The organism is Paenibacillus violae (assembly GCF_032461945.1).
GTDB lineage: Bacteria > Bacillota > Bacilli > Paenibacillales > NBRC-103111 > Paenibacillus_E > Paenibacillus_E violae.
This window is the reverse complement of sequence record NZ_JAWCUD010000011.1, coordinates 115,343-173,013: the sequence shown is the minus strand read 5'-3', so window position 1 is coordinate 173,013 and position 57,671 is coordinate 115,343. Positions and strand designations below refer to the sequence as shown.

Below are 57,671 nucleotides of genomic sequence, written 5' to 3'. Positions count from 1 at the left end.
TTTCGAGGGGGTTATTATTCTGGAAACGAAATTGAATTGATAAAATTGAATAATTATAAATGAATAAGTTTTTCCCACCAAAGGGGGCAGATTGTTGAAAAAGAGTAGATTAACTTTTTTTACACTTACAATTTTGCTACTAATTATCGGATTCTCGGCTTATTATATTAACGATAATAAGCATGTGTATGGAAATGATAAAGATTCCATAGAAAAAGTAATTAAATCTATTAAAGGGTATGAAAATAAATCAATTGAAATTCTGGAGGTAAAGGATTTCAATGATCGAAGGGTTGTAGGATTTTTATCTAACAATAGTCCTGGCTATATTCAATTTAGAAAAAATGAAGATGGCAATTTTTTGTGGAGTTATATACAAGTGAGTGAGGATGAAAAATTTAGCTCATTCATTCCTGAGCATCTTAGTATGTTTATGATTGTTGCCAATAATGAAAATGAAATTGCTAAAATGCAAGTAAGTATAAATGGACAGAAATTGGAGCAAAGGTTTATTCCTTATAAGGCGACTGTTGCTTGGGTCAATTTTCCCGATACCGATAGTAGCCAATATGAATTTCGAAATTATAAGTATTATGATAAAGACGGAAATCTAATAAAAGAGATCAATTAGTTCGTTGAACTAACGAAGAAACTTTAGTTCAATGTCTATAAAGTTGGACCATCCAATCATTGCGTGTTCGAAGCTACCGATTAGGTAGCTTTGTTTATTTTTTTTGGATATGATGTTTGTATACATCGAAAAGGAGCAAAGGCATATGAAGAGTAACAAACCAGTAAAGATAGATGATTTAATCAGTGAAATTGAACTTCAAATTGATGATGCTTTTACTTTTATAAACACTATAACAGGTGAGGTTATTACATTAATGAGAGAAGAAATTGGAGCTGCTGAAGATGAAGAGCCTCTTGAAAAATTTCCTGTATGGCAAAGGGAGAATATTGAAAAAGCCATTAACATAATTGAGGATGAAGTCGGGGTTTACGTTGACTTCACATTAAGAAATGAACTCAATGAATATGAAATCATTGAGGAGTTTATTCTGAGTATTAAGGATCAGAGGATTCGAGAAGAACTGTATGATGCAATTCAAGGAAGAGGAGCGTTTCGGAGATTTAAAGATGGATTAATTGAACATGGTGTTGATAAACATTGGTATATGTATAGAGAAAATAAGATTAAAGAATTAGTAATTGACTGGTGTAAAGAGCACAACATTGAGATCCAAAATTAATATTGGTTATTAGCCCTTCACAATATTTGATTACCCGTTTCCAAAGAACTCAAAAACAAGACTACCAATGTAACGATGGGAACCTTATTAAGAAACTTATTAAGCTACGGGCAGTTTAGCTTGGCGGCCAACCAACTAAGTGGTTGCTTATTCTCAATTGTTGGAAGGAAAGTTCTATTCTTTCGCGAATTCATTAGACATGCCGAAGTAACGAATTTCGCAAAAAAATCGCGGTAGAGCATTGGAAAGAGCATTTTAGTTTTCTATATCTTCATAGAAAGGTGATTACGCATGAACCAAAGACCGTCAGAAGAAGAATACGCCGGGGACGCCGGCGAGTATATCCGGTTGGTGCCGGAAGGCAACATCATCGACATTCTGCTCGCCCAGGAAAAGCAAATGGCCGAGCTGTTGGCATCGTTGACCGAAAGTCAGAGCGCCCATCGGTATGCGGAAGGAAAATGGACGCTAAAAGAAGTCGTGGGCCACATCGCAGACAGTGAACGCGTCATGACCTACCGCCTGCTCCGATTTGCAAGAGGGGATCAGACGCCTCTGCCCGGTTTCGACCAGGAATTGTTCATTCCTCCTTTCGGAAGCTGGACAACCGCGCAATTGGCCGAAGACTACCGGGCCGTACGGCAATCGACGATCACACTGCTGCGCGGGTTACCGACGGAGGCGTGGTCCCGCAAGGGCACAGCCAACAACGTAAGCATTACGGCGCGCGCCCTCGCTTACGGCATCGCAGGACACGAGCTTCATCACATGGGGGTCATCCGAAATCGTTACTTGAGATAACCCTTCCCATCCCGTGCATAGACTGAAATGAAGAGAGGACAAACGGGTGTTGAAAAAAACAGCAGCGATTGGTTGCTGACTGGACACACACACACACGTTTTGTCTAAAAATGAATAGCAAACAATAATCTCAAACAAGAAAAAGTCATTCAGCTAACGGGACACGTTACTTGAATAAACTACAAAATGAGGCTGCCACCGTGAAAACGAGTGGCAGCCTCATTAAGCTATCGGGCAGTTTAGTTTAATGACAAGGGAATAGTGATATAGAACCAGATTTACTAATCAACTGTAAAAAGGGACGAAGTGTATTGATTTTGATATGGGAGAAAATGAATGATTGAATATCGCGGAATTGAAATTTTGTTTAAAAATGGATACATTCTGACAAATGGACTGTATAACGGGTACAGCCGAGATACGTGTAAAAATAGATCATAGTCTGGATAACGTTTCTATATTTATAGCAGGACCTCAAATAGCCCAGAAACTACTTTTTAATGTTCTGGTCTATTTCCATTTTAACCTGCCGGGATTGTATCTACAATATGCGGGACTGGCTACCTGTATTTCCGGGTACCTGAGTATTTACTAAGTAAGTGTTATGGTAAAATAAAGAAAATTTTTAGGTGGGTGTATTATGGATAGAACTACACTTTCGTACCACACCATTGTCCTTTCCGGCCTCCATCGGTCTGCGAACGTCCCTCCGATAAACGAAAATACGAAGATCGGCGATGACGTGGAGGCATAAAGCATGTCAAATTTAGCTGAGCTCGAGAATGTCCATGCAGATATTGAATCCGTTCATGAGGTCGTCCAATGTTTAAAAGCAAGAATAGATGGCATATATATTGGAATTCACCTTCTTAAAAATCGGGAGGGCAATTACTTTTATGAACTCAGTCATTATTACAGAGGCGCAGACACCGCTGGACCTCTTGTTGCTATGGATAAGAATATTATCCCATTACAAGCCGCTTATATTATGGCTTTTTTGATTATCATCACAAATTATTAGAGCGGAGTGTCACAGGAACCAATAATGGTCGTTCCAATTCAACATATAGAAACCAATGGATACTTGGCTTATGAAATTCTACTGGATAAAAATGAGTTTGGAATGCTTGATGAAATTGAGGTCTAAGGTGTCTATAAGCTTACTTTCCGGACGACAACTATAGTTGTGATAACAAGTAGGGATACTGGAGATTTCCAGTATCCTATTTTTATTTTGCTTGAACCATCCGATTGGTAATAACAGGAACAAATTCGTCATAGGCTACTAGAGAAACCGCTTACATAGAAATAAAGCTTTTACGAAGTCCAACTGTTTGAATGGAGGGCTAGAAAATGAAACACAGAAAATTTGTCACCGTAATTAGTGGACTTGCCATGGTAGCCACCACACTTTTGGCAGCCTGTGAAGCACCCCCGACTCCACCGTCCACGGCTACCAATCAGACCACCAAACCGGAGACCACGGTGCCGGCAGGACAGACAGCTGCACCGACAACGACTACGGCTCTTAAGGAAACGCCCAGGAACGAGACCATGTATATCAATGGTTTACAATGGGGACCGCCTGCCAATTTCAACTTGATAAGCGGGAATCCGGCTTTTCCCATCAACTATGGAAACTCCAGGGAATTGGTCTATGAAACGCTGTTCATGATTAACCAGTTGAACGGACAATTGGAACCTTTACTTGGAACCAAATATTCTTGGACGGATGACATGACCTTAAAAGTGGAACTCAACAAGGACGCCAAATGGAGCGACGGCAAGCCTTTTACGGCGGACGATGTAGTCTACACTTATAAATTAGGGAAAAAATATGAAATCAACTGGAGTAGCTTCTGGACCTACATTGAAGATGTCGTCGCGGAGGGACCGAATACCGTTAATATTAAAATGAACAAAACCACGCCAAACAAGCTTACTGTACTCGACAGCATAGAGCTGATTCCGATGCTTCCGAAGCACATCTGGGAAGAGCTTGAGAAGAAGGCCAACAACGATCTGCCGACCCTACGTAAGGAAATCAATGCCGATCCGGTAGGTACAGGTCCTTACAAAATGTATTTCTATAACGATCAGAAGATCACCGTCGTTCGAGACGACAACTACTGGGGCAAAGCCTTGTTCGGCAAGCTTCCTGCTCCTAAGTACATCACCCATGTTATTTATAAAGACAACACCGCGGGAGACCTTGCATTCAAAAGTAATCAGGTGGATGTGTCCCAGCAGTTTATTCCGCAGGTTTGGAATATGTGGAAGGATGGCGCTCCGATCAGGACTTATTTGAAGGAAGCACCGTACTATCTGCCCGGCTCTATGCCTTCTATCTTCTTTAACATGTCGAAGAAGGGTCTCGATAATGCGGATGTGAGAAGAGCCATTGCCATGAGCATCGATTATAAAAAGGTTTCCGACTTGGCCATGAGCGGATATTCGGCACCAATGCAGCCATCCCTTACTTTGAACACGTCGGCGGAAGCTAAATATGTGGATCAGAATGCTATCAAGCCGCTGCAGTGGACTACGGATGTGGCCGGTGCTAACGCCCTGCTCGACAAGATCGGAGCGAAGAAGGGTTCAGACGGTATACGCGTGCTGAACGGAACAAGACTAGGGCCATACGAAGTGGAATGTCCATACGGATGGGCTGACTGGAATGCATCGCTTGAGATTGTCGCCCAAAGCGCTAAATCCATCGGTATTGAAATCCGAACTAAGTTCCCGGAAGCACCTGTTTGGACGAATGATCTGCAGACAGGGAAATTCGACATTATCATGAATACGCCTGCCGGTGCGGTAAGCCCAAGCCAGCCTTGGAGCCGAGCCAGAGCGATTATGTACTCCAAAGGCGTAGCTCCACTGGGAGAATTGGCCTTCTGGAACTGGGGTAGATATAAGAACGCGAAGGCTGATGAAATTATCGATAAAATCCCATCGGTTTCCGACGAAGCCCAATTGAAATCCATGTACACGGAGTTGACCAAAATGTGGCTTACCGATGTTCCTTCTATTCCGCTCATGTACAGACCATGGGTATTCCACACCGTGAATGAAACGGTTTGGAAAGGATTCCCGGCACAAAGCGATGGCAGTAACATTCCTCCGCAGATAACGATTGACGGGGCGGGCTTCAAATCCCTGTTCCAGATTCACAACTAATCCCATAGGGGCCTATATTGGGTAAATGTGAATGTGACCCCAATATAGGCTTCTTTTTCCAACCTTAAATCAGCTACCCAAGGGGTGTGTACAATTTGAATGCCTATGCGAAGTATTTTACCAAGAAGTTCTTCTGGTATTTTCTTACCCTGCTTATAGCAGTGACGTTAAACTTTGTTCTGCCGAGGCTAATCCAAGGTAACCCGATCAGCATGATTGCTGCCCAAATGACACAGGGGATGACGGACAGCGATTCGATCAAGAAAGTATATGAAACCTTTACAAAAGAGTTTGGCGTTGACAAGCCGATCGGGACCCAGTTTGTTATCTATATCAAAAACTTATTTACAGGCAACTTAGGAACCTCGTTCGGCCTGTACCCCAAGCAGGTTACGGATATTCTCGCTTCCGCGGTTCCTTGGACCATAGGATTGCAGCTGCCCGCTATTTTGACCGGGTGGATCCTGGGAAATATTCTCGGAGCAGTGGCTGCCTATAAAAGAGGCGTGTTCGACAAAGTTCTTTTCCCAGCCGCTTTATTCGTCAACTCCATTCCTTTTTTTACTCTCGCGATCATCATGCTTTTTATATTCGGACTCACACTGCACTGGTTTCCCTTGGCAGGTGGATACGATTACCAGATGATGCCACAGCTCAGTCTTGATTTTTTCATTTCGGTCATAAGACATCATACGCTCCCGTTTCTCTCCATTGTTATAGTAACTATTGGTGGCCAAGCCATAGGGATGAGGCAGATGTCCCTATACGAGCTGAATTCGGACTACGTCCTCTATAGTAAGCTGCTTGGGATCCGTGATTCGAAGATCGCCAAGTATGTGTTCCGGAACGCCATGCTTCCCCAAATAACTGGACTTGCCCTGTCTATAGGAACGATGGTCGGTGGATCCTTAATCTGTGAAATTGTATTTTCGTATCCCGGGATCGGTACTTGGTTGTTTACCGCCATACGGCAGCTGGATTACCCACTCATTTCTGGGTGCACACTGCTCATAGCCGCTACCGTGCTGCTTGCGAATTTCATCATTGAAATTGTTTATGGATTGGTTGATCCAAGAATCAAGGCGGCTCAAATGGAGGATCAATAACATGTCTAATTCATATAGCATATTAGTTAAATCCCCCAAGTTCATCATAGGAGGGTCCGTTCTTCTGGCTATGATTGCGCTGGTGTGGATCTACCCGTTGTTTAATAAAAAGGATCCGCTGGAGATGATGGCACTCGCTTTTCAGCACCCGAGTTCCACTCTTCTTCTAGGATCTGATAATTTCGGAAGAGATGTGTTTCTCGAGCTTACGTACGGCATAAGAACATCCCTCAAAGTAGGATTGATTGCCGGTATTTTCGCGACCTCTATTGGGCTTGTGATTGGTTTGTCTTCAGGCTACATCGGAGGTTTAGTCGATAATTTCCTATCAGCCGTAACGAATATTTTCATCGTCATTCCGTCATTTATCATTTTGATCCTCATCTCCGTCAGTATCGATTCCCGTAGTTCCTTAGTGACAGCGGTCATTATCGGGGTTACCAGCTGGCCTTGGACAGCCCGGGCGGTACGTGCCCAAACGACTTCCTTAAGAAACCGGGATCATGTGAATCTGGCCAAAATTTCCGGTCACAGCACACCGCGGATCATCGCGTTTGAAATTCTTCCATACATCGCCTCTTACGTGGTTATGGCTTTTGTCCTTCAGACTGCTTCCGGCATTCTATCGGAGGCCTCTATCTCCATGCTGGGATTGGGACCCTACAATACGATCTCGCTGGGGATCCTTATGAACTGGGCGCTGGTGTTCGAAGCTCCGGTCGCAGGGGCTTGGTGGGCATTCATTCCGGCTGCGCTGTCCATTGCTATCATCACCTTCTCCCTTTATTTAATGAACACGGGGATGGATGAAATCTTTAATCCCAAGATAAGGAGCTAATTATGGGCAAAAACATATTAGAAGTAGGAAGGTTGAAAACCTACTATAAAACTCGGCTGAAAGAAAAGGTACACGCGGTCGACGGAGTCGACTTCGTGCTCGAAGAAGGAAAGACGCTGGGCATCGCAGGGGAATCCGGCTGTGGCAAGTCCACTCTTGCCCTCAGCCTGATGGGCTTTTATTTTCCGCCACTGCATTATAATAGCGGATCCATTGTGATCAACGGAACGGATATTATGAAGCTCAGCAAGGAGCAGCTAAGGTTACAAATATCCGGACGGGAAATTGCGTATATTCCTCAGGCGGCGATGAATGCGTTGAATCCGACGTTGAGAATCATTCGCTTTATCGAAGATATCATGAAAGAGCATAAACCGGAGTTGACCAAGAAGCAGGTTTGGGACATGGCTGCCGAGCGTTTTGAGACATTAAATTTGTCACCCAGTGTACTGAACTCTTATCCGAATGAATTATCCGGCGGGATGAAGCAAAGGACCGTCATAGCTATCTCCAGTATATTAAATCCGAAGGTGTTGATTGCGGACGAACCGACTTCCGCACTGGATGTTACATCACAGAAGGCCGTTATCAAGCTGATGAAGGATTTGCTTGCCAAAGGGTTCATCAAATCCCTTGTGTTCATCACCCACGAGCTGCCGCTGCTGTACCATGTGACCGATGATATTATGGTCATGTATGCGGGAGAAATCGTCGAGAGAGGAACGGCGAGACAGATGATTTTTGACCCGCTGCACCCGTATACGAAGAAATTGATGGGATCCATCATCGTTCCCGAAGAAGGTATGAAGGAGCATAAACTAACTGCTATCCCCGGAGCCCCGCCTAATTTGAAGAAAGTACCCGAGGGCTGCCGGTTTGCGGATCGGTGCCCTTACGTCCAGGACCAATGCCGGATAGGGAAAGTGGAAAACCGGGTTGCCGACGACCGGATTTACCGGTGCCTTTTTGATACCCAGACGTTAAAGGGGTGGTACGATAATGAGCAGGAATGACGTTCTCATCAGCGGAAAGAACATTACGAAAACATTCGGTTACGGAAAGAATAAAATAACGGCAGTTCATGATGTGAATTTCACATTCCATGAAGGAGAAATCATTTCAATAGTCGGGGAAAGCGGCAGCGGCAAAACCACCCTGGCCAAAATCATGATGGGTTTACTGAAGGAATCCAACGGAAATATCCAATATAAGGGCAAACCGAGGCAACTGAGGACCCATGCTAACCGCAAAGAGTATTGGAAGGATATCCAGGCGATATTTCAGGATCCTTTCTCCTCTTTCAATATGTTTCATAAAGTGGAAAAGCTATTAATCGATTGTATTAAGCTGCAGGGGCTGAAGCTTTCGAAAGAAGAGCAGTTTCACAAGATGAAAGACGCCTGTTCCTTTGTTAATCTGAAGTTCGAGGAGCTGTATAACAAATATCCTTTTGAGCTTTCGGGGGGACAGATGCAGCGGCTAATGATCGCTCGAATCTTTATGCTGCATCCCAAAGTATTGATTGCCGATGAGCCGACCTCCATGGTCGATGCCTGCTCACGTTCCACGATCCTGGATATGCTTCTGAAGCTGCGGGATGAGAACAACATGACCATCATCTTCATCACCCATGACGTGGGCCTGGCCTATTATGTGAGCGATACATTATATATTATGGAAAAAGGGAAAGTCGTAGAGAACGGCCAAGCGGAAAAAATCCTGCTGAATCCTCAGCACACATATACCCAGCAGCTGATTTCCGATGTGCCGAAGATTCATTCGGAGTGGAATCTGGGGTAATCCTAAGTATCCAGAATACCCGGGTTTGCGAGCAGGATTACTTTCAGAATCTAAAAATGAGCTTATGAATTCGCCTGTTATTCAGCCCCCTGAAAAAGTTGATTTTGTACATAGCCAAAAGTTTTTAGGCTCTTTTTTTCAAAAAGGTAGACCCCTACAAGGATTGGAAATTGCGCATATCTTCGGAAATCTGAATAACGATATCACTAGTAAAGCACTTATTATTGGGTTTGCTCAAGTAGCAAATGCAAAAGCACATCGAATTGTTAACAGAAAAATTGTCTCAAGATGGATTGCCCTCCCCGACACTAAAAGATCATTTGGTGACTTCTTCTGCAATCTCACCATTTTCTGACAAGTTCATGGTTTTTCACAAAGTTGACATGTTTAATGTGAAAATTAGGGAATATGCCAATGGCTTATCGCTAAACGGAAGAATAGATATTGGTGCTTTATTTTTGAAATGCCAATCCGAAGTAATGCTATATGTGGAAGATGGCGCAAATCTCATGATTGACAACGGATGGTTGGAAAAACCACCAGAAGCAGTTGACCGTAGTAAATTCATAAACAAATAAATTCGCCAATTACAATGATGGATTAAGCTAACGGGTTACGATAGAGTAATAATCAGGGAGCAGATCGCCTCACGGCAGCTGCTCCCTGGATTCGTTGAGGGAGTATATTTTAATGACAAGGGAAAAGTGATATGGAACTAGAATTACTAATCAACTGTAAAAAGGGACGAAGTGCACTGCACTGAATTGAAATGAGGAGAAAATGAATGATTGAATATCGCGGAATTGAAATTTTGTTTGAAAATGGATACATTCGGACAAAAGGACTATATAAATTGATTGAAAAAGAATTTATTATATCCATTAAAAAAAGGTTGCGTAATGAGTATGTAGAGCTGATCAGATACCTAATTAATTACGTAATTGATGCTAAACCATTAATTAAGCCTGACCAAACGATTGCATACCATTCTTGGTTAGTAAAATGTTGTGAAATTTCTGAATTTTATTATGAGATATGGGAAGTCCAAAGCAATGGTGAAGGTTTTGGAGAAGGTGCAGACTACGCAATTAAAGTAGTCCAAGAACAGAAACAAGAATGTCAGGAATACGGAGCAACTCTGAAATTTCCAATTTTTAATCAAATGATAGTTATTTCTAAAGGTGTGTATGAAGGACTAGCAGTCGATGCAGTGAGATATCCTTCACCAGAGCATATGTCAGGATGGTGGCTTACAACTGACCTGTATGACGATAACGTGGGATCTTTGATGACGGTTCATTATCACCATTTAGCATTTAAAAGACCAGATCTAATCAAATATTTCGCTTTACCTTATGGATATAGATTTAATACCACAGGGAAAGAACAAGATGTTTGGTTCGATGAAAATGCAATAAAATAACCATTTTTGTGCCTCAGCAGAGCTGGTCGATTACACTAACGGTGAACGTTTGTTGAATACTCATATAGCGGCAGCTGGTCACCCGATCGGCTGCCGTTGTCTATTGAAGTAACGGGCAGTATACTTCCAATATGTGTTAATATATAAGTTAGGAAAGAGGATATATTGAGGTCAGTTAGGAATTGTTTCATACGCAATAGACAAGAGTCAGAGATAAATTATTAAGTAAAGGAATTTGTAATGAAAGTATACTTGTTACTAAATATAGAGGTTTTTTTAAATCTGACTGATAATGATTATAATATGGGGAAATTTAGAGGGAAGAGTGTGAAAGATACTTGGCAAGCTCCGGAAGTAGAAGAGTTTAAAAAAAAAAGGAAAGAAGTATGATTTTTGCCATGTATATGATAATCCAATGTTTAATGACAAGGCTTTAAAAGCTCTACACGATATTATCAAAGACGATATCGAAGTATTACCCTATCTTCATCCTAAGGACACCTATTATGCCATAAATGTACTAAATGTTATTGATTCCTTAGATAGGTCGATGGCTGTTCTTGACATTGATGTTGAATATAATAAAGTTAGAAACATTATTAAATATGCATTTCACAAAGACAGGATTAAACATGAAAGTATCTTCAAAATTCCAGAAAATCTAAGGTCGGAAATATTTGTTACCGACATTTTTAAGGAAAGAGTAGAGCAGACTGGCTTAACTGGATTTCGGTTTGCCGAGGTTTGGGACTCTGAGAATGAATACTGGCCAATTCACGATCCTAATGCAGTACTGTTTGACTCCTTTGGAATTCCTATGAGTTATTCTGATGCTATGAAGTTAGTTTATGAATGCAAGGCCATTACAAGCCGTAGAGCGATCATCCAAATGGATGGTGAACAACTATATATCGGAAGTAGAACATTGGTTGGGGATATAAATTGGGGGGAACCCGTCTATATCCCTCAAGGCTATCTGGAGATGGACTGGTACGAGACTCACAAACTAATGATTAAGAGTAATAATTAGAGAAATTAGAATAAACTTCATCCTAAAGGGTATCTGTTATTAAGCTAACGCAGAACGTTAGTTAAAAAGCACAATAAAACCCACCAATAATTAATGGGTTTTGTTTCATGAAAAACGCACTTAATCTGAGAAATATATGTTCGAAAAGAGCTTTCTATAATTACTCCTTTTGTAAAGCGATTAATCCTTTTTGACAATTCGTTTACTATTTCATTAATCAACTAATGAATATTAAGTTCTTAACATTAACCTTTATAAATATAGATTCGGTTACTAATTACTGCGTTTTTGGGTATTCTGCCGACGCACGTCTCACGCCAGCAAAAGAAATGATGAATAACTTCTTTGCTTCAAAAAATAGCCTAACTAATGACTGAACTTCTGAAAAGTATAGTTTAATAAAACAACAAGGACGCTGCTCCCGGCATCCATTGGCAGCAGCGTTACGATCGGGCAGAAGAACAGAGTAACATTATGCACAGAAATTTGCTATAATATGTAAAACATGAGGGGAGTGAGATCAATTAAACCAACATTAGAAAGCCTAAACCATTGGATCACTGAAATACCAGCAAAGATTTATGCATTGTCCGAACTTGATCTTTCTGATCGGACACAGCCTAACAAATGGTCAAAAAAAGAAATACTCGGGCACTTGTCCGACTCCGCACTCAACAATCTTCAACGATTCGTTCGTGCTCAGTATGAAGATCAACCTTACGTGGTTATTAAGTACGCCCAAAATCAGTGGGTAGAACTTATGAATTATCAGAGCCTTCCTATTGATCACATCTTAAACTTATGGTTGAGTTTAAATAAACAGATAGCTGAGGTTATTGCAAAAATTCCTGAAGATAAGCTACAGAATTCATGTAAGATAGATGAAGAACAGACTGTCACACTTGAATGGCTTATTAAAGACTACATTGAACATTTGGAGCACCATCTAAAGCAAATATTTAACACTCTATAGAATTTTTTTCGAAATTAGATGGTACTTAACTAACGAATAACTATAGTTCAATCTAGACGTAACGGCAGCCGGCATACGATCGGCTGCCGTTGTCTGTTAAAGTAACGGAAGTTTAACTGAGCAGCAGGAACCAAATTGAGGTAGTATGGAGTAGATAAGTTAGTGATGAAAGGTGTGGTTGTTTGGATATTGAACATAGACAATTCGCAGAGCGGGCCTTAAATCATATATTTGTTGGTTGCCAATTAGATGGTGTTAAATTTGGTTTAGGTCCAGGTGCATTTTTAATACGTTTTGAACAATACGTAAATCATTCACCAGAACAATTATGGTTAAACATTGAATCAAGATGGGCTGTCTTCCCTAAAGGGACGCAATTATTCCCAGTATCCGAAGCTGAAATGGTTGAACTATCAGAAGAAGAAAAGTATCAATTAATATTTGAGTTACGTAGGGAGAAGGTAAATGCCGTTACGTTAGGCACACAATCGCCACATCTACACATTGAATTTGAATCTGGAAAAAACGCTCTTTGTAAATGGGCACCATGATAAATATGAATGTTGGCAAGTAGGAGATGGAACTGGATACACACATCATGAATGGCTTATAGTAGCTACACCTGGAGATGGAATCTCTACATGGGCACCAGATTCGTTCAACTAACGATGAACGATAGTTCAATCACAATAACGGCAGCCAGCACACGTTTGGCTGCCGTTGTCCGTTGAAGTAACGGACAGGATTGTGGGAGTGGTAAAAAATGCTATAATAGACAAAAGGAGTGTGAAGGCGAATGCAACAAATTTCGGATTATTTGTTTATGGGTTCGTTAATTTTTTTGGTAATAACCTTCATGATTTTTTTTCTGGGAAGTGGAGGCATGACAAGTTATAGAAATGTTTCCAATGACACAGGTGCTTTGACAGATTTACAAATGAATCACGACCACAAAAAAATGTTAGAGAAGCAAAACAATGGGTTGGTTAGACTTCTAAAATCATATTTGTTTTGGATTCCCGTCACTGGAATCATTGTTTCAATTGTGCTTTCTAAAATTTAAGAGCTATAGTTCAATCCCTGATGACGGCAGCCGCACACCATTGGCTGCCGTTGCCCGTTGAGCTAACGGGACACGATAGTTCAATCACGACATGACGGCAGCCGGCATACGATCGGCTGTCGTTTTCCGTTAAAGTAACGGGCAGATTACTCTAATACCTAACAAATGCTATTCTTTAGAAAGTGGTGATCGAAAAGCAGAGGCCCACTAATTTCACTTAAAAGTCTGTAATCCATCTTATCCCAGCCTGAGCTAACTTTCATATCTGCAGAAAATACTGGACTTATCGTTCCAGAAAAGTATATACTCTACCTACGGAAACGGAGGGAGAACCATGGGACGCTACAAAGAGTTTGATAAAGAAGCGGTGCTTCATAAAGCGATGCTCGTTTTTTGGAAGAAGGGCTACGAAGCGGCAAGCATTCCCGATTTGCTGGAAGCTATGGATCTTAGCAGATCAAGTCTGTACGAAACGTTCGGGGACAAACAAACGCTTTATATCGAGGCGATCAACTGGTACAAGAAGTGGAAGCAAGCCAAACGGGACATCCTCGTCAATGCGACATCCGCAAAATCGGGAATCCGGCAGTACTTCGAGATACACATCGATTCCGCCTTGGACGGCGAGTCGCCGAAGGGCTGTCTCATAACTAATGCAGCAGTCGGCATGGATTCGCCAGATGAGCAACTGAATGCGTTGATCAGGGAGCGGTTTGACGAATTGGAGAAATCCTTCTACGAGCTGCTGCGCAAAGGTCAGGAGACGGGAGAAATCATGTCTGAGAAAGATATCAAGACTTTATCTTATCTGCTCTCAAACCTGAATCATAGTATAAATATCGTTTCGAAGGTGCAGGGTGAACGCAGCAAGATGCAGCAGATGATAGACATGGTGATGGAAATGATATAAAACATTTTTTTTTGCACATTCTGGAACAACTGTTCCATAAAATTTCTGGTGAGCAAAGGGGGACTTTCTATGCATTCAGCTTCCATTCCAACGGAAAAATCGGTTTCGCCATCGCTGATTTTTATCCTGGCAGCCGCTTGCGGTATCATAGCGGCAAATCTTTATTATGCTCAACCATTGATAGGCTCCATCGGTTCGACCATCGGGCTCTCCTCCGGGGCTGCCGCACTCATCGTTACATTGACTCAAGTCGGCTACGGGATTGGCTTGTTATTTATCGTACCGTTGGGAGACATCCTGGAAAATCGTAAGTTGATCCTTTCATCATTGCTCCTTACAGCCGTCGTTTTGACAATTGCCGCTGTAATCAAAAGCGCCATCCTGTTCCTCACCGCTTCACTCGTGATCGGGGTAGGTTCCGTAGCAGCACAAATCCTTGTGCCGTATGCGGCTCATCTTTCGCCTGAAGCCGTGCGCGGTCGCAATGTGGGCAACGTCATGAGCGGGCTACTTCTGGGGATTATGCTCGCGCGTCCCATTTCAAGCTTGGTGGCGGAGTATATGGGCTGGCGCGCCATATATTTCATTTCCGCAGCATTGATTTTCGCGCTGGCTCTTGTATTGGCAAAGGCACTACCCTCAAGGAAGCCTTTGACCGCTACAGCTTACCCGGCGTTGCTGCACTCCATGCTGCATCTGCTGAAGGCGACACCGGCATTGCGCCGGAGGGCAATTTATCATGCTTGTGTATTCGGAACGTTCAGTTTGTTTTGGACTACAGTTCCGTTGGTATTGACAAGTCCGCTGTTCCATTTCACTCAGAAGGAGGTCGCTCTGTTCGCATTAGTCGGGGTAATGGGGGCAATTGTGGCGCCAGCGGCGGGCCGTATGGCAGACCGTGGATGGGTTCGCCCGGCTACGGGATGGGCGTTGACCATCGTCATCTTTTCCGGGTTGCTTCCCTTGCTGGTTCCATCAAGTTCTGCACTGGCAATCCCCATCCTCGTAGTTTCGGCGATTTTACTTGACATGGGGGTTTCCGCCAACATGGTTCTCGGGCAGCGGGTGATTTTCTCTTTAGGAGCGGAATTTCGCAGTAGGCTTAACGGTTTGTATATGGCCATTTTCTTTTTAGGGGGCGCTATAGGCTCAGCGGCAGGGGGATGGGCTTACGCAACGGGGGGCTGGGAGGCGGCACTGCTGATCGGAATCGCTTTACCGGCCATCGCCATGGCGTATTATGCGACGGAGTTTTCGAGATTAAGGAAGGAAAATCTCATTGATTGAGGAGCACGTTGATTAATCCACACGTTCTAAGCTAACGGAAAACGTTTGTTCAATAACAACAAGAGAAGGCAGCCGACCTAGTGATCGGTTGCCTTTTCTCAACTAACGGGCAGCATAGTTGAATAATTCAAATTTAAACTAAATCTACTTTTTTTTTAATCAGAGTCTAAGACCTATAAAGCTGTCGTCAAAGCCTTATGAGAATTCTTATGATTCACAGAGTGTGCAGTATAAAACTTTAATTCTGACTGAACACTCGCATTGATCTAGTTTTTTTACGTCATACGGACAGTAAACTGTTTAACTCCAAAAACAAAGGGGCTTTGAATGTACATCATCTCCGAATTTGGGACAAACTGAATATCCACGAACCGTTTCATGAGCCTCTCAATCACGATTTGCCCTTCAAGCCTTGCTAAAGGTGCTCCTAGACAGAAATGTATGCCGAATCCAAACGAAAGATGGGCATTTGGTTTGCGGTCCACAATAAAAGAATCCGGTTCTGCAAATTTAGCCTCATCGCGATTAGCAGATGCCACCCAAGAGATGACCTGCTGCCCTTTTTTTATTTTGAAGTCTCCGATCTCCACGTCTTTCGTCGCTACTCGTCCTATGGCTTGAATGGGGGGATAGAAACGTAAGACTTCTTCAATAAAACCAGGAATAAGTTCTGGGATACCGCGAAGTTGCTGTTGGAGCGTTCGGTCTTCCGTCACACGGCGGACAGCGTTTGTAATCAAATTGGTTGTCGTTTCATTACCAGCAGCGAGGAGCAAAATCGAAAAGCCAAGAATCTCTTTGTCGCTAAGCTTCTCTCCTTCGACTTCGGCTTGCAACAGAAGTGAAATCAGATCCTCTTTGGGCTCATTACGACGCTGCTCGACAATCTGAACGAAATAATCATTAAGCTCATGGGTGGCTTGCTCTTTCTCCGCAATGACTTGCGTGAATTCCTCTTCAGTATTTTGGTCAGGTCCTTTCACAAGAATGTCCGACCATTTCTTAAATAAGTTGCGATCTTCTGGGGGGACGCCAAGCAACTCCGCTATAATAATCACCGGCAGCGGAACGGCCAGATCGGAAACTATGTCCATAGTCTTTTTGATTTCAACAGCATCAAGTAATTCGTCGGTGATTGTGGAGATTCGTGTTGCCAAATCCGAGATTACTTTAGGTGTAAACGCCTTGTTTACTAAACCCCTTAGTTGTGTATGGCGGGGAGGATCCATTGTAAGAATGGTCTCTCTGTCTTTTACAGCTAATCCGCGTATTGAAGAAAAGGTGGTGGGATCTTTGAGAATACGATGGATGTCCTCATAGCGAAACACATCCCAACAACTTCTACTTTTATCATAACGAACAGGCGTCGTTTGACGAAGTTGGTTAAACACAGAAAAAGGTTGAAGTCGTTTTTCCTTCGTGTTCAGTTCTGCCATTGGTATTATATTGGCGTACCGTTCCGGTTTATTCATTTCTAGTCTGCTCCTCTCCAAATTCAATCTAAATGTTAATTTGCCCAGCAGTTAACAATTAATTCCTGGAGGTTTACTTAGGTGTGAACCTTATATTTCATGAAATCAAAACAGTCTGATCCACTATTCAATTACACCTGCAGTTTATACAAACTTTGAAAAGCTTTGACTTTATACAGCCTGCAAAGTTCCTCATACCTCTATTTTGAAACTGATCATTTCTCCTACTAGGTATGCTGTCTCCTTTGAGACTCCGTGCTTGTTAGAAAAATGGTGAGGTATCTAATTGGAAAGGATCATATATCAGCCCATCTTTTGCTTAGTCATTTATGTCGTTGCCTAGTCGATTCCAAACTGGAATTCATACGTAAAAATTTACACTAACGATCTTTGAATCCGACTCTTTATTTCTGTAATTGCAACTATCGGGCTTGTAATACTTTTTAAAGTGCCAATATTGAAAATGAAGTGATTTTTATTCTTAATATGCTCCTTCTGTATGATTTGATTTTCTAACGCAAGCTCGTCTATTCTCTTTCAACTTTTGCTCAATATTTCACAAGAGAAGATGCACTTCGACTTCACATCGAACGAGGTATGGCAATCACATTCATGACCCCACTTTATTAAAAGTAACTAAATCAGAGATTGTTTACTAAGTGAACTAATATTCAGTTCTTCTCGAAAGAAAAAGAACAACAGTAAAAATTCAACGACAAAAGCGTAGCGCTTTTCGTTTATCATCGATAAGCATGGGGGAGAGGAGGAATCATGGAATACGTGAAACTTGGTAAGTCGGGGTTAAAGGTATCTCGAATCTGTCAGAGATGACTGGAATTTCGGTAGCGCTAATGCCAAACCGATATACCAAGGGAAAAGCTGAGGGAATTCTCGGAAAAGCTGTCTAAGGCATCAGTGTTCGTGTTTTTATTTAGCTTAAATTGGATTATCCATTGCCTAGCAGTATCAATCAGATATTAGAGAAGGGAACAACAATGAGTTTGCACATAACTCTTAATGCACATAAAAGCAAATCAGAAGAGATGGTCGATTTCGCCATCGCTTACGAGCATGAGCTGCAAAATCATCAACTATATGTCACGGGTTCGATCGCAAGGCGAATAAAGGAAAACACGAATCTGATGATAACACCATATATGTCAGGACCGATGAGCGGTGACCAAATCGTGGCGCTGATCGCTATGAATCAAATAGATTTAATCGTTCTTTTACGTGACCCACTTATAGCACAGCCGCACGAGCCTTATATAACGGAATTGCTGCGTATAGCCGATTTGCACAGTATTTCGGTTGCGACCAATATGGCAACGGAGGAGCTGTTGGTGAAGGCGATTGAACGTGACGATTTCAGCTGGCGCGAGCTGATCCAGAAACGATATCCGGAGCTAGGACCCTGGGAATAATGTTAGTTTTGGTCTAAATGTAACGATTGTTACACCTATGCCTGTGACAATCGGCAATAATCGGGAATGTGATTAAGTTCTTGTCATTTATGACATCAAGTTCTTGTCAACTGTCGAGTGATAAGAATATTGTCCGATTACCGACAATGTCGAGCATTAGAGCATCCGTTCGGAGCGATGGATTGTAGAAGGTGCTCATAGCTTTGAATGACCAATACTGAATATCATTTTGTTTTTTTTAACCTATCCCTTAAAGCATTCATTAATAATAATGATGCCCTTCCCAGGATGTTGCTATTTTTAAAAACCAGGCCAATAGCAACAGTGGGGGCTATATCAACAAAAGGTCTAATGACTAAGGTGTTTTCTAGTTCCAAGCCTCTATAAATAGGAATAATTCCGATACCGAGACCAGCTTTGACCATTTGCCGAATCACAGAAAAACTTCCCACTTCGATACCAAAAAAAGGATTTTGGCCAGTTTGACATAATATTTTCTCTGATATTTCTCTATAAATACAGGTTTGCTCTTTAAGCAGAATGGTTAGTCCGGCAAGGTCTTTCACCTCGAGGCAAGTTTGATTGGCCATTGGGTGATCAGCTCTCATCAATACCCCCAATTTTTCTTCAATAAGAGGCTCAAACTCCAACATGAGGTTTACTGATGGAGATGCGCATATGCCGAAATCCAATTCACCGGATCGAACTCTTTCTGAGATAGATTTACTACCGCTAATCTCCATAGATAACTGCACTTGCGGACGAAGTTTACAAAAATCAGCTACGATAGTCGCTATCGATTGACTCGCGATAGGCTCTATAGCGGCAAAACGAATGGTTCCGCCATCCCCCGTGCCGAAATCGGAGATCGTCTGTCTCATGGATCCTATTTTTTTCAGCAAAGCAGATGCTTCCTGATAGAGCCATCGGCCGGCTTCAGAAGCAACCATTCGTTTGCCATCACGAACGAATAAAGAGACTCCTAGATCAGCTTCAAGACGCTGAATCTGAAGTGTTACTGTAGAAGGTGCAAATTGGAGTTCTTCAGCAGCTTTCTGAAAGCTTCCAAGACGCAAAATCGCTTCAAATGTTGTTAATGCTCGCAGATCCATGTTCCTCATCCTTTTGTTTTATAAATATGAACAATTCATTCAGATAATTCAATTTTACAAAACCCTGATACCAATTTACAATAGTTACAAGAACAATTTTTTGGCAGGAGGGATGCTATGGGTTTAGGTTATAAATCTGCATTCAATTGGATCACCTTATGGGCATCACTATTATTTGCTTTAATCCTTGGATTTTCACGGCTATCCTATGGATTGTTCTTACCAGGGATTCAAAGGGAAATAGGGGGAAGCTACGCTGAATTAGGTTTGTTAGGAACCGTTAATTTCATTGGTTATTTAGCCGGAACCTTATCTTTACCGTTATTAATTTCACGTTTTCAGCATAGAAAGAATGTCATCAATAGAATTACATGTTTATTACTTGGATTGGCCATGATAGGCTCAGCGTTTAGCGATCACTTCATTCAGCTCGGACTATGGCGGTTTATGATTGGTTTTTTTTCAGCATTGGCAACGGTGTTGGTCTTGTCTATTGCTACGGACGCCGTTCAACCCCCTGAGCGAGGAATGGCTTCTGGTCTAATATGGTTAGGTGGATCTGCCGGAATTCTGGTTACAGGCTTATTCGCACCATATATCATAGAGCCTACTCATTTGGATGGCTGGCGCTATGCATGGCTGTCCATGGGCATCTTCGGAATTCTTGCTACGATGGGCTTTGAGTTGGTAACAAGAAAGCAAATTTTTGAGAGTACTCTATTCACAGAACTTGAATCGAATTCACGGGAACAAGAACAAGTGAGTGTATTCAGAATCATGTTTAGTCCAAATAATTTTTTATTCTTGCTTGGATCTTATTTTTTCTTTGGTTGGGGATATATCATTTATTTCACTTTTTTGGTTCCTTATCTCGTGAATAAAGGAATTCCGTCGATCTATGCTGGACTAATTTGGTCTGGTATCGGATCTGCAGGTTTATTCAACGGTTGGATTGGAGGCAGAGCCATTGACCGATGGCCGAGCGGGTATACGCTTGCATTGGGGTTAGCAATAGGTGCGATTGGTGTATTAGGAGTAACGACAAATCGTATTCTGCTTACTTCATTAGGAGCGGTAATTATTGGGTTGGTTTCATTTATTACCCCGCCGTTGATGACTACAGCTCTGCTTCGCCGTTATGTACCAAATAGCATTTATGCGGTATGCCTAAGCGTAGCCACTGCTACTTTTGCAGCAGGGCAAATTATAGGTCCTATGGTTGGAGGTTGGGTTGTTGATCAATACGGTTTGAAATTTGGTGTAACATCCAGCTCTCTATTTATGGTGCTTTCCGCCTTGTTTGCTTGTTTATACGGACGGAAACAAAGAGTGCTAGAGTCACCTACATTACGTTCTAAAAGTATTGATAACTGATTCGTTTTAAAGAAGATTATTTAATAAAGGGAGAGAAAAAAATGGAGATTTTACACGATAATATTCCGGCTATAAGAAAATATTTTAACTCGGGTGATCTTGAGCTTTCCTACCTTGACTTTGGTGGAGAAAGTAATAATGTGCTTATTATGTTACATGGATATATGACTAATGCAAGAACATTTTCGGAGCTGGCTGTCAAATTTAAAGATTGGCGGGTTATAGCTGTAGATCAGCGCGGACATGGTTGGAGTGAACATCCTTCTGGCATGGAATACGCAAGAAATGATTACATCAATGACCTATTAAACTTGATTCAAAATGAACTCGGGGGAAAACGCGTAACGCTACTGGGACATTCTCTAGGTGGGTTGAACGCTTATCAATTCGCGGCTCGTTATCCTGAATGGGTCGAAGCCGTTATCGTTGAGGATATCGGAGTGGAAATAAACGCGGACTTCTCATTTGCCGACAAGCTTCCATATCGTTCGGCCTCTTTAAAAGAACTAAGAGATTCACTTGGAAGTGTGGGGCTTCAAGCGATTGATTATTTTTCAGAAAGCGTGTTCGAGGATGAACGGGGATGGGGGTTCCGTACAGATATAAAGGGGCTGCAAGTTTCCGTACCACAATCTAATGGGGTTTGGTGGGAAGATTGGTTATCTTCTAATTGTCCTATTTTGCTGATTCATGGTAAAAAAAGCTTCTTTCTTGACATCAAACAAGCAGAGCAGATGGAAAATCGAAGACCTAACACTAAGCTTGTAGTTTTCGAAGAATGTGGCCATGGTGTTCACTCTGATGATTTAGACGGTTTTTATCAAGTTGTAAATGATTTTCTTACTGAAACAAAATGAAGTGTAGCGATCAGTGAAACTAAAAGGTTACTTGAATTAATGATTTTAGCAGTAGATAAGAAAACAGGGATCAAATTGACGTTTGATTTTAAATAAGTAAATACCGTTTCGCTAACGGCGAACTACAACCAAAACTTAGAGAAGGCCTGAAGTTCGAATTTAAGCTGCTTCTTAGCAGCCCCTGTGGTACTCAATATCACCAGAAGGAGATGTAGTTGACTAGTCACGAAGGAGTAGGGGATTCGCCGAAACAAAGCACCTTGTAAATTATGTTCCTCAAAATAATTCATCACATACGAGTCTAACTGAAAGATATGTTAGGAATTTAACTATCTTATCGGATTCTTATGCGGCTAACGGTAAATCTACTTTATCCTAGCAGTAACGATTTGGAAATCTACTCACCTCCCATTCAATAACCGTTTATAGTTAGTCTGTTATAGTACTCTTCGGAATAGGGCTCAACGAATTTTGAGGTTTCAGAGATTTATATATTTTCTTATTTTCAAGATAGTCGAAAGTTTTTACTACAATGCTGCCTTGTTTTTTAATCGTATAATTGTGAGTCTATATAAAAATGCTTGCCACTCGATTCCTAGTGGCAAGCATTTTTTTTGTTTATATACGAACAAAAGTAATTAGAATGGATGAGTACTTACTTCTATACATTTAATTTATTTCACATGAGCATTTATTAAAAGTGGATAGACAATCCGCCTGTTTTGCTGTCCGCACTTCTTTGCTCGCAACCAAAAATAAACGGCACGGGGCTATCCCATGCCGTTTCGGATTCTGTTTTGATTTCCAGTCTTGTCTTGAAGCTTAACTTAATGATATTGAACTACGAGTGGCTCTTTTTTAAGTAAGTAATCACTCTTTCTTACGATAGACCCTCTCGGGGCGCCCCACGACCCCATAAGTCAGATCTGCGAATACTTCGCCCGAGGAGACCAAATGCTCTAAATAACGGCGTCCTGTCGAACGGCTGACACCAATTTCTTTGGCAATTTGCTCCGCGGACATTCCGTGCTCCGCGGCGGAAATCGCTTGCACAATTTTGACTAGCGTTAATTTATCAATACCTTTGGGAAGATAGGAATTATCAATACTAGAGTCTTTCTTACCTGCCCCCGAAATGAGACGATCAACATCATTTTGATTAATAGAGCCACTTTGATTAAGACGATTCAGCTCGTTGTGAAAGTCCATATAACGCAGGAGAGTTTCTTGCAATCTGTTAAATACTAGAGGTTTCATAATATAATCGAAAGCTCCGCTTCGAACGGCTTCCCGTATGACTTCGACCTCTTTGGCTGCTGTGATCATAATGACGTCGGTATCCCGATAATGTTGACGAATATAAGACAGCATGTCCAGTCCATTGGAGCCAGGAAAATAAACATCTAGTAGAACTAAATTTGGCTTTAAGATGTCTAACTGCTCTTTTGCTTGAACATCATCTGTAGCGATTGCGACAACGTGAAAGCCGTCTACTTTCTCTATAAACCTTCGGTTTATTTCGGCTATTTTCACATCGTCTTCGATAATTAATACTTCAATTGTCGGTTGTTGGGATTCCAGGATCACGATCAGGACTCCTTTCTGTGGATGTCGGGTGTTTCGGTATGGCGACGGTGAAGACCGTACCGCATTCCAGATTTTTATGGAAAGTGATATATCCATTAAGCTTGCGTACAGCGTGCTGAACTAGTGCTAGACCAATACCTCTGTTCTCACCTTCTTTAGTTGAAAATCCTTTTTCAAACACTGCATTACCCAAGTCTTCTGGAATACCAATACCGCAGTCCTCACATTCGATTATCAAATCGTCACCGAGATCAGTTAAAAATAATTTCACATACGGCATAGTCTGCACTTCCACAGCTAGTACAGCTTCCATCGCATTGTCGATTAAGTTACCGATAATCGTGATCAGTAGATTACGATCGATTTCTTCAGGTATATCTCGAAATGAGCTCTCACTGTCAATTTCAAAAGTTAGTTTCAATTCCTGTGCATGATTGAATTTGCCAATTAACAGTCCACCGATCATGGGATCAGGAATTTCAGTCATAATGAACTGTACCCAATTCTGGTGAACATCGGATTCTTTGGAGATGAGATCGACAGCCTCTTGATACGATTCCAGTTGAATGAGTCCGGAGATGACATATAACTTGTTAGAGAATTCATGTGTCTGAGCCCGCAGGGCTTCTGCGAAACGTTTTACTTGGGATAGTTCCTCAGCCAATCGGTAAAGCTCGGATTTACTTCGAAAGCTTGAAACGGCACCAGTGACACCGTGTTTTCGGCTTACAATCGGCACGCGATTGACGATGACATCATGATCACCAATGAGCATTTCATGGTCGAAATCGGCCTCTCCTGTACGTACCACCTCGGTCAATCGGGTGTTCGGAATCACATCCTCAATGTGCCTGCCCGTGATTTTTGCACTTAGCGGCAGCTGCAAAAGCTGCAAGGCATAGCGGTTCACCATCGTGATGATGCCATCTCGATTTACGGCGATAATTCCTTCGCGAATCGTTTGCAGAATCGCCTGCTTTTCCGTATATAACTCGCCGATTTCCTTGGGTTCAAGTCCATGTATGGAGCTCCGGACGTTACGCGCGATAAGGATTGAACCGATTAGGCCAATGATCAGAACGATAAGGGAGATTACCTCAATCCGCGATTGATAGGCGTAAGTGATCGAATCGATATCCTCCGTAAGAAATCCGACGGACACAATCCCTATAACTTGGCCTTGCTCATCAAAGATAGGCGCTTTACCGCGAAGCGAAGGTCCAAGGGAGCCGATGGCTTTGGAAACAATGGATTGTCCTTCCAAGACAGGGCCGTTGTCGCCGCCAACCATTTCTTTCCCGATTCGTTCAGGAAGTGGATGCGAGAAGCGAATCCCTTCGCGATTCCCGACAACGATATATTCAGCATCGATTTTTTCTCGGATAGTTTCGGCAATAGGTTGGATGGCCTTAGACGGGTCGGAAGTCTGAAATGCATGGCGAATGTCAGGCATATTAGCAACAGTTTCAGCAACCTTTAAGGCGCGTGTTCCAATCTGATCCTCAAGTGCCGTGGTCATGATGTAATAAAATATACTGCCTAAAGAGATAATCACGATGGAGAGGAACGAACAAATGATTAAAATAAGCTTGGTCTGAAGCCTCATGATCCACGCAGGCCTCCTATTTTTGTTTAAATTGTATCATAAAGCGTTATCATTTTGACCGTTATAGGGTAACCAGATCCGTGAACAATATGAACAAAATGGTCAAAACGCTGTTATTGCAACTAATCTCCATAAACTTCCCTACGGATACCTGTAGATGTTATTCTGAAAGCGCTTTAAAGAAAGCGGATACAAGATAATTTTTTACTAAAAACGGAGGGGTTTCATTTGATAAAACAACTTTTTTCAGCTTATTGGAAAGTAACAGCTATTAGCATGCTTGCAGTAAGTTTGGCTGCTTGTGGCAGCAACACAGCTAAACCGGCAGCAACAACTTCAGGTTCTACTGATAAATCAAAAGAGACGACAGCTCCTGCAGCTGCGAAATCCAACTATCCTGAAAAAGCGTTAAGCATTATTGCTCCATCAGGCGCAGGCGGCGGCTGGGATATGACAGCCCGTACGATCGCTAAGGTATTAACGGAAACGAAAGCTGTGGATAAACCTGTTTCAGTTGAAAATAAACCAGGCGGCGGCGGTACCGTTTTTATGGCAGAATACGCTACCAAAGATGTTAAGGATAACTACAAGCTGTTCGTCAGCTCGCCACCAATCCTGATTAATCATCTGAAAAAAGAAGGAAACACACCTTACGGTTACAATGATACGACGCCGTTAGCCCAATTGACGAAAGATTATGGTGCTGTCGCGGTAGCAGCAAATTCGAAATATAAAGATCTGAAATCCTTACTCGATGATATGAAAGCTGATCCTACCAAGATTACAGTTGCAGGAGGCTCAGCACCTGGCTCAATGGACCATTTGGTTTCGATTCTACCGGCGTTCAAATACGGCATTGACCCCAAAAAAGTGAAATATGTGTCCTATGACGGTGGCGGCGAAGCCGTAACGGCATTGTTAGGCGGAAATGCTGACGTGTTGGGTACAGATGCTTCTTCGTTAGATCAATATGTGAAAGCCGGGAAAATCCGTATTCTTGCGATTGCCGCACCTTCCCGTCTTGGCGGCAGCTTGAAAGATATCCCGACGATGAAAGAACAGGGTGTAGATGCCGAGTTCCTCATTTGGCGAGGTTTCTTTGGACCGAAGGACATGACCGCTGACGCAAAAAGATTTTGGGAAGATAGCATTAAGAAAATGGTAGAGTCCGATGCCTGGAAAAAAGAAATGCAAGCAAATAGCTGGGAAACGGATTATAAGAAAGCAGACGATTTCAAAGCTTTCTTAGGGCAGCAAGAAGTACAACTGAAAGACATGCTAACAGCGCTTGGTATGCAGAAATAAATCCTAAAGAGACAAGAGAGAAGACGAGCTCTTCTCCCTTGTCTCTTAGGATAGGAGGCAGAGAAATGAATACTACTTTTGATCGTTATGCAGGCATCGTATTTTTCGCCATTGGCCTTACATTTATGATTGGTTCCTTGGGCATTTCAACAAGTGCTTATGGCAGTAATGTAGGTGCAAATATTTTTCCAATGATTTTGGGGGCGTTTTTGTCTTTGATGAGTTTCCGTCTTATTTATGAGACTTTCCGTAAACAACGTACGGAGAAGAGCAAAGAAAATTTGGACTATAAACGATTTATCATTATTTTCATCGCTGCTGTCTTGTATGCGTATTTCCTTGAAGATATTGGATTCGTAATCTCTACGTTCTTGTTCCTGATGATCGGTTTCCAAACGATGCATAAGGGAAGAGTGTGGGTTTCCTTAGTTATTGCTGGTAGTTTCTCATATGTTGTTTATTATTTGTATGTACATCTGCTGGATGGTTCGCTTCCCGGATTTCCAACATGGTTAGGGGGGGCATAAGATGAGCACTTTGGATTATGTGTTTCATGGTTTAGGTACTGCGATGCAGTGGCACAATGTAGTATTTGTATTTCTCGGTGTCTTGATCGGTACGGTAGTTGGTGTACTCCCTGGAATCGGTCCGATGAGCGGTGTAGCCCTCTTAATACCGATCACGGCAACGATGACAGGTGGCTTAGCTCCGGAAGAAGCGGCTACAAGCTCAATCATTTTACTAGCAGGGGTGTATTACGGGGCGATGTACGGAGGTTCGACGACGTCGATCTTGTTGAACACGCCAGGAGAATCGTCTTCTGTCGTCACAACACTAGATGGTTATCAAATGGCTAAACAGGGTAGAGCAGGGGCTGCGCTTGCAATTTCGGCAATCGGTTCCTTTGCGGCCGGGATTATTTCACTGATCGGTCTAATTTTCCTGGCTCGTCCTTTATCTGCAGTAGCCATTAAGTTCGGGCCAGCCGAATATTTCTCACTCATGGTGCTCGGATTACTCGCAATCAGCGGGCTTGCAGGTAAATCGATGGTGAAAGCGCTCATGATGACTGCCTTCGGACTCTTACTAGCAACGATTGGTATCGACAATGTATCTGGCGTGGAACGGTTCACGTTCGGCATTCCTGAGCTATATCAAGGTTTGGAATTCTTGACCGTTGCAGTGGGTACATTTGCTGTCGGAGAAGTATTTAAAACAATTCTTCAGCGCGAAGGAAACGACGGCGAGATTGCAAAAATTAATCGGATCATGCCGACGAAGCAAGATATGAAAGACAGTGCGGCACCTATTGCACGTGGTTCTGTGCTCGGATTTTTCATCGGCCTGCTTCCTGGAGCGGGAGCTATCCTTGCCTCTTTCTTTGCTTATATTGTAGAGAAAAAGATTAGCAAAAATCCAGAGAAGTTCGGAAAGGGAGCCATCGAGGGAGTGGCGTCGCCGGAGGCTGCGAATAACGCTGCATCAGGCGGTGCAATGATTCCGCTTTTGACCCTGGGTATCCCTTCTTCGGGCACGACTGCCATTTTGATGGGTGCTTTTATCATGTACAATGTCCAACCAGGTCCTTTGTTATTCCAGGATCATCCACAACTGGCATGGGGCGTTATTGCAAGTATGTTTGTCGGAAATCTTATGCTCTTAATTCTTAATATGCCTCTTGTTAAAGTGTTTGCCAAAGTGATTGAAACACCTGCGAAGTATTTAATTCCGTTAATTATCGTTTTTTCCGTGTTTGGGGTGTATGCCGTACAATATTCAACGTTTGATTTGCTGCTCATTATGGGTTGCGGGCTTGTGGGTTATTTTTTATCCAAGAACGATTACCCTTTAGCACCACTCGTACTTGGTCTTATTCTGGGTCCAATGATGGAAAACAATATGCGCAGAGCGCTTACCATTTCAAACGGCGATTTCATGATCTTTTTGCAAAAACCGGTTTCACTGGTATTTCTCGTTATCGGTTTGATTTGGATCACGATTCCGCTGATTCTAAAGCTTAAAGGTAAAAATGTACTTGTGAACGAGGAAGGGTAAATGCACATGAAAAATACAATGGGTGGTAAAAGCATTATTTTACGTCTGGAACTGCTGACAGAGCAGATTCACTTCGGTCAATTGATCACGATGATTACGGAAAACGGTGGGGATGTCATCGCGATTGATGTCATCCAAACAGGTGCGAATTGGACGGTTCGAGACATTACGGTAACAGCATTGGAGCAAACCCAGTTGGACAAAATTGTTGCCAGGATGAAGGATCTCTCGGGCGTGAGACTCATACATGTCTCAGATCGCACATTTTTACTTCATCTCGGCGGTAAAATCGAAATGAAGCCCAAATCGCCCATCCAGAACAGGGATGATTTATCCCGGGTGTATACACCGGATGTCGCCAGAGTCTGTATGGCAATCCATGAGAATGAGGATAACGCCTACAAGTTGACGATTAAGCGGAATACAGTCGCTGTTGTCTCCGATGGCAGTGCCGTACTAGGACTTGGCAACATCGGACCTTATGCGGCAATGCCAGTTATGGAAGGCAAGGCGATGCTATTCAAGCAGTTTGCTGATGTTGATGCGTTTCCCATTTGTTTGAACACGCAAAGTACAGATGAAATCGTTACAAGCATCAAGCACTTGGCCCCAGGTTTTGGCGGTATTAATTTGGAGGACATTTCTTCACCTCGATGCTTTGAGATTGAAGAGCGGCTCCGGAATGAACTGGATATCCCCGTTTTTCATGACGACCAACATGGCACGGCCGTCGTATTATATGCAGGGCTCATTAACGCTTTGAGAGTAGTTGGCAAACAGATTAATGAGGCTAAAGTTGTCGTGTGCGGAGTTGGCGCAGCGGGAATTGCTTGCTCCAACATTTTGCTTGCAGCAGGTGTGAAAGAGTTGATTGGCGTTGACCGGGATGGCGCGTTACTACGCACGAATGAGTATGCAAACCCGATATGGAAGGAGTATGCGGAACGAACGAACCCTAACCTACGATCTGGTTCCCTACATGAAGTCATTGAAGGAGCAGATGTGTTCATTGGCTTGTCCGCTGGGGGCTTACTGAAAAGGGGAGATGTGGAACGGATGGCGGTAAACCCTGTCGTGTTCGTCATGGCCAATCCAACGCCTGAAATTCATCCGGATGAAATCGAAGACATTGCTGGGGTCATTGCAACGGGGCGATCGGATTTTCCAAATCAAATTAACAATGTACTTTGTTTTCCAGGTATTTTCCGTGCAACCTTGGACTGCCAAGCCTCCACAATCAATGAAGAGATGAAGTTAGCTGCCTCAGCAGCGATTGCCTCCGTAGTAACGCAGCAGGAACTGAATAAGCTTTATATCATTCCAAGTGTGTTTAATCAAGAAGTCGTTAGACGTATTCGTGAAGCCGTCATTCATGCAGCTATTCAAACTGGTGTGGCAAGGCGAATCCCCCGTGAGTTTCGCTAGGTAGATTAATCTGTTCGAGCAACGACGAAGCAAGAATGGAGAGGTTGGTATGGGTGGTTTGGAAACAAAAGCCATTATAGAAATCAATCAAGCAGCGAATCAATTCCAATCCAGTATTGTCATTCAGGTTGGCATGAGGTTTATTGATGTGAAAAGCATTCTGGGTCTAAGTGTCACTTTATTCAACAATCAAACGTACAAGCTTGATATTCAAGGTCCTGATGAAGAAGAGGCTATAGAGGTCCTGAAGGGGATCTTTGACAAACACGGTCTTAAGATAACTCTAAAATAAGCGCAAGAAAAAGCAACGAGAGATGATGTCTTTCGTTGCTTTTTACTTCATTATATGAATTAAGTGCAGACCGCTAAACAGGGTATTGTTGATCTTGCAGAGTATGTTGGCGTCTCGAGAGATAAGGTTCTTGCTGGTAAAGACGATGATTTAGCTAATGTAAATTTAAGACCTCCAGGTGCACTGGATTGGATTGATACTATTGCTAGCATAAAATTTGAAGATGAAGAAATACTAATTTTCCCACTAGATGGGGGGATCGAAGGATATTTGCTTCATGGACCGGAGTTATTGCAAAACTGTAATAAATTTTTTGGGTATAAACAATTTCATATGGAAGAATGGGCATCAGACTTTCCAACTTTTGGATTTCATATAGATATAAAAAATAGTCAGATCGAAATATGGTATGCAGATGTATTTTCAAATATCGTTCAACGACTTCAAGAGAAATGGCAGGATTGGAAGGTAATCGACCACTTTGATAGATTTGAAGCACAACTTGAAAATTTAAAAGGTAGACTGCAGTTTCAAACTGAAGATACTAGTAAGTAAAGTCAGCCCCTATGCCTATATGCATGAGAATTACAGCATGCCAAACACTATCCGCGAAGACATCATTCGATACGCTTTTTCAATGTTCGAGGACAATGAAAAATGAAGTAAAATAAGAATCTTAAAGTTGTTCGAAAAAGAATCTATGTTTAGGCATGCGTAGAATCTAACGAATTCTGCAACAACAATAACGGAGCACCGCGGCTAAGCGGGCTCCGTTTTCTAATTAATTATGGAATATCAAATTTTTCGAGCATTGAGCGAACAATTGTAGTGAAGATAATGAAACATAAATTTACACATAATAGCAACAAGGCATATTATAGGAGGTTTCAATGATTCACTACTGGCTTGTACTGCTCGGAATCGCAGTTGCAATCGCTTATTTGGCGGATAAAATAAAACAACCGTATCCAACATTGCTTGTCGTTGCGGGACTTTTGCTTGGTATTTTCCCTATTGAAGCTCTTCATGAATTTAAAACCTACGTAGCTTCGGATCATGTCTTTCAAACAGCTGTGATATTAATTTTCCTGTCAGCGCTAATTGGAGATGCTGCACTAAAGCTTCCTTTTGGCGAAATCAAGGAAAACAAACGTCCGATATTATTACTGGCGTTGTTAGGAACCTTTATGACATTTATACTGATAGCCGCGCTTTCATATTTCTTACTCGGCCTCGATTTGCAAAAAGCGCTTGTCTTTGGCGCATTAATGGCAGCCACAGATCCGGTCTCCGTATTAACGATCTTTAAGTCAATGGGTTTGAACAAGAAGTTGTCCATTATCGTTGAAGGAGAGAGTTTGGCGAATGATGGAGTAGCTGTTGTCCTTTTGAAAATAGCTTTGGTAACAACGGTACTAAGCATGTCTGGTGTATTACATGGAGCATTGGAGTTTGTTAAAGTTGTTCTAGGAGGCATAGTCATTGGTGTTGTAACAGGCTACATTACCTCAAAAATAACCTCAAGCATTGATAATTATCTGGTGGAGATCGGGCTTTCAATTGTCCTGTTCTATGGAGCATTTGAGTTAGCTGAAATGTTCCATTTCTCCGGTGTCATTTCGGTTGTTTTTGCAGGACTCTTGTTAGGAACTTACGGAAAAAATATCGGCATGTCCAATTTAACACTTGACAAAATGGACTCCTTTTGGGAAACAATAGCTTTTATAGCAAACGCATTGATCTTTCTCATGGTTGGTCTTGAAATTTCAAATATTGATTTCTCTGAGAAGTGGATTCAAATCGGTGGAAGCATTCTCATTGTTCTGACGGCAAGGTTCATTGCTGTCTATGTTAGCCTTATCTTTGATAAAGAAATACCTGCCATCTGGAAGCCGATTATAGCATGGGGCGGGTTAAAAGGATCCCTGTCTATTGCGTTAATCTTGAGCATTTCTCCGGATTTTGATGGCCGTGACTTAATATTGGCTATGACGTTTAGTAATGTAGTTTTTTCACTGATTGTTCAAGGAACAACAATAAGTCCTCTTGTAAAGAGACTCAAAGTTAATTGAATCCGATAAAATGACGTAAACCACATTGAGGTGAAATCATCTTGAAGTGGTTTTATTTGTGCATCAATTCTCCTATGGATGAACTGTTGAGCATACAGAGTGAAACTTAATTAGTTTGATCCTGAGGTGAATCTTTAGGTATCAAGTTGAAAATATCACCTGTTTCAAAAGAGTCAATAAGTCGATCAAGCCATTGATAATATCGAATTGCCTCATCGATTTTGTCGAGATCCGTTTGAAGTATTACTTGCAGGGCTGCATCATCAGGGTATTGCTGATTAAGCTGATTAAGTTCTTTTTTTGACTTATTCAGAGAACTAAGGTTAATTTCTAAAGCTTTACGCCATTTCAGTGAAAAGTAATCAGAGAAGGTTTGAAACCAGTCCATTTCGACCTCGTAGAGATCTTTTCGTGATCCCTTCTCCCAAACTTTATTGACCATTTTCAAATCAACCAGCGTACGCACACCTGTGCTCATACTGGTTTTACTCATTTCCATCGCTTCTCGCATATCATCGAGAGTCATGGGCTTGTTTTGGAAGAATAGCATTCCGTACAGATGACCAATCGACTGGGTGATGCCATAGAGATCCATGTTCTTTCCAATAGATTCAATGACACGTTTGCGAGCTTTTTGAATAATCAGTTCCTGATCTAAGCTTATGTTTTGTAGTTGTTCCATTCCAAGTTTCACCCTGCCTTTATGTTTACATCGTTATTGTAAGAGACTATTTTAATAAAGTAAAGAAAGTCATGTGACCGAATTCGGGAGCATGTAGGCGTACCATGATTATATTGTACAGTTTTTTCTGTACAAACGGAATAAACAGAATTTACTGTTGACATAACCTGTTTTAGTTCTTTACACTTAAAGAGGTAACAGGGCATTAACGTATACAGAAAGGAGTGAGCGTATGGCAATTATTGATGTTCATCAGGTAACCAAAGTATTTGGGCCTGATCCCGAGTCTGTTCTTCCGCTAATGGCCAAAAAGTATTCAAAAGAACAGATCTACAGGGAAACCAAGCATACAGTGGGGGTCAACGAAGTCAGCTTTTCAGTAGAACCTGGTGAAATTTTTGTCATCATGGGGCTGTCAGGCAGTGGGAAATCAACATTAGTCCGCCTGCTAAACAGGTTAATCGAACCTACGAATGGGAGTATCCACATTAACGGCCAAAATATCGTCGAAATGACCGATGAAGAACTCCGTCGTGTACGAAGAGAAATGATTTCTATGGTATTCCAGAAGTTTGCTCTATTCCCGCATAGAACGGTTGTGCAGAATGTGGAATATGGGCTTGAAGTTCAGAGAAGGAGCAAGAGTGAGAAACGTTTGAAGGCCATGGAAGCTTTAAGTCTGGTAGGGCTAGAGGATAGGGCCGACAGCATGCCATCGCAATTAAGCGGAGGTATGCAACAAAGGGTAGGCTTGGCCAGAGCGCTTGCAAACGATCCGGATATTCTTTTAATGGATGAGGCTTTTAGCGCATTAGATCCGCTTATCCGCAAGGATATGCAGGATGAACTGTTAGAGCTTCAAGATAAAATGAAGAAAACGATTATTTTTATCACACACGATTTGGATGAAGCCCTTCGTATTGGGGACCGAATTGCGCTCATGAAAGATGGCAGTGTCGTTCAGATTGGGAAGCCGGAAGAGATTATGATGAACCCCGCGAATGAATATGTAGAGAGGTTTGTTGAAGATGTAGATCTGTCCAAAGTTCTAACGGCATCATCCGTGATGCGGAGACCGGAAACGGTAGGCTTTGACAGAGGGCCGAGAGTAGCTCTTCAGCTCATGCGAGAGAGCGGAATATCGAACTTGTTTGTTGTTGATCGCGGGAAAAAACTGCTAGGTGTCATTACGGCTGAAGATGCTTCTGAAGCTATAAAAGCTGGAAAGACGCTCGAGGAAATCGTCATTCGAAATGTGCCGACTGTGGCGCCTGATCAAATGCTTTATGAGTTATTTGAAGTATGTGGAAGCTCTAAATATCCGGTGGGCGTGGTTGACGATAACAATCGTATAATTGGTGTCATTGTGCGCGGAGCCGTCCTCGGAGCGTTAGCCGGGCAGCCCGTTGCTAAAGAGGAGGTGCAAAGCGATGATCTCCAAGATACCGCTGGATGAATGGGTGGAATTTGTCGTTGATAAACTGGAAATGAACTTGGGTATTTTGTTTCAATTCATCTCTACTTGTATCGAGGGAAGTGTAAATGCTCTATCTTTTGTTTTTCATGGTGTTCCAGTTCTATTATTCATTGGATTAGTAAGTGTTCTGGCCTTTTACTTAGGGCGTTGGTCTTTTGCCTTATTTTCGGGGTTAGGTTTATTGCTGATATATAATTTAGGGTTTTGGAGTCATACGATGGATACTTTGGCGCTAGTGTTAACCTCAGCGTTAATTTCAATCGTCATTGGCATTCCAATCGGTGTCTGGTGTGCCCAAAACGATAAGTTTCGTAACTTGGCCACACCGTTGCTCGACTTTATGCAAACAATGCCTGCGTTTGTTTACTTGATTCCTGCTGTCACCTTCTTCGGATTAGGCGTGGTTCCGGGTGTTATTGCCTCTGTTATCTTTGCAGTGCCTCCAACGATTCGACTTACGAATTTGGGAATTCGTCAAGTCGCTGAAGATTTAGTGGAGGCAGCCGATGCATTTGGCTCAACTCCTTCACAGAAGTTGTTCAAACTCCAGTTCCCCTTAGCATTGCCGTCCATCATGGCAGGAATGAATCAAACGATCATGCTTTCCTTATCGATGGTCGTTATTGCATCCATGATTGGAGCCCAAGGTATTGGTGCTGATGTCTACCGCGCAGTGACGCAGATTAAAACAGGCCAAGGGTTTGAAGCAGGCTTGTCCATTGTCGTATTAGCCATACTTTTGGACCGTATGACACAGTACATTCTCAAAAGAAAAAGGAGCGTATGAATTTGCTGAAAAATAAAGCGAAAATAGGGATGTTGGTCAGTTTAGTTGCAGTAATGGTCATGACAGGGTGCTCCAAAGACGCATCGTCATCGGCAGAAGAAACGCTCGGAAGCCAGGTTCATCATGAAATTATTGGGATCGACCCAGGAGCGGGATTGATGAAACAAACGGCTCAGTCAATCAAAGATTACGATCTAAAGGATTGGAAGTTGGTAGAGGGTTCAAGCGCGGCAATGACAGCAGCTCTTGATAAGGCTTATAAAGATAAGAAGCCGATCATTGTAACAGGCTGGACCCCGCACTGGATGTTTGCCAAATATGATCTAAAATACTTAAACGATCCGAAAGGCGTCTTTGGTAAAGATGAGCAAATCCATACAATCGTCCGCAATAATTTGAAAAAGGAGGCTCCATCTGCATATACAATGCTAGATAGATTTGAATGGACGCCTGAGGAGATGGCTGTTGTAATGTCGGCAATTGCTGAAGGCAAGAAACCGGAAGAAGCCGCAGCCAATTGGGTAAAGGATAACGCCAGCAAGGTTGACGGCTGGGTGAAAGATCTCTCCCAAGATAAGGGGAAGAAGTTGAAGTTGGCTTATGTAGCGTGGGATTCGGAGATTGCAAGTACGAATGTTGTGAAAACTGTCTTGGAAGATAAGCTGGGCTATAAAGTGGAAATGCTTCAAGTTGAGGCTGGTCCTATGTGGGCCGGTATCTCTGACGGTAGTGCTGACGCGTTAGTTGCAGCATGGCTTCCAACAACGCATAAAGATTACTTTGATAAATTTGCCGGTAAATTTGAAGATTTGGGACCGAACTTGAACGGTACGAAGCTGGGAGTAGTTGTTCCAACGTACATGAATATCGATTCGATCGCTGATTTGAATACAAAATAATGAAGTACAAGAAGAGCCGGTGATGAACTGGCTCTTCTTTAAGTTTAGTGAGCTTCTTTTTCTTGATTCCGGATGTTTCGGACAGATCGTTCCTCTTTCCAGATTGCAATCCTCCTAGCTAAATTAAAAAGCGGACATAGATATAAATACTGGCTAATACGACGGAGAACAACATGAGGGGGAAGCCATATTTCATAAAAGTAACGAATTTAATCGGATAACCTTCTTTGCTTGACAACCCAGCAACGATCAAATTGGCGCTCGCTCCAATTAATGTCCCGTTTCCGCCCAAACATGCACCAAGCGCTAAACTCCACCATAAAGGTTCCAGGTTATCTACTCCCATATTGCCCATTTCTTGTATCATTGGAATCATTGTTGCGACAAAAGGGATATTGTCTAAAAAAGCTGACGCAATCGCACTTAGCCATAGGATTAACATGGATGTCGCGATTGGATTACCTCCTGTCAGCTCAATCGCTTGCGCGGCTAGTTTGGAGATGACGCCCGTTTCCACTAGCCCTGAGACTAACACGAACAAACCGATGAAAAAGAATATTGTGGTCCATTCCACCTTGGTGAAGGCATTTTCCATGGCGTGTTCACCAGTTAAAAGAAGTAGAATAAAAGCACCTGTCAAGGCGACGGTTGCTGACTCCAGATGGAGCATTTGATGCAGGAAAAAACCAATGATTGTAAGCCCTAAGATAGAGACACTTTTAATCAATAAAGTACGGTTTGTAATGACTTCTTTCTCGTCAATGTGCATGATGCTCATCTTTAATTCAGGCGTCGTTTGAATTTGCTTACGAAACAGGAGAACAAAAATAGGCAGCATGCAAACCATGATAATAACGGCGATAGGAGTAAGGTTATTGATAAATGCTATGAACGTTAATTCTTTAACTGCACTGCCGATCATGATATTCGGCGGATCCCCGATTAGAGTCGCTGTACCGCCAATATTAGAAGCGAGGATTTGTGTGATCAGAAAAGGAACAGGATTCACTTTTAACTGCCTAGTTATACTGAATGTAACGGGCACCATCAAAAGTACGGTCGTAACGTTGTCAAGAAAGGCAGACCCAACTGCAGTAATGAGCACGAGTGAAATTAAAATACGAACAGGGTCACCCTTCGCTTTCTTAGCAGAGACAAGAGCGATATATCGGAATAACCCAGTTTCTGCAGTAATGCTAACAATGATCATCATGCCTATAAGCAGCCCTAAGGTATTAAAATCAATATGGTGTAAAGCGTCTTCTTGATTAACTACACCTAGGATGACCATGAGGACGCCGCCGAGCATAGCGATGATCGTACGATGAATTTTCTCGGCAATGATCATGCCGTATGTCACTAAAAAGATGCCAATTGCTAAAATCGCTTGTTGTTCCATAATTTTCCTCCTACATGTTATTTGCGTTTTGATAAAAAATATCCAATAAGGATATTCATATACGCTCCTTTCTTTGCATAAAAAGAGAGCCCAACCAAGGGCTCGGCATGGCTAAAAAAAACCAAAAGGAGCCCTTGGTGACAGGCTCCTCCAAAATACAACAAATATTTAATTACTTCATGATATGAATAGCTTACATAGAATATTCATTTGCGTTATAAATTTACAATGAAGTAAGGTTTATGTCAAGTAATTTCACGCTTAAATCCTTTTACCATGAGCGGCAATGGAGGAGTTTCTAAGTATATTGACGGAGTGGAGCAATAGATGATCTAAATTGTACCTATGCGCATAGTGTGGTAGACTTCACCTAAAAGTTGCTCTTCGTTTTCGTTCTCAAATTGGAGAATGGGGGAGGAGGGCAGGTAAATTTTAAGCAGAGTGGGGTCGCGCCATGCAATGGGTGAAAAAATCAATGCAACGCTGGAATTCTATTCACAACCAGATTCTTTTTTTCATTCTGTTGTTTCTCATTATTCCCCTATTTATTAGCGCCTTTTGGATCGATAAGCCTTTAGAGCGCGTGATTGAGAATAAAATCGGCAATGCGACATCAGAAGCTTTGTACCAAATCGATTTCAATATTGAGTTATTGCTGCAGGATATGCTGAAATCCGCGGTAGACATCTCAACGAACCCCAATATGACCTCCCTGCTGAAACAGCCGAATTCCGTTACCTATTACGAAAAGCTGCGGCTTGCAGATAACGCAATGAATAAGCTTTATTCTTCTTATTTTTCGGAAAGCTATGTAACTTTGCTCGATATGCACGGTAATTGGTTAAGCAACAAAATTGTTCAACAAGATTTATATGACGAGTATGTTCAATCGGATTGGTATAAAGAGATGTTAACAGAACCGTTTGGCATTAGCTGGATGGCGAATGACAGCAGCAATTATATTTATTACGACAGGAGTCAGCTCGTTACGCTGATTAAAACCATAACAGATGTGCAAACCAATCAAAATATCGGGATCGAGCTCTTTAGCGTAAGCGAAAGCGATTTTCGCAAGTATATGTCGAAATTGGACGGCAATGTCATGATCATGGACCAACGGGTGAAAATTATTTCCAGCTCCATGAAAGAGGGCATGGATCCCATAGAGGTTTTACCAGAAGACGTCTCCAAAATATGGGACTCCTCCAAAGGGCAGTTGATTGTGGAAAAAAATCATCGGAAATGGATTGCCAGCTATGACACGATCGGTTTAACCGGCTGGAAATTAATACAGTTTATTCCTTACGATACGGTGTTTAAGGAAATATTTGATTTACGCAGAACGAATATGATCACGGTCGGGATCATCGTCATCGTGTTTATGCTGCTCGCGTTCAGCATATCTTACCGGGTTTCCAAGCCGGTCAAGCTTTTAAATAAACGAATGAAAGAAATAGAGAAAAACGATTTTAACAGCTCATTGGCGCTTTCCGGTCCCAATGAAATTGCTACGCTGATTGATACCTATAACCATATGGCCAGACAAATTCGGGATCTGCTTCAAAGGTTGAAGGAGGAATACGTTCAGAAAGAAGAAATGCGTTTCCGAGCGCTTCAGGCACAGATTAACCCGCATTTTATTTTGAATACGTTGAACAACATCAAATGGATGGCTTACATTCGCAATGACCGGGAGGTCGGGGAGATGCTGTCCAGCCTGGGAAGTATGATGGAAGCGAGTATTGGAAGAGGGGAAACGTTGATTTCGCTCAAAGAGGAAATGGACTATGTTCAGCACTATATTACCCTCATGAAATTGAGATACAACGATAAATTGAGTGTCGAGTTTCATATTCCCGAGCCGTTAATGAAGCAGGAAGCCATTAAATTTATGCTCCAGCCCATTATAGAGAATAGCATTCACCATGGAATTGAGTCGATGGAAGGAAGAGGTGTTATTACGATTAAGGCTATGGCCGACCAAGATCAAAATCAAATGATTTTAACCGTTACAGACAATGGGACAGGGATCCATCCGGACAAAATCGATGAAATCAATCAGAGCTTATTGCAAGGACATGGACATGCTGCATCGCAAAGTATTGGGATTAGGAATGTGCATGAGCGCATCCGGCTTCAATACGGTGAAGGGTACGGTTTGCATATCCAAAGCAAGGCGAACGAGACGACGGTCGAGTTCAAATTGCCGCTCAAAACGATTGAAGAAGGGAATGCTTATGCCTCTGAAAGTACTGCTCGTAGATGACGAATTTTTGGTTCGATTAGGTATAAAATCATTGATTGACTGGGAGCAGCATCAGCTGACCTATGTCGGGGATGCACAGGATGGTTTGGAAGCATTGGAGATTATCGAGAAGACGAGACCCGATATCATGCTGACCGACATTGTCATGCCAAGAATGAACGGTATTGAGCTGATTGAGAAAGTGAAGAGCGAGTATCCGGATACGCATATCATTGTGCTCAGTTCCCATAATGATTATGAATATGTGCGGAAAGCGATGAAATTGGGCGTAGAAGACTATATCTTGAAAGCGTCATTAAAGCCTGAAGAACTTCTGCAAATGTTGCTTGAGGTTTCGAAGAAAATTTCATCAAGCCGTGAGGTTCGGCAGCGCCAAATCGAAACCAAGCCCGCGGTGGAATTGAGTGAAAACGGAGGTTCGCGGCAGCTGAAGCAGTGGATTTTTCAGGGGAATGCCATGGCGGAAGATGCGCATGTTGCGGAAGAAAATAAAGCATTCTTTCTGAATGGCTATGTGTTTGTACTGATGACCATTCATCGTGATCAGCATCGAACGGATAGCTCGGACAAGATGAAGTTAATGAATCTTATATCCTTACAGCTGGATAAGAACACAGAGGGTATATTTCAAGATGTGAATGAGGAAGAAATCGTCCTGCTTTTTCCCAAAAAGAAGGCGGGAACGCATACAATTGACGAAGCGATTAGGTTCGGCAAGGAGATCATTGAGGCCGCAAGAAGATTTATTAATCTATCTCTTAGCATAGGGATTAGTGATGGGTCTCAAGGTATACAGAGTCTGCCAGACGTATACTCGAAGGCGAAACGCGCGCTCCAAAATTATTTTTATGAAGGAAAAGAAAAGGTTTATCTATATGGGGATCATTTGGAGAACATTCAAGTATGGAATGTGATGACGCAAGAGGATGAGACGGTCTTGAAAGTCGAATTGGACCGGATGAACGCGGCGGGGATTAAGCAAGTGCTGGACAGAATATTTGAACGGATGGCAATGTGGAAAGGTCCTGTCGAGAAGTGCATCCAATTGTGTTTACAGCTGCTGCATACGATTCAGAACGGCCTAAAACCTTATGAGGAAGACTTGTTCAAAGAGCTTGAGCAGGAGGAACCCCTATATAAACAAGTCCTGAAGCTTGATGAATTAAACAAGGCGAAGCAATGGTTCGAACAACTGATTGATGACTGCTGCGGTCAAGGGAAAGCACTTGGGGGAGGAAACTTCCGGGAAGATATTCAACAATTGATTCTTTACATGAAATCTAATTATACAGAGGACATCTCTTTGAGGCATGCCGCCGAAAGAGTCAGAATGAGTGAAAATTATTTAAGCTATTTGTTTAAGAAAGAAACGCAGGTGGGCTTTTCGGAATATCTCAATCAAATTCGTGTAGGAAAAGCAGCGGAATTATTGATTGAATCCAAGCTGCCTGTCTATGCGATCGCAGAAAAGGTAGGCTATGAGAATTTTAATTATTTTGGCCGAATCTTTAAGAAAACGATGGGTGTAAGCCCCCAACAATACCGTGTAAAGTTCAAATCCTCCTTATCCTAAGGAGGATTTGTTGTTTTTGTTTGCTCATTCGTAAAAAAGTGAACAATGATCGTGGAAAAGTGAACAGCCGTAAAAACTCCTTATTTTTATGAACAAAACCGATAGATACGTTCCTGTTTTATAAAGTTTCGGTAAACTATAATAATTTCTGTAAGCGCTATACAAATAGAAAAACAACTAGAATAACAGTTTATGATTTGGAGGGGTGAAGATGACGACCAGAGTTGCTAAGGCGTCGCGGTCTATTAGAGGTGAATTTTGGGGGCTCTTTTTTATTGCTCCATTTGCCATCTTGTTTCTTATTTTTGAGATTTACCCGATTGTGAACGCCTTCTATCTTAGTTTTTTCGATTACGGATTAGGGAAGAAGGAATGGATTGGGCTTGGGAACTATGCGGAATTGATGTCAGATCGCGTCTTTTTACGCTCCATCGCCAACACATTCGGTTTTGTTTTCGGTACGGTGCCATTGACATTTATTTTCGCCATATTTGCTTCCGTGCTCATTTATGGCAAACATAAGCATATTGCCTCTTTCTTCAGAGGTGCGTTTTACTTACCGATCATAACTTCTCAAGTCATTCTTTCCTTGATTTGGGCTTGGATCTATAGCCCTGTGAACGGGATTGCCAACTATGCCTTATCTTTGTTCGGCGCAAAGCCGGTCATGTGGCTTTCCGATGAGCGAGTAGCCTTATTAGCGCTGATTCTAGTCGTTGTGACCTTTAACGTGGGACAACCTATTATTTTACTATTAGCTGCTTTGGGTAATATATCTCCTGAGTACTATGAGGCCGCGGATATCGATGGGGCTTCCGCACCAAGAAAGTTCTGGCACATTACGCTGCCGCTCTTGAAACCGACATCATTGTATATTCTGGTCATGTCAACGATATGGGCGTTTCAAACCTTCGTCGTTGTACAGATGCTAACGGGCGGCGGACCTAACTACGCCACTTCCACGATTATGTTTTTGTTATATGAAACCGCATTCGTGTATGGAAAGCTTGGCGCAGCCTCTGCAATGGGCATCATTATTACTGTCTTGATCTCGATTGTGGCCGTTGTTCAGTTTAAGCTCATGAAGTCAGATATTCAATACTAAGGGAGGAGTACTCATGGCTAAATCATCTTACTTGATCATGAAGGCATTGGGGAATATCCTTCTGTATGTATCTGCCGCATTGTTTATCTTTCCGTTGTATTGGATGTTTACCGGCGCTTTTAAGAACCAGTCTTCCAGCGTGAAAATTCCTCCAGACTGGATTCCTACAAAAATAACATTGGCGAACTTCTCCAATCTGATCAATGACGGCTCCATCTTTTATTGGTTATATAATAGCGGTTTCGTTTCTGTTATTGCCACTGTTGGCGTTGTCCTCATTGCATCAATGGCTGGTTACGCTTTAACCAAGCGGAAATTCAAAGGCTCTGAATTTTTCTTTAGCGCCGTCTTAATTGCAATGTTCATTCCTAGACAAATTACCCTTGTCCCTTTATTTACGATGATGCGGGACCTTGGTCTTGTAAACAATTTGGCAAGCGCCATTTTGCCGGTGTTGACCATTCCGTTTGCGGTATTCATGATGAAGCAATTCAGCGAATCCGTACCGACTGAACTGTTGGAAGCCGGAAGAATCGATGGCTGCTCTGAAATCGGATTGTTTTTTAAACTGTTCTTCCCGATCATTAAACCTGCCATTGGCGCGCTTGCCATCTTTACATTTACGTATGCCTGGAACGATTACCTCTGGCAGCTGATTATGCTCAGCGATAAGACCAAAATGACGATAAATGTGGGTATCTCAACACTCGTATCGGAATATGTGGCCAATTATGGGCTGCAAATGGCTGCCGCATCCCTTGGTTTTATACCGGTATTCATCATTTTCATCAGTTTTCAGAAGTATTTCGTGAAAGGTATCACACTTGGCGGTGTAAAGGGTTAAATTTCAAATTGCCCCTAGGATACTACTTTAGGAGGTGAGCCCTCGTCCCAATCGAGCAAGAAAATTGTTTTAACGGTTTCCGATTTGAAGAATTAAAAATTGGAGGGGTTTACATGAAAAAGCTTGCCATTACTTTGTTGTCTTCGGCGTTAGTTGTAACAGCTGCCGCGGGATGCGCCAATACAGACGAGAAAAAGAACGCGGGCAATGCGCCGGCAGCGACAACAGCTTCGAAAGAGAAAGTCGAGCTTACTTGGTGGGTTGATGCACGCGGTGATGTGAAGCAAGTCTATGATGACATCAAAGCAGGATTTGAAAAAGCGAATCCAAATGTGAAAATTAACATGGTTGTAACACCGGATGACAAAATTAATGAACGAATCAGCGTTGCCGCCAATACGAACGAAGTTCCTGACATTCAACAAGGTTCATTCTTCTGGCCATTGTCTTATGCCAAAAAAGGCTTGCTGGTTCCGCTTGACGATATTATTGACAAACAAGACTTCGAAGAAAAAACATTGAAATCCGTTTCGGTTGACAACAAGGTCTATATTTTTCCAAACAGTACAGTAGCTATCGGTCTACTAGTTAATAAAGATTTATTCAAAGCAAAAGGTGCGCTGGATCTGCTCCCTCAAAACATGCAGCCGTGGTCTTCCGAACAGTTTCTAAAAGCGGCAAAGGCAGTGACGGATCCGTCGAAGCAAACTTACGGTTACGGGCTTTATGCTGGGGATTCCGGCGGTGACCAAGGAACTCATTCAATTCTATGGGGTTTTGGCGCAAAAACGTGGAATGAAGACGATACCAAGGCAACTCTGAACTCTCCGGAAGGCGTTAAAGGGCTTGAATTCTTGACCAAGCTGACGGATGAGGGCGTAGTTCCGCCAGGCGCGGCCGGCCTAAAAGCGACTGCGGTATTCAACGATATGTTCGTTCAAGGCAAGCTTGGCATGGCGTTTGGCAATATCGGGAATTTGCCGACGCTGAATAAGGCATTTGCTGAAGGAAATGCCAAGAAATTCGATGTCGATATCGTTCCTTTCCCTTCTGTGGACGGAAAATCTTCAAACACGGTATTGTTCGGTTACGGCACTTGGATGTGGAATACGAAGAATGAAGTGAAAATGAAATGGGCCAAAGAGTTTGTGAAATTTGCCAACAACCCGGAAAACATGGGCAAGATGACCCAAGCGGAATCTGTCATTGTAGCGCGCAAATCGCTTGCGAAAAGCTATGAGCACGGCACAATGAAAAGCAAAACCATTGAATTGTTCAAATATGCAGGAGACATCGGTGTATCCGTTCCAGGATACCCGCAGACTCGCGCTGCTTTCTACCCTGAGGTTCAAGCCGCATTGACGAAGGCCAAAACAGCTCAACAAGCATTGGACGACTGGGTGAAGAAGTCAAACGATATTATTGCAGCTTCGTCGAAATAGATCTTTTTATAAGTGAAAATACGTTTCCGGGGTTCGTATCACCGGAAACGTATTTCATTCAAGACAAAATCAAAGGAGAATGAACAACATGAAAACTTATGACTTAGAGCGATTCAAAGGTATCACAGTAGCTATGTATTCTTGCTATGACGAGAAAGGCGAAGTGAGCAAAGAGGCGGCTAAAAAATTAGCTCGTCACTATGCCAATATTGGCGTGAATGGTTTATACGTGGGAGGCAGCTCCGGGGAAGGGATGCTTCAAAACGTCGAGGAGCGGAAGCAAACGCTTGAGGCGGTCATGGAGGAAGTTGGCCAAGAAATGACGATCATCGCACATGTTGGCGCACCTTCCACCAGAGATAGCGTCGAGCTATCCAAACATGCTGAGCAAGTAGGCGCTCATGCGATATCGGCCGTACCGTCGATTTATTACCGCTTGTCCCCGCAGAGCGTTGAACATCACTGGCAACAGATGATTGACAGCACATCGCTGCCGTTCATTATTTATCATATTCCCCAAACGACAGGGTTTCAATTATCGAAAGCTTTACTTACGAAAATGGCAGCACAAGACAAAGTCATCGGTGTGAAAATATCCGCCGAAAGTACCTTTGAATTGCAGCAGTTTAAAGCAGCTGGAGGAGATGATTTCCTTGTCTTTAACGGTCCGGATGAACAGTACTTGGCAGGCCGAAGCATTGGCGCGGACGGCGGTATCGGCGGCACATACGGTGTTATGCCAGAGTTATTTATGAAAATTGAACAGTGCTATGTTGAGGGGAAAACGGAAGAAGCCCGCAAATGGCAGTTTATTGTGAACGATCTGATTGCGGAATTGCTGTCATTCCCATCCTTGTATGGTGCTTGCAAACAGATACTGAAGCTGCGCGGTTTGAACACCGGCGAAGCGAGATTGCCGTTCTTGCCAGTGCCAGAGGCGGAAATTAGCCGTTTAGAAGCAATCAACGAGAAAATCTTGTCGTATATCAACCAAGCTCAGGTCTAATTCATTTTTGGGAGAGGAAGGATGACACATGAGTAAAATGAGCAGCTTTTTTCCTGAAAAAGGGTTAATTGTTTCCTGTCAGGCACTTGCAGACGAACCTTTGCACGGCGGCGACACGATGACGAAAATGGCAAGAGCCGCGGTGCAATCCGGAGCAATCGGCATTCGCACGAACGGTGTATTTGATATTCTTTGCATTAAACAAGAAGTTGATGTGCCTGTGATCGGACTCATCAAACGAGATATCCCGGACTCGGCTATTTTTATAACCCCAACCCTTACCGAGGTGAAAGCCATCGTATCGGCTGGAGCGGATATTGTCGCTTTGGATGTCACGGACCGCGAGGGACGGTTGGAGGCTGTGAAGCCCTTGATTGCTTATGCCCACGAGCATGGAGTGGCTGTTATGGCGGATATCTCCACGTTGGAGGAAGGGGTGGCCGCAGAGAAACTGGGCGTAGATTTCATCGGAACGACACTTTCGGGTTATACGCCTTACAGCCGGCAGCAAGACGAGCCTGACTTCGAGCTGTTGTCTCAATTGTGCGCGTCTGTGCAGGTTCCCGTCGTTGCGGAAGGCCGCATTTGGACACCGGAGGATGCGGCTAAGGCGATGAAAGCCGGGGTCCCTTACGTTGTTGTCGGAAGTGCGATTACCCGTCCACAGCTGATTACTTCGCGATATGTGAATGCCCTGCGTAATAGCATGGATTCGGGGGAAGTGAAGCGATGAATTCCGGATGGTATGACGCTCAATCCCCTTACGCGATTGGTGTGGACATCGGCGGTACCAAAATAAATACGGGCATCGTCTGTGAGTCGGGAGAAGTCCTTCATTCGCTTAGCCTCAGCACCTTAGCGGGGCAAACGCATACGGGCAATCGGGCAATGGAAGCAGTTGAAAATTTGCTCCAGAAAGTGGTGCTGGAGCAGCCCGACTTTCGGGTACGGGGGATCGGTATCGGAAGCGCCGGGCAGATTGAATGGGCGAGCGGTCATATTCGATTTTCCTCCGATCTTATACCGGGTTATCAAGGTACGCAGCTTAAGAAGATGATGGAAGAAAGATTTCATCTGCCTGTACACGTCGATAACGATGTGAACGTACTTGCACTCACGGAAAAGCGGTTTGGAGCGGGAAAGGGAATCGATAACTTTATATGCCTTGCACTCGGAACCGGGGTGGGGGGAGCTATCGTAGTTGAAGGCCGCTTAGTGCATGGCGCATGGGGCGGGGCAGGTGAGATTGGCCATATGTCCGTTAATTTTCAAGGACCCTTCTGCATATGCGGAGGGCGTGGTTGTCTGGAGCAATACGCATCCGGGACCAGTATAGCCAGAAGGATGAGAGAGAAGCTGGTATCCGAAGGGCTTCCTGTGGAGGATGTGGATACGCGCGAAGTTTTTGCCCGGTGGCAGGCTGGCGAACCGCTGGCTAGTACGATCATGGAAGAAACGATAGCCGCTCTAGGCACAGGTATTGCTTCATTGATTCACACGTTTAATCCGGGGCTGATTGTCATCGGCGGCGGCGTTGCAGAAGCAGGTGAGCTTCTGTTTGACCGGCTGCGTCAAGAAGTGCGCAGTCGAACGATGGCTTCAATGTTGGATGCCGTTCGCATCGAGCCGGCCTACAAAGGCAATTGGAGCGGCATGATCGGCGCGGCTTTGCAAATCTGGGAATACGCAGACGAAGGGGTGCAGCTGTGATTATAGGAAATAGGGAGAATTGGAGCAAGGAACGCCAGTTTGTCCATCCGGTGCTTAGGAAAATCATAGATGCGGTACAAACCGTGGATTTCTCCAAGATTGGGAATGGCAGATATGTGTTACAAGGTGACGATATTTACTATACGGTTATGGAACTGAATGCAAGGGATGTGCAAGAAACCCGGGCGGAGAAGCATAACACGTATATCGACATTCACTTTTTGTTAGACGGCAAAGAAACGATTGGTTGGGCGGGAGAATCTTCTAATCTTACCGTGGTTGAAAGCAGCAAAGAGAATGATTATAGCTTGTACGATTCTGCTGCCGGGGAACAGTTCCTGGAGCTTACCCCAGGCATGTACGCTGTCTTTTATCCGCATGATGTTCATAGGCCAGGCCTGAGGGGAAAAGACGACCCTGCTCCTTCCCGCATACGGAAAGCGGTCGTGAAAGTCAACAAAGACCTTTTCATAGGAGGATAGTCCAGGATGCCTATCGTTGATTTGTCGTTAGAACAGTTGAAAACCTATGAAGGGCGCAATCCGAGGCCAATTGATTTTGACGCCTATTGGGATCAAGCGCTTCAAGAGATGCAGGCCGTTGATCCTTGTGTGGAACTCATTCCGGCTGAATTTCAAGTGCCTTCTGCTGAATGTTTTCACTTGTATTTTACAGGTGTAAACGGAGCGCGAATTCACGCTAAATATGTGCGGCCCAAAACGGCGGGTGGACAGTATCCAACTGTGCTGCAGTTTCATGGCTATTCCGGCTGCAGCGGGGATTGGTCGGAGCTGCTGGCCTACACAGTGCTTGGCTGCTCAACTGCATGGCTTGACGTTCGCGGCCAAGGTGGGCTGTCCGAGGATACAGGCGGTGTCGTCGGCAATACTTTGCGAGGCCATATCATTCGCGGATTGCAAGATCATGATCCGCACAAGCTGTTCTTTCGTCATGTTTTTTTGGATACGGCGCAACTTGCCGCCATTGTCATGAACTTTCCGGAGGTGGATGCGGGCCGGGTTGGCGTTACCGGTTGGTCGCAAGGAGGCGCGCTGGCGATTGCCTGTGCGGCGCTTGAGCCGAGAGTTCGCAAAGTGGCATCAATCTATCCCTTTTTGAGCGATTACAAGAGAGTATGGGAAATGGACCTAGCAAAGGATGCGTATTGGGAGCTGCAGAATTTCTTCCGTTATTTCGATCCCCAGCATCTTCGAGAGGAAGAGTGGTTTACCAAACTGGGTTATATCGATATTCAAAATTTGGCACCGCGAATTCAAGCGGACGCATTGATTGGTGTTGGTTTGATGGATACGGTTTGTCCACCGTCTTCGCAATTTGCTGCAATCAATAAAATGAAAACATCGGTCAAGCTTGAAATTTATCCAGATTTCGGTCATGAACCGATTCCCGGCATGAAGGATCAGATCCTGCAATTTATGGCTGGTTTGTAGAACGCGATTTTTCTGAAACCAAAGAGATGAACATCAAATTTACAACGTTATCACTGGACTGGCTCGCGTCATCCTAGAATTCAGAATATAATCAAAAGCCCTTGAAAATTTCAAGGGCTTTTTCAACTGAAGCATCTAATTTTAATATGCACGGTTTACATCCTTATTTAACTGATAGATGGACCAGGCCAATAAAGCAGCAAAACAGGACCACAATAAGTAAGGTACCAGCAACCACGCAGCAAGTTTGGAATAAGGAAGCGTGAAATATATCAACAGAAACGAAGTGAAGGCTACAACAATCGTATCTAGGAAAGCCAGACGCAAGTTTTTTAGTTTAAACTCGATAAAGGTAAAGGCTTGATTAGCGATATAGTTGATCAACAAAGTTACGAAATAGGTTAGAGAGGCTTCCTGAAAACCATTTGTTTTCGTGTAAACAATGGCTATCGAAAGTGAAATCAGACCATAAATAAGGCTCCACACAATGCCGAATAGTTTAGGGGGAGGGCTCCAAGCTGGTTTATTAAGACTAGTATAATAGTTAACATCGGTAGGAAATAAAACAGCGGAGAGGGAAAATAATGCATATGAAAGGATAAACACGGTTATAAACATCATAAGAAGCACCTCCATAAAGTCGTCCAAGCTTAATACTATAGTATTTGCAAATCCTGAAAAGGATAACCTGTTGAGCAAAAGAAACCAGAAAAATTAATTCATTTTCAGAGTTGGCCTCTATCCCTTACAATGATGGCTTTGAAAGTCGACTTTCTGATAAAATTAGAAGGAAATATATGGTTTTTTAGCATAGCCGTATTATTTATTGGAGAAATGGAGTGAAGTCTGTGAAATCAGCATTGGAGCTATCTTCAAAGAACGGTCTCTGGGGTGATCAAGGTGATGGTACGTACATTAATCCTATCCTACCGGGAGATTTTAGTGACCCTGATGTTATCCGAGTTGGCAGTGATTTCTATTGTATTTCCTCAACATTGCATTTTTCTCCTGGGATGGTTATTTTGCACTCTAAAGACTTGGTGAATTGGGTGATTATTGGACACGTCGTCAATGATCTCACGCAAATAAGCCCTGAATTGAATTTTGACAAAATGAATAGGTACGGCAGAGGCGTTTGGGCAGGGGCAATACGATACTACAAAGATAAATTTTGGGTCTATTTCTGTACGCCGGACGAAGGATTTTTCATGAGTTCATCGATTCGACCTGAAGGCCCTTGGGAACCTCTGCAGCATATGTGGCAGATCGAAGGTTGGGATGATTGCTGCCCATTTTGGGATGAAGATGGACAAGGCTACCTAGCTGCCACAAATTTCAGCGATGAATACAAGATGCATTTATTTCAGATGAATGAAGAAGGGAACCAGTTATGGAAGGATACTGATTTCGTTTTCCATCAATATAAGGGCAGTGAAGCGACGAAGATTTACAAAATAGATGGTTTATATTACTTTTTCCACAGTGAGGTTCGGCATCAGGCAGGAAAAGATCTTAGAGTCGTTATGATGCTCAGATCTTCACATATCCGTGGTCCATACGAGGAGAAAGAACTCATTCATTCTCATGGTGAGGCACTGGATCGAGAGCCTAATCAGGGAGGTTTGCTGCAAACTGAGGACGGGACATGGTATTTTATCTCACATCAAGGGACTGGCGGGTATTATGAAGGGAGAACCTTGCATTTGCTTCCAGTCACTTGGGTGGATGGCTGGCCAATCATCGGAGAGGATATCGATGGGGATGAAATTGGAGAAATGGTATGGGGAGGCCAAAAGCCAATAGAAAGTTACCCCTTGATCACTCCAAGTACGAGCGTGAACTTTACTAATGACATGTTAGACCCACAGTGGGAATGGAATCATCAACCTAGGGCTGGCAAATGGTCTTTGACAGAAAGACAGGGTTATCTCCGATTGCATGCATGCGTGCCCCTAGAGGTTGGGAACTTTTTTACAGTCTGCAATATACTTACGCAACGAAGCTTGAGAACGGTAAATAATGTAGTCTTCACTAAGATAGATCTATCTGGAATGGAAGATGGGCAAGAGGCAGGCTTATGCCATTTTGGAACGAGGTATTGTACGATTAGTATTAAACAAGAGGGAACAGTTAGAACAATCCGATACAACGATACAGGTATTCAATCTATAGGATCTCGAATCAGTCAATGTGACCTATGGTTAAGATCTTGTTGGGGGCTAGACGGAATCAACACCTTCTCTTATAGTCTTGATGGTAAAAATTTCATCGATTTCGATGAACGCTATCAACTCAACTGGGGCAATTATCGGGGAGATCGAATCGGCCTATTTAGCTTTAACAATAAAGCGGAAAATGGATATTTGGACATTGAGTGGTTCCACTATCGATATGGAGGCCCTCAGGGGCAATGAATTGGAGATTTAGTTACATGTTGAGAGTGCTTTGTAGGTTATGATAAGATTGTTAGGTATAAAAAGAGAAATTGAGGTGAGAAGCTTGGATCGACTTTATGATATGTTACACTTTAACTCGGAGTTCGTAGATAAGAGGGAATTTGAAAAATATAAAACATCTAGGTTCAAAGAGAGAAAGATGGTTGTTATTACTTGTATGGACTCAAGACTTACTGAGCTCCTACCCCGAGCATTAAATATAAAGGATGGGAATTCCAAAATCATTAAAGATGCTGGAGCGATTGTATTGCACCCATTCGGCAGCGTTATGCGTAGCGTAATTGTCGCTGTATATGAATTAAATGCAGACGAAGTGTTTGTGGTCGGGCATCATGATTGCGGGATGAGCTGTATTGACCCTGGCGAAACGATTAATAAGATGATGGAGAACGGCATATCTTCCGAAACTATCGAAACCCTCGAAAGTTCCGGAATTAATTTGCAACAGTGGCTGCACGGTTTCGATAGTGTTGAGGATTCCGTCAAAGGAAGCGTGCAAACGGTCAAAAACCATCCCCTCCTGCCAAAAAACATTCCAGTTCATGGCCTTGTAATCGACCCGGAAACAGGAAAGTTAGATCTAATCGTTGACGGTTATAAACATAAGGAATCATAGGAAAAACTATAAATTATGAAGACGAAACGGCAGCCGCTCATTGATCGGCTGCCGTTTCCTTTGGAAGCAGCTTAACCTACAAACTTCTCCCTAACAAGGTGCCAACTTGTTTAGTCATAACTTGAGGCGGATAGGGCATGCCGTTTCTGATCCACCATTCAATCACGCCTGCATAAGCGGTACCTGCATATTGCAACATGACATCATCCAGTAAATCTGTATTTCTTCCGCTGTCTCTGTCAATTTCACCCTTGAATCCTTCTATAAAAGAAGCAAGAAGCCGAGCTCGAAATGCAGCTGGGTTCCCAGTACTTGCAAGCATGGTTGAGAAAAACAAATAATTTTTCTCGAAATATTCAAAGTAGGGTACAAGAGCCTCGTTCCAATCCAGCTTACAAGCCCATTCATCCATCTCCCCTAATTCATTGAGGTGTGTTTGAATGAGTTTATCCAATAAATCAAATTTATCCTGATAATGAAGATAAATGGTTCCTCGATTTAGGTTAGCCCGATCTGAAATATCCTGAATGGTTATATCATCGAAATTTTTTTCAGCCATCAGTTCGATAACAGCTTTTTTCAGAGCTTCCTGCGTTTTAAGGATGCGCCGATCTGTTTTAGCCATTGTATATTCACCAAACTTTCTAAGATACTTAACACATTCCGCAGTTCTGTTGATATATCAACAGATTGCGTTTTTTTAACCATTGAACTTACGTGCCTAATAATATAATAATAGACACTAGTTGGTTAATCAAATTTATTTCGCTAATCAAATCGAATTGATTAATCGTCTTAATCTGCTTCATTGAAGGGAGACAACACACATGTGCAAAACTCACGTTCTAAGTGTTCCAGCGGCCAAAGCGCCATTTGAAAAGACTACGATTGAAAGACGACAATTACGACCGGATGACCTGTCGATTGATATTAAATTTAGCGGCATTTGTCATTCCGATATTCATAGTGCACACGGGGATTGGGCAGGCGGGATTTTCCCGATGGTGCCTGGTCATGAAATTACTGGGGTTGTAACGGCCGTTGGAGAGAAGGTGACGAAATTTGCTGTAGGTGACCGCGTTGGTGTTGGCTGCTATGTGGACTCTTGCGGAGAGTGCGAATATTGCCTCCGAGGAGAGGAGCAGCATTGTTCGAAAGGCTTTGTAGCTACCTATAACTCCTTGGACTATGATGGCAATCCAACCTATGGCGGTTACAGCCAAAACATTGTTGTTACTGAGAGGTTCGTTGTGCATATCCCGGATGGCATGGAGTTAGATGCAGCCAGTCCGCTTTTGTGTGCCGGTATTACCACTTACTCCCCTTTGAAACGTTGGAATGCCGGTCCAGGAAAAAAGGTAGCTATTCTGGGGATGGGTGGCTTGGGCCACGTCGCGATACAATTCGCGCATGCGATGGGAGCAGAAGTTACAGTGTTAAGCCGTGCGAAAGATAAGGAAAACGAAGCGCTAAGTTTTGGTGCGGATTATTATTTTTCAACGCTTGATCCTGAAACCTTTAAAATGCTAGCCGGCCGATTCGACCTGATTCTCAACACCGTATCCGCCAACATTGACGTCGACTCGTATTTATCGCTACTTCGTGTGGACGGAACGCTTGTTAATGTCGGAGCACCCGCGGAACCGAGTCAATACAACGTGTTCTCCCTAATCATGAGTCGCCGCAGCATTGCGGGGTCCTTGGTTGGTGGACTTGCGGAAACACAAGAGATGCTTGATTTTGCTGCCGCGCATGGCATTCTGCCTCAAATTGAGATTATCCGTGCCGAGCAAATAGACGAAGCGTATGAGCGAATTTTGCGTAGTGACGTGCGATACCGATTCGTTATCGACATATCGACTTTATAGACGAATGTACGATAAACTTAAAAATCATTCCCTCCGATTGGCTTTAATATTGGCGGCATTTTCCGCATTGGGACCATTTACAGTCGATATGTATCTCTCGTCACTTCCGCAAATCATGGATTTTTTCGGAAGTAACGCATCCATGATTCAAGCTAGTTTAACAGCCAGCCTACTAGGTTTAGGCTTAGGCCAGATGGTCATGGGACCTTTGAGTGATAGGTATGGAAGACGTGCGCCGTTGCTGATCTCCATGGTTCTTTATATTGTTTCATCGTTTGGTTGTGCTTTAGTACCCAATATTGAATCTTTTATCATTTTACGCTTCGTCCAAGGGGTGGCAGCATCGGCCGGACTTGTGATTTCTCGTGCGATTGCTCGGGACAGATATAATGGGATCCAATTGACGAAATTTATCTCTCTGCTTACGATGATCAGCAATATCGCTCCATTAATATCCCCAAATGCCGGAAGTACCGTTACATCGTTCAGTTCATGGGTTGGTGTGTTTGTTTTTTTGGGGCTTCTAGGAATACTATTAACTGGGATTACAAACTGGGGGTTAGAGGAAAGTTTACCAGATCAGCATCGTGTCCAGGGAACCGTCAAGGAATTAATGAGAAACTACAGTCGTCTGTTTCACGATCGAACATTTATGGGATATGCGCTTGTAAATGGTATTTTGTTCGCTGGTGTATTTGCCTTTGTTGCCGGCACGCCGTTTATTTATCAGAACATTTATGGTGTGTCGCCGGGAATATTTTCAATCCTGTTTGCGATGAACGGACTTGCCATTATGATTGGAGCTCAAATAGTCAAACGTATGGCTGACCTGCTGACAGAGCGCAATATAATTCGTATCGGTTTATTGCTGTCCCTTATTTCTACTTCCGCACTCCTGATTACAGTTCTCTCTCATGGATCTTTACTGGCAGTATTTGTTTCAACCTTCTTATTTGCAGTATCCATTGGGATCATTGGGCCGGTTTCTATTACCTTAGCGATGGAATCGCATGGACAAATGGCGGGGAGTGCGTCTGCCGTTATAGGGACTTTTCAATTCGCTCTAGGAGCAGTAACTTCGCCTCTTGTGGGAATCGCAGGAGAGTATTCAGCAGTCCCTTTTGGAATCGTTATATTTACAACTAGTTTATTGGCAATCGTTGCCTACATCGTCCTCATTAGGAAGGTGGAGACTGTAGGCGTTTTAAACCACACGAAAAAAAATACTTAATTCTAATGGAGGAATATAGAAAATGGAAATTAGAAAAGTCGGGTCTGTGCCTTCGGGTAAAGGACCATCTGAATATTTCACTGGCACGGTTCGCATTGATCCACTGATTGAAGCAGCAGATCCTGCACGTGTAGCAGGGGCAAGTGTTACGTTCGAGCCAGGTGCGCGGACAGCATGGCATACGCATCCACTGGGTCAGACGTTAATCGTAACGGCTGGAAAGGGACGGGTTCAACGCTGGGGAGGCCAGATCGAGGAAATTAGTCCCGGTGACGTTGTTTGGTTTCCGCCTGGTGAGAAACACTGGCATGGAGCTTCGCCGACCACAGCTATGACGCATATAGCGATTCAAGAGCGACTGAATGGAAAAGCTGTTGATTGGATGGAAAAAGTCAGTGACGAGCAATACCAGTCTTAGGGAGGAGAAAGTATGATTGTAACAAACTTAAGCAAAAGGATTAAGTCAACGACGATTTCTAGGGGGCTGGAAGTGGGGGATTTCAATGTCGCACAATAAACAAGTAGCCCTTGTCACAGGCGCGAACCGGGGTATTGGATTTGAGCTTGTCAAACAATTGGCTTTGAATGGTTTTCGGGTTATTTTAACGAGTCGCGATCAAGAAAAAGGTCATGAAGCAGCTCAAAGCCTTAAACATTCTGATTTAGACGTTTCTTTTGTACAAATGGATATCGATGATCAAGTGAGTATCCATCAAGCCTCGCTGATTGTAAAAAAAACATTTGGAAGATTAGACGTTTTGATTAATAATGCCGGCGTGTATCTGGATGAGAATGAACTGTTGTTGACGATGGATCCTTCTATTCTGGAGAAAACGATGTCAACGAATTTCTTCGGTGTTTACCATGTCATCCGTTCCTTTATACCGCTCATGGAAAAAAGGAGCTATGGAAGAATCATTAATATATCATCGGAATATGGAATGATGAACGAAATGTCGGAGCGTGGAGTCGGTGCATACAAGTTGTCCAAGCTTGCCCTTAATGCATTGACGCAATTGATAGCTGCAGAAATCCAGGGCGATATTAAAATCAATGCCGTCTGTCCGGGATGGGTGAGCTCTGATATGGGTGGCCCAGCTGCTCCTAGAACACCTAAGCAAGCAGCGGAGTCTATTCTTTGGTTAGCAACGATTGGGCCTGATGGACCGCAAGGAGGATTTTTTAGAGATGGAAAACCAATCGATTGGTAATGATGGATACGGTGACAGGCAATTCGTGATGCGATGACAAAATCTTTACTTCCTGCTCCATCAGACGGATCTTCTAGCGTATAATTAAAATGAATAAGTTCTGACCAAAAGCGACTGTTGTAGTTTGGAGTGCAGCTTGAAAAATAAAGGAGGCTGTATCGATGAATGTCAGTTTAAACTGGATATCAGCAGGTGAATTGGAAGCGCTTAAGCTAGTGGGCAAAAAGGTTATTCGAGGAGGTATCGCTGTCTTCTATCATGAGGACCAAGTATATGCCGTAGACAACCGATGCCCGCATTTAGGATTTCCTCTCCATATGGGGAGCCTATGCGACGGGATTTTGACGTGCCATTGGCATCATGCCCGGTTCGATGTCTGCAGCGGCGGTACGCTTGATCCGTGGGCAGATGATGTGCCGTCTTATGAAGTGCGCGTCGATGGCGGCGAAGTATGGGTAAATCCGGTTTCTAGAAGGGTAGAAGGTGCGGAGAAATATAAGATTAGACTGAAAGAAGGGCTCGAGCAAAATATCGGCATCGTTATTGCGAAAGCGGTTGTCGGACTGATTGAAGCTGGCGTGCCGGAGCAAGACATCGCCCGCATTGGCATCGAATTCGGGACGACATATGGAGCGGGTTGGAACGCTGGACTTACGATTCTCACAGCGATGGCGCAAATCGTCGATAAACTAGACAAGAATGGAAAAATACTTGCCTTATACCAAGGCCTTGTTCATGTTGCTCGTGGCAGCTCGGGGCGAGGAGTCCGCCACTTGCTGTCGGCGCTGCCATCGACTGACGTGCCATTCGAACGGTTGACCGAGTGGTATCGCAATTGTATTGAGGTGCGGGATACGCAGGGCGCTGAGAAAGTGCTATTGACCGCTATTATGAAAGGCATTGACACGAAGCGCCTTTCGGAAATGATGCTTGCTGCCGCAACAGATCACTTTTACTTGGATGGCGGCCATGTGTTTGATTTCCATAACAAAGCTTTTGAGGCGCTGGAGTGGGCGGATGTGGTACAAAAGGAGCGGATTTTAACTTCACTCGTCCCAATGATGGCTAGTCCTACACGGAGCGAGGAGCTGCACCAGTGGCAGGTACCGGTTAACCTCGTAGAGCCGATCAAACAAGCGATCATTGAGCTGGAGCATAATGCGAAGCCCGCGGATGGGTCAAGGCAGCAAACAGCTCTTTCAGTGGAAATGGAACAGCAATTGCTGCAGCAGTTGCTAAGCGATACGCCGGAGCAGACGATCACTTTGCTGCGCGACCTACTTATATCGGGAACGGCTCCGGCGCAGTTGGCTCAGATCGTTGCTTTGGCCGCCGCGGAACGGATCGTTCGTTTCCATACGCAGAATGACTTTCGCGATTGGATTGCCGTACTTCACACGTTC

57 protein-coding genes (1 of these 57 cut by a window edge) are annotated in these 57,671 nt (G+C 43.2%); 49 read left to right on the top strand and 8 right to left on the bottom strand.

What is annotated here, in order from left to right; all coding sequences use genetic code 11:
* Positions 1–94 precede the first annotated feature (94 nt).
* From RQP52_RS27130 to RQP52_RS27040, 19 genes are all read left to right on the top strand, one after another.
* The gene (locus RQP52_RS27130) at positions 95–631 is read left to right on the top strand and encodes a hypothetical protein (protein ID WP_315954741.1); all 537 of its coding nucleotides are present in this window, start codon (positions 95–97) and stop codon (positions 629–631) included.
* Between the two features lie 145 nt (positions 632–776).
* Positions 777–1,253, top strand: a complete 477-nt coding sequence (locus RQP52_RS27125; protein WP_315954740.1) for a UPF0158 family protein — start codon at positions 777–779, stop codon at positions 1,251–1,253.
* Positions 1,254–1,544: 291 nt separating this feature from the next.
* A complete protein-coding gene (locus tag RQP52_RS27120) occupies positions 1,545–2,054 on the top strand; it encodes a DinB family protein (protein ID WP_315954739.1) in 510 nt (169 codons plus the stop codon).
* Positions 2,055–2,811: 757 nt separating this feature from the next.
* The gene (locus tag RQP52_RS27115; protein ID WP_315954738.1) at positions 2,812–3,075 is read left to right on the top strand and encodes a hypothetical protein; all 264 of its coding nucleotides are present in this window, start codon (positions 2,812–2,814) and stop codon (positions 3,073–3,075) included.
* Positions 3,076–3,407: 332 nt separating this feature from the next.
* Positions 3,408–5,234: an ABC transporter substrate-binding protein gene (locus RQP52_RS27110; protein WP_127457973.1), complete on the top strand. Its 1,827-nt coding sequence runs from the start codon at positions 3,408–3,410 to the stop codon at positions 5,232–5,234.
* Between the two features lie 95 nt (positions 5,235–5,329).
* Positions 5,330–6,340, top strand: a complete 1,011-nt coding sequence (locus RQP52_RS27105; protein WP_127457972.1) for an ABC transporter permease — start codon at positions 5,330–5,332, stop codon at positions 6,338–6,340.
* A 1-nt stretch (position 6,341) separates the two neighbouring features.
* Entirely contained in the window at positions 6,342–7,178 is an 837-nt protein-coding gene (locus RQP52_RS27100) for an ABC transporter permease (RefSeq protein ID WP_315954737.1), read from the top strand.
* 2 nt (positions 7,179–7,180) lie between these two features.
* The gene (locus tag RQP52_RS27095; protein ID WP_315954736.1) at positions 7,181–8,191 is read left to right on the top strand and encodes an ABC transporter ATP-binding protein; all 1,011 of its coding nucleotides are present in this window, start codon (positions 7,181–7,183) and stop codon (positions 8,189–8,191) included.
* Positions 8,178–8,978, top strand: coding sequence for an ABC transporter ATP-binding protein (locus RQP52_RS27090; RefSeq protein WP_127457969.1), 801 nt, complete (start codon positions 8,178–8,180; stop codon positions 8,976–8,978). Before RQP52_RS27095 ends, RQP52_RS27090 begins: the two co-directional genes overlap by 14 nt.
* 245 nt (positions 8,979–9,223) lie before the next feature.
* On the top strand, positions 9,224–9,556 hold the full coding sequence (locus RQP52_RS27085; protein WP_315954735.1) for a DUF3231 family protein: 333 nt from the start codon (positions 9,224–9,226) through the stop codon (positions 9,554–9,556).
* A gap of 206 nt (positions 9,557–9,762) precedes the next feature.
* The gene (locus RQP52_RS27080; protein WP_315954734.1) at positions 9,763–10,401 is read left to right on the top strand and encodes an immunity protein Imm33 domain-containing protein; all 639 of its coding nucleotides are present in this window, start codon (positions 9,763–9,765) and stop codon (positions 10,399–10,401) included.
* Between the two features lie 252 nt (positions 10,402–10,653).
* Positions 10,654–10,791 carry a hypothetical protein gene (locus RQP52_RS27075; protein ID WP_315954733.1) on the top strand — a complete coding sequence of 46 codons (138 nt, stop codon included), beginning with the start codon at positions 10,654–10,656 and terminating at the stop codon, positions 10,789–10,791.
* 25 nt (positions 10,792–10,816) lie between these two features.
* Positions 10,817–11,431: an imm11 family protein gene (locus RQP52_RS27070; RefSeq protein ID WP_315954732.1), complete on the top strand. Its 615-nt coding sequence runs from the start codon at positions 10,817–10,819 to the stop codon at positions 11,429–11,431.
* Positions 11,432–11,954: 523 nt separating this feature from the next.
* Entirely contained in the window at positions 11,955–12,404 is a 450-nt protein-coding gene (locus tag RQP52_RS27065) for a DinB family protein (RefSeq protein WP_379174443.1), read from the top strand.
* Positions 12,405–12,586: 182 nt separating this feature from the next.
* Positions 12,587–12,955: a hypothetical protein gene (locus RQP52_RS27060; protein ID WP_315954730.1), complete on the top strand. Its 369-nt coding sequence runs from the start codon at positions 12,587–12,589 to the stop codon at positions 12,953–12,955.
* 51 nt (positions 12,956–13,006) lie between these two features.
* Entirely contained in the window at positions 13,007–13,135 is a 129-nt protein-coding gene (locus RQP52_RS27055) for a hypothetical protein (protein ID WP_315954729.1), read from the top strand.
* A gap of 65 nt (positions 13,136–13,200) precedes the next feature.
* Positions 13,201–13,467 carry a hypothetical protein gene (locus tag RQP52_RS27050; protein ID WP_315954728.1) on the top strand — a complete coding sequence of 89 codons (267 nt, stop codon included), beginning with the start codon at positions 13,201–13,203 and terminating at the stop codon, positions 13,465–13,467.
* Between the two features lie 334 nt (positions 13,468–13,801).
* Complete coding sequence (locus RQP52_RS27045; protein ID WP_315954727.1) at positions 13,802–14,377, top strand: TetR/AcrR family transcriptional regulator; 576 nt, start codon at positions 13,802–13,804, stop codon at positions 14,375–14,377.
* A gap of 69 nt (positions 14,378–14,446) precedes the next feature.
* Positions 14,447–15,664 (top strand): MFS transporter, encoded by a 1,218-nt coding sequence (locus tag RQP52_RS27040; RefSeq protein WP_315954726.1) that lies wholly within the window; start codon positions 14,447–14,449, stop codon positions 15,662–15,664.
* A 275-nt stretch (positions 15,665–15,939) separates the two neighbouring features.
* Here RQP52_RS27040 and RQP52_RS27035 read toward each other — a convergent pair whose 3' ends face one another.
* Positions 15,940–17,136, bottom strand: coding sequence for a cytochrome P450 (locus tag RQP52_RS27035; protein WP_315954725.1), 1,197 nt, complete (start codon positions 17,134–17,136; stop codon positions 15,940–15,942).
* 995 nt (positions 17,137–18,131) lie between these two features.
* Here RQP52_RS27035 and RQP52_RS27030 point away from each other — a divergent pair.
* Positions 18,132–18,560: a methylglyoxal synthase gene (locus RQP52_RS27030; protein ID WP_315954724.1), complete on the top strand. Its 429-nt coding sequence runs from the start codon at positions 18,132–18,134 to the stop codon at positions 18,558–18,560.
* Between the two features lie 224 nt (positions 18,561–18,784).
* On the opposite strand, the gene RQP52_RS27025 is transcribed toward RQP52_RS27030, so the two are convergent.
* Positions 18,785–19,672, bottom strand: a complete 888-nt coding sequence (locus RQP52_RS27025; RefSeq protein ID WP_315954723.1) for a LysR family transcriptional regulator — start codon at positions 19,670–19,672, stop codon at positions 18,785–18,787.
* A 117-nt stretch (positions 19,673–19,789) separates the two neighbouring features.
* Between RQP52_RS27025 and RQP52_RS27020 the strand changes: the two genes are divergently transcribed.
* Both RQP52_RS27020 and RQP52_RS27015 read left to right on the top strand, forming a co-directional pair.
* Positions 19,790–21,046, top strand: coding sequence for a YbfB/YjiJ family MFS transporter (locus RQP52_RS27020; protein ID WP_315954722.1), 1,257 nt, complete (start codon positions 19,790–19,792; stop codon positions 21,044–21,046).
* 41 nt (positions 21,047–21,087) lie between these two features.
* On the top strand, positions 21,088–21,903 hold the full coding sequence (locus RQP52_RS27015) for an alpha/beta fold hydrolase (RefSeq protein WP_315954721.1): 816 nt from the start codon (positions 21,088–21,090) through the stop codon (positions 21,901–21,903).
* 870 nt (positions 21,904–22,773) lie between these two features.
* Here RQP52_RS27015 and RQP52_RS27010 read toward each other — a convergent pair.
* Both RQP52_RS27010 and RQP52_RS27005 read right to left on the bottom strand, forming a co-directional pair.
* On the bottom strand, positions 22,774–23,490 hold the full coding sequence (locus RQP52_RS27010) for a response regulator (RefSeq protein ID WP_315954720.1): 717 nt from the start codon (positions 23,488–23,490) through the stop codon (positions 22,774–22,776).
* Positions 23,459–25,096 (bottom strand): sensor histidine kinase, encoded by a 1,638-nt coding sequence (locus tag RQP52_RS27005; RefSeq protein WP_315954719.1) that lies wholly within the window; start codon positions 25,094–25,096, stop codon positions 23,459–23,461. The genes RQP52_RS27010 and RQP52_RS27005 overlap by 32 nt, the downstream gene beginning before the upstream one ends.
* A 276-nt stretch (positions 25,097–25,372) precedes the next feature.
* Between RQP52_RS27005 and RQP52_RS27000 the strand changes: the two genes are divergently transcribed.
* The 7 genes from RQP52_RS27000 (at position 25,373) to RQP52_RS26970 (ending at position 32,245) form a co-directional block, all read left to right on the top strand.
* The gene (locus tag RQP52_RS27000) at positions 25,373–26,401 is read left to right on the top strand and encodes a Bug family tripartite tricarboxylate transporter substrate binding protein (RefSeq protein ID WP_379174442.1); all 1,029 of its coding nucleotides are present in this window, start codon (positions 25,373–25,375) and stop codon (positions 26,399–26,401) included.
* Positions 26,402–26,466: 65 nt separating this feature from the next.
* Positions 26,467–26,928, top strand: coding sequence for a tripartite tricarboxylate transporter TctB family protein (locus RQP52_RS26995; protein WP_315954717.1), 462 nt, complete (start codon positions 26,467–26,469; stop codon positions 26,926–26,928).
* 1 nt (position 26,929) lies between these two features.
* Positions 26,930–28,456: a tripartite tricarboxylate transporter permease gene (locus tag RQP52_RS26990; RefSeq protein ID WP_315954716.1), complete on the top strand. Its 1,527-nt coding sequence runs from the start codon at positions 26,930–26,932 to the stop codon at positions 28,454–28,456.
* A gap of 6 nt (positions 28,457–28,462) precedes the next feature.
* Positions 28,463–29,881, top strand: a complete 1,419-nt coding sequence (locus RQP52_RS26985; RefSeq protein ID WP_315954715.1) for an NAD-dependent malic enzyme — start codon at positions 28,463–28,465, stop codon at positions 29,879–29,881.
* A gap of 49 nt (positions 29,882–29,930) precedes the next feature.
* On the top strand, positions 29,931–30,173 hold the full coding sequence (locus tag RQP52_RS26980; protein ID WP_315954714.1) for an HPr family phosphocarrier protein: 243 nt from the start codon (positions 29,931–29,933) through the stop codon (positions 30,171–30,173).
* Positions 30,174–30,236: 63 nt separating this feature from the next.
* Entirely contained in the window at positions 30,237–30,728 is a 492-nt protein-coding gene (locus RQP52_RS26975; protein WP_315954713.1) for a hypothetical protein, read from the top strand.
* A 335-nt stretch (positions 30,729–31,063) separates the two neighbouring features.
* A complete protein-coding gene (locus RQP52_RS26970) occupies positions 31,064–32,245 on the top strand; it encodes a cation:proton antiporter (protein WP_315954712.1) in 1,182 nt (393 codons plus the stop codon).
* 106 nt (positions 32,246–32,351) lie between these two features.
* On the opposite strand, the gene RQP52_RS26965 is transcribed toward RQP52_RS26970, so the two are convergent.
* Complete coding sequence (locus tag RQP52_RS26965) at positions 32,352–32,927, bottom strand: GbsR/MarR family transcriptional regulator (protein ID WP_315954711.1); 576 nt, start codon at positions 32,925–32,927, stop codon at positions 32,352–32,354.
* Between the two features lie 232 nt (positions 32,928–33,159).
* Between RQP52_RS26965 and RQP52_RS26960 the strand changes: the two genes are divergently transcribed.
* From RQP52_RS26960 to RQP52_RS26950, 3 genes are read left to right on the top strand one after another with little or no spacing between them, the layout of a single operon-like run.
* The gene (locus RQP52_RS26960) at positions 33,160–34,383 is read left to right on the top strand and encodes a quaternary amine ABC transporter ATP-binding protein (RefSeq protein ID WP_315954710.1); all 1,224 of its coding nucleotides are present in this window, start codon (positions 33,160–33,162) and stop codon (positions 34,381–34,383) included.
* Complete coding sequence (locus tag RQP52_RS26955) at positions 34,358–35,191, top strand: ABC transporter permease (protein WP_315954709.1); 834 nt, start codon at positions 34,358–34,360, stop codon at positions 35,189–35,191. Before RQP52_RS26960 ends, RQP52_RS26955 begins: the two co-directional genes overlap by 26 nt.
* A 5-nt stretch (positions 35,192–35,196) precedes the next feature.
* Positions 35,197–36,090 (top strand): glycine betaine ABC transporter substrate-binding protein, encoded by an 894-nt coding sequence (locus tag RQP52_RS26950; protein ID WP_379174441.1) that lies wholly within the window; start codon positions 35,197–35,199, stop codon positions 36,088–36,090.
* 118 nt (positions 36,091–36,208) lie between these two features.
* On the opposite strand, the gene RQP52_RS26945 is transcribed toward RQP52_RS26950, so the two are convergent.
* Positions 36,209–37,489: an ArsB/NhaD family transporter gene (locus RQP52_RS26945; RefSeq protein WP_315954707.1), complete on the bottom strand. Its 1,281-nt coding sequence runs from the start codon at positions 37,487–37,489 to the stop codon at positions 36,209–36,211.
* 475 nt (positions 37,490–37,964) lie between these two features.
* Between RQP52_RS26945 and RQP52_RS26940 the strand changes: the two genes are divergently transcribed.
* From RQP52_RS26940 to RQP52_RS26895, 10 genes are all read left to right on the top strand, one after another.
* Positions 37,965–39,755 carry a sensor histidine kinase gene (locus tag RQP52_RS26940; RefSeq protein ID WP_315954706.1) on the top strand — a complete coding sequence of 597 codons (1,791 nt, stop codon included), beginning with the start codon at positions 37,965–37,967 and terminating at the stop codon, positions 39,753–39,755.
* On the top strand, positions 39,727–41,328 hold the full coding sequence (locus RQP52_RS26935; protein ID WP_315954705.1) for a response regulator: 1,602 nt from the start codon (positions 39,727–39,729) through the stop codon (positions 41,326–41,328). Before RQP52_RS26940 ends, RQP52_RS26935 begins: the two co-directional genes overlap by 29 nt.
* A 211-nt stretch (positions 41,329–41,539) precedes the next feature.
* Positions 41,540–42,433, top strand: coding sequence for a carbohydrate ABC transporter permease (locus RQP52_RS26930; RefSeq protein ID WP_315954704.1), 894 nt, complete (start codon positions 41,540–41,542; stop codon positions 42,431–42,433).
* 13 nt (positions 42,434–42,446) lie between these two features.
* Positions 42,447–43,277, top strand: a complete 831-nt coding sequence (locus RQP52_RS26925; RefSeq protein WP_315954703.1) for a carbohydrate ABC transporter permease — start codon at positions 42,447–42,449, stop codon at positions 43,275–43,277.
* A gap of 113 nt (positions 43,278–43,390) precedes the next feature.
* A complete protein-coding gene (locus RQP52_RS26920; protein WP_315954702.1) occupies positions 43,391–44,719 on the top strand; it encodes an ABC transporter substrate-binding protein in 1,329 nt (442 codons plus the stop codon).
* A gap of 88 nt (positions 44,720–44,807) precedes the next feature.
* On the top strand, positions 44,808–45,725 hold the full coding sequence (locus RQP52_RS26915; RefSeq protein WP_315954701.1) for a dihydrodipicolinate synthase family protein: 918 nt from the start codon (positions 44,808–44,810) through the stop codon (positions 45,723–45,725).
* A gap of 37 nt (positions 45,726–45,762) precedes the next feature.
* Positions 45,763–46,458: an N-acetylmannosamine-6-phosphate 2-epimerase gene (locus RQP52_RS26910; protein WP_315954883.1), complete on the top strand. Its 696-nt coding sequence runs from the start codon at positions 45,763–45,765 to the stop codon at positions 46,456–46,458.
* Positions 46,455–47,435 carry an ROK family protein gene (locus tag RQP52_RS26905; RefSeq protein WP_315954700.1) on the top strand — a complete coding sequence of 327 codons (981 nt, stop codon included), beginning with the start codon at positions 46,455–46,457 and terminating at the stop codon, positions 47,433–47,435. Before RQP52_RS26910 ends, RQP52_RS26905 begins: the two co-directional genes overlap by 4 nt.
* Complete coding sequence (locus tag RQP52_RS26900) at positions 47,432–47,917, top strand: YhcH/YjgK/YiaL family protein (protein WP_315954699.1); 486 nt, start codon at positions 47,432–47,434, stop codon at positions 47,915–47,917. The genes RQP52_RS26905 and RQP52_RS26900 overlap by 4 nt, the downstream gene beginning before the upstream one ends.
* 6 nt (positions 47,918–47,923) lie before the next feature.
* Complete coding sequence (locus tag RQP52_RS26895) at positions 47,924–48,886, top strand: acetylxylan esterase (RefSeq protein ID WP_315954698.1); 963 nt, start codon at positions 47,924–47,926, stop codon at positions 48,884–48,886.
* A 141-nt stretch (positions 48,887–49,027) separates the two neighbouring features.
* On the opposite strand, the gene RQP52_RS26890 is transcribed toward RQP52_RS26895, so the two are convergent.
* The gene (locus RQP52_RS26890; protein ID WP_315954697.1) at positions 49,028–49,507 is read right to left on the bottom strand and encodes a TspO/MBR family protein; all 480 of its coding nucleotides are present in this window, start codon (positions 49,505–49,507) and stop codon (positions 49,028–49,030) included.
* Between the two features lie 227 nt (positions 49,508–49,734).
* On the opposite strand from RQP52_RS26890, the gene RQP52_RS26885 reads away from it, so the two are divergent.
* Both RQP52_RS26885 and RQP52_RS26880 read left to right on the top strand, forming a co-directional pair.
* Entirely contained in the window at positions 49,735–51,300 is a 1,566-nt protein-coding gene (locus RQP52_RS26885) for a glycoside hydrolase family 43 protein (protein WP_315954696.1), read from the top strand.
* A gap of 85 nt (positions 51,301–51,385) precedes the next feature.
* The gene (locus RQP52_RS26880) at positions 51,386–51,958 is read left to right on the top strand and encodes a beta-class carbonic anhydrase (protein WP_315954882.1); all 573 of its coding nucleotides are present in this window, start codon (positions 51,386–51,388) and stop codon (positions 51,956–51,958) included.
* A 76-nt stretch (positions 51,959–52,034) separates the two neighbouring features.
* Here RQP52_RS26880 and RQP52_RS26875 read toward each other — a convergent pair whose 3' ends face one another.
* Positions 52,035–52,583, bottom strand: coding sequence for a TetR/AcrR family transcriptional regulator (locus tag RQP52_RS26875; RefSeq protein ID WP_315954695.1), 549 nt, complete (start codon positions 52,581–52,583; stop codon positions 52,035–52,037).
* Between the two features lie 202 nt (positions 52,584–52,785).
* On the opposite strand from RQP52_RS26875, the gene RQP52_RS26870 reads away from it, so the two are divergent.
* The 5 genes from RQP52_RS26870 to RQP52_RS26850 form a co-directional block, all read left to right on the top strand.
* Positions 52,786–53,826: an NAD(P)-dependent alcohol dehydrogenase gene (locus tag RQP52_RS26870; RefSeq protein ID WP_315954694.1), complete on the top strand. Its 1,041-nt coding sequence runs from the start codon at positions 52,786–52,788 to the stop codon at positions 53,824–53,826.
* A 4-nt stretch (positions 53,827–53,830) separates the two neighbouring features.
* A complete protein-coding gene (locus tag RQP52_RS26865; protein WP_315954693.1) occupies positions 53,831–55,057 on the top strand; it encodes a multidrug effflux MFS transporter in 1,227 nt (408 codons plus the stop codon).
* Positions 55,058–55,079: 22 nt separating this feature from the next.
* Positions 55,080–55,475 carry a (R)-mandelonitrile lyase gene (locus tag RQP52_RS26860; RefSeq protein ID WP_315954692.1) on the top strand — a complete coding sequence of 132 codons (396 nt, stop codon included), beginning with the start codon at positions 55,080–55,082 and terminating at the stop codon, positions 55,473–55,475.
* A gap of 85 nt (positions 55,476–55,560) precedes the next feature.
* Complete coding sequence (locus RQP52_RS26855; RefSeq protein WP_315954691.1) at positions 55,561–56,268, top strand: SDR family oxidoreductase; 708 nt, start codon at positions 55,561–55,563, stop codon at positions 56,266–56,268.
* A gap of 161 nt (positions 56,269–56,429) precedes the next feature.
* Positions 56,430–57,671, top strand: the 5' portion of a protein-coding gene (locus tag RQP52_RS26850; RefSeq protein ID WP_315954690.1) for a Rieske (2Fe-2S) protein. It continues 516 nt past the right edge of the window; 1,242 of the gene's 1,758 nt are visible here — the first part of the coding sequence; it begins with the start codon at positions 56,430–56,432; its stop codon lies off the right edge, out of view.

Excerpts from the sequence above, each read along its gene's own strand:
- RQP52_RS27125 (WP_315954740.1), top strand. The coding sequence starts at position 777 with ATGAAGAGTAACAAACCAGTAAAGATAGATGATTTAATCAGTGAAATT.
- RQP52_RS27120 (WP_315954739.1), top strand. The coding sequence starts at position 1,545 with ATGAACCAAAGACCGTCAGAAGAAGAATACGCCGGGGACGCCGGCGAG.
- RQP52_RS27115 (WP_315954738.1), top strand. The coding sequence starts at position 2,812 with ATGTCAAATTTAGCTGAGCTCGAGAATGTCCATGCAGATATTGAATCC.
- RQP52_RS27110 (WP_127457973.1), top strand. The coding sequence starts at position 3,408 with ATGAAACACAGAAAATTTGTCACCGTAATTAGTGGACTTGCCATGGTA.
- RQP52_RS27100 (WP_315954737.1), top strand. The coding sequence starts at position 6,342 with ATGTCTAATTCATATAGCATATTAGTTAAATCCCCCAAGTTCATCATA.
- RQP52_RS27095 (WP_315954736.1), top strand. The coding sequence starts at position 7,181 with ATGGGCAAAAACATATTAGAAGTAGGAAGGTTGAAAACCTACTATAAA.
- RQP52_RS27090 (WP_127457969.1), top strand. The coding sequence starts at position 8,178 with ATGAGCAGGAATGACGTTCTCATCAGCGGAAAGAACATTACGAAAACA.
- RQP52_RS27085 (WP_315954735.1), top strand. The coding sequence starts at position 9,224 with ATGCAAAAGCACATCGAATTGTTAACAGAAAAATTGTCTCAAGATGGA.
- RQP52_RS27080 (WP_315954734.1), top strand. The coding sequence starts at position 9,763 with ATGATTGAATATCGCGGAATTGAAATTTTGTTTGAAAATGGATACATT.
- RQP52_RS27070 (WP_315954732.1), top strand. The coding sequence starts at position 10,817 with ATGTTTAATGACAAGGCTTTAAAAGCTCTACACGATATTATCAAAGAC.
- RQP52_RS27055 (WP_315954729.1), top strand. The coding sequence starts at position 13,007 with ATGGCTTATAGTAGCTACACCTGGAGATGGAATCTCTACATGGGCACC.
- RQP52_RS27050 (WP_315954728.1), top strand. The coding sequence starts at position 13,201 with ATGCAACAAATTTCGGATTATTTGTTTATGGGTTCGTTAATTTTTTTG.
- RQP52_RS27045 (WP_315954727.1), top strand. The coding sequence starts at position 13,802 with ATGGGACGCTACAAAGAGTTTGATAAAGAAGCGGTGCTTCATAAAGCG.
- RQP52_RS27040 (WP_315954726.1), top strand. The coding sequence starts at position 14,447 with ATGCATTCAGCTTCCATTCCAACGGAAAAATCGGTTTCGCCATCGCTG.
- RQP52_RS27035 (WP_315954725.1), bottom strand. The coding sequence starts at position 17,136 with ATGAATAAACCGGAACGGTACGCCAATATAATACCAATGGCAGAACTG.
- RQP52_RS27030 (WP_315954724.1), top strand. The coding sequence starts at position 18,132 with ATGAGTTTGCACATAACTCTTAATGCACATAAAAGCAAATCAGAAGAG.
- RQP52_RS27025 (WP_315954723.1), bottom strand. The coding sequence starts at position 19,672 with ATGGATCTGCGAGCATTAACAACATTTGAAGCGATTTTGCGTCTTGGA.
- RQP52_RS27020 (WP_315954722.1), top strand. The coding sequence starts at position 19,790 with ATGGGTTTAGGTTATAAATCTGCATTCAATTGGATCACCTTATGGGCA.
- RQP52_RS27015 (WP_315954721.1), top strand. The coding sequence starts at position 21,088 with ATGGAGATTTTACACGATAATATTCCGGCTATAAGAAAATATTTTAAC.
- RQP52_RS27005 (WP_315954719.1), bottom strand. The coding sequence starts at position 25,096 with ATGAGGCTTCAGACCAAGCTTATTTTAATCATTTGTTCGTTCCTCTCC.
- RQP52_RS27000 (WP_379174442.1), top strand. The coding sequence starts at position 25,373 with ATGCTTGCAGTAAGTTTGGCTGCTTGTGGCAGCAACACAGCTAAACCG.
- RQP52_RS26995 (WP_315954717.1), top strand. The coding sequence starts at position 26,467 with ATGAATACTACTTTTGATCGTTATGCAGGCATCGTATTTTTCGCCATT.
- RQP52_RS26990 (WP_315954716.1), top strand. The coding sequence starts at position 26,930 with ATGAGCACTTTGGATTATGTGTTTCATGGTTTAGGTACTGCGATGCAG.
- RQP52_RS26985 (WP_315954715.1), top strand. The coding sequence starts at position 28,463 with ATGAAAAATACAATGGGTGGTAAAAGCATTATTTTACGTCTGGAACTG.
- RQP52_RS26980 (WP_315954714.1), top strand. The coding sequence starts at position 29,931 with ATGGGTGGTTTGGAAACAAAAGCCATTATAGAAATCAATCAAGCAGCG.
- RQP52_RS26970 (WP_315954712.1), top strand. The coding sequence starts at position 31,064 with ATGATTCACTACTGGCTTGTACTGCTCGGAATCGCAGTTGCAATCGCT.
- RQP52_RS26965 (WP_315954711.1), bottom strand. The coding sequence starts at position 32,927 with ATGGAACAACTACAAAACATAAGCTTAGATCAGGAACTGATTATTCAA.
- RQP52_RS26960 (WP_315954710.1), top strand. The coding sequence starts at position 33,160 with ATGGCAATTATTGATGTTCATCAGGTAACCAAAGTATTTGGGCCTGAT.
- RQP52_RS26955 (WP_315954709.1), top strand. The coding sequence starts at position 34,358 with ATGATCTCCAAGATACCGCTGGATGAATGGGTGGAATTTGTCGTTGAT.
- RQP52_RS26945 (WP_315954707.1), bottom strand. The coding sequence starts at position 37,489 with ATGGAACAACAAGCGATTTTAGCAATTGGCATCTTTTTAGTGACATAC.
- RQP52_RS26940 (WP_315954706.1), top strand. The coding sequence starts at position 37,965 with ATGCAACGCTGGAATTCTATTCACAACCAGATTCTTTTTTTCATTCTG.
- RQP52_RS26935 (WP_315954705.1), top strand. The coding sequence starts at position 39,727 with ATGCCTCTGAAAGTACTGCTCGTAGATGACGAATTTTTGGTTCGATTA.
- RQP52_RS26930 (WP_315954704.1), top strand. The coding sequence starts at position 41,540 with ATGACGACCAGAGTTGCTAAGGCGTCGCGGTCTATTAGAGGTGAATTT.
- RQP52_RS26925 (WP_315954703.1), top strand. The coding sequence starts at position 42,447 with ATGGCTAAATCATCTTACTTGATCATGAAGGCATTGGGGAATATCCTT.
- RQP52_RS26920 (WP_315954702.1), top strand. The coding sequence starts at position 43,391 with ATGAAAAAGCTTGCCATTACTTTGTTGTCTTCGGCGTTAGTTGTAACA.
- RQP52_RS26915 (WP_315954701.1), top strand. The coding sequence starts at position 44,808 with ATGAAAACTTATGACTTAGAGCGATTCAAAGGTATCACAGTAGCTATG.
- RQP52_RS26910 (WP_315954883.1), top strand. The coding sequence starts at position 45,763 with ATGAGCAGCTTTTTTCCTGAAAAAGGGTTAATTGTTTCCTGTCAGGCA.
- RQP52_RS26905 (WP_315954700.1), top strand. The coding sequence starts at position 46,455 with ATGAATTCCGGATGGTATGACGCTCAATCCCCTTACGCGATTGGTGTG.
- RQP52_RS26895 (WP_315954698.1), top strand. The coding sequence starts at position 47,924 with ATGCCTATCGTTGATTTGTCGTTAGAACAGTTGAAAACCTATGAAGGG.
- RQP52_RS26890 (WP_315954697.1), bottom strand. The coding sequence starts at position 49,507 with ATGATGTTTATAACCGTGTTTATCCTTTCATATGCATTATTTTCCCTC.
- RQP52_RS26875 (WP_315954695.1), bottom strand. The coding sequence starts at position 52,583 with ATGGCTAAAACAGATCGGCGCATCCTTAAAACGCAGGAAGCTCTGAAA.
- RQP52_RS26870 (WP_315954694.1), top strand. The coding sequence starts at position 52,786 with ATGTGCAAAACTCACGTTCTAAGTGTTCCAGCGGCCAAAGCGCCATTT.
- RQP52_RS26865 (WP_315954693.1), top strand. The coding sequence starts at position 53,831 with ATGTACGATAAACTTAAAAATCATTCCCTCCGATTGGCTTTAATATTG.
- RQP52_RS26860 (WP_315954692.1), top strand. The coding sequence starts at position 55,080 with ATGGAAATTAGAAAAGTCGGGTCTGTGCCTTCGGGTAAAGGACCATCT.
- RQP52_RS26855 (WP_315954691.1), top strand. The coding sequence starts at position 55,561 with ATGTCGCACAATAAACAAGTAGCCCTTGTCACAGGCGCGAACCGGGGT.